The organism is Streptomyces sp. NPDC001852 (genome assembly GCF_042891825.1).
Classification (GTDB): domain Bacteria; phylum Actinomycetota; class Actinomycetes; order Streptomycetales; family Streptomycetaceae; genus Streptomyces.
In genome coordinates this window covers 1-52,382 of record NZ_JBIATN010000041.1, presented here as the reverse complement: position 1 = coordinate 52,382, position 52,382 = coordinate 1, and the positions used below count along the sequence as shown (strand labels likewise).

The 52,382-nt window shown below is 71.6% G+C and carries 50 protein-coding genes and 1 pseudogene; 32 read left to right on the top strand and 19 right to left on the bottom strand.

The features are described 5' to 3' along the window. Positions 1-150 (top strand): annotated as a pseudogene (locus ACFYZB_RS41920) (esterase); the annotation flags it as partial. Positions 151-249: 99 nt separating this feature from the next. Next, the gene (locus tag ACFYZB_RS41915; RefSeq protein WP_388767139.1) at positions 250-1,665 is read left to right on the top strand and encodes a hypothetical protein; all 1,416 of its coding nucleotides are present in this window, start codon (positions 250-252) and stop codon (positions 1,663-1,665) included. A 59-nt stretch (positions 1,666-1,724) separates the two neighbouring features. Here the strand turns inward: ACFYZB_RS41915 and ACFYZB_RS41910 are convergent, their stop codons facing one another. Both ACFYZB_RS41910 and ACFYZB_RS41905 read right to left on the bottom strand, forming a co-directional pair. Beyond that, complete coding sequence (locus ACFYZB_RS41910; protein WP_388767138.1) at positions 1,725-3,056, bottom strand: PH domain-containing protein; 1,332 nt, start codon at positions 3,054-3,056, stop codon at positions 1,725-1,727. Then, positions 3,053-3,556, bottom strand: a complete 504-nt coding sequence (locus ACFYZB_RS41905) for a PH domain-containing protein (RefSeq protein ID WP_388767137.1) — start codon at positions 3,554-3,556, stop codon at positions 3,053-3,055. Before ACFYZB_RS41905 ends, ACFYZB_RS41910 begins: the two co-directional genes overlap by 4 nt. A gap of 31 nt (positions 3,557-3,587) precedes the next feature. Between ACFYZB_RS41905 and ACFYZB_RS41900 the strand changes: the two genes are divergently transcribed. Then, positions 3,588-4,739, top strand: a complete 1,152-nt coding sequence (locus ACFYZB_RS41900; RefSeq protein ID WP_388767136.1) for an NADH-quinone oxidoreductase subunit D — start codon at positions 3,588-3,590, stop codon at positions 4,737-4,739. A 26-nt stretch (positions 4,740-4,765) separates the two neighbouring features. On the opposite strand, the gene ACFYZB_RS41895 is transcribed toward ACFYZB_RS41900, so the two are convergent. Further along, positions 4,766-5,974: an SAM-dependent methyltransferase gene (locus ACFYZB_RS41895; RefSeq protein WP_388767135.1), complete on the bottom strand. Its 1,209-nt coding sequence runs from the start codon at positions 5,972-5,974 to the stop codon at positions 4,766-4,768. A 118-nt stretch (positions 5,975-6,092) separates the two neighbouring features. On the opposite strand from ACFYZB_RS41895, the gene ACFYZB_RS41890 reads away from it, so the two are divergent. Both ACFYZB_RS41890 and ACFYZB_RS41885 read left to right on the top strand, forming a co-directional pair. Next, positions 6,093-7,301 carry a sensor histidine kinase gene (locus tag ACFYZB_RS41890; protein WP_351215997.1) on the top strand — a complete coding sequence of 403 codons (1,209 nt, stop codon included), beginning with the start codon at positions 6,093-6,095 and terminating at the stop codon, positions 7,299-7,301. Positions 7,302-7,373: 72 nt separating this feature from the next. Next, positions 7,374-8,045 carry a response regulator transcription factor gene (locus ACFYZB_RS41885; RefSeq protein WP_351215995.1) on the top strand — a complete coding sequence of 224 codons (672 nt, stop codon included), beginning with the start codon at positions 7,374-7,376 and terminating at the stop codon, positions 8,043-8,045. A 364-nt stretch (positions 8,046-8,409) separates the two neighbouring features. On the opposite strand, the gene ACFYZB_RS41880 is transcribed toward ACFYZB_RS41885, so the two are convergent. Continuing rightward, complete coding sequence (locus ACFYZB_RS41880; protein WP_388767134.1) at positions 8,410-9,513, bottom strand: DUF5937 family protein; 1,104 nt, start codon at positions 9,511-9,513, stop codon at positions 8,410-8,412. Between the two features lie 174 nt (positions 9,514-9,687). Between ACFYZB_RS41880 and ACFYZB_RS41875 the strand changes: the two genes are divergently transcribed. Then, entirely contained in the window at positions 9,688-9,894 is a 207-nt protein-coding gene (locus tag ACFYZB_RS41875) for a hypothetical protein (protein ID WP_388767133.1), read from the top strand. On the opposite strand, the gene ACFYZB_RS41870 is transcribed toward ACFYZB_RS41875, so the two are convergent. Then, entirely contained in the window at positions 9,895-11,112 is a 1,218-nt protein-coding gene (locus ACFYZB_RS41870) for a threonine aldolase family protein (protein WP_388767132.1), read from the bottom strand. It abuts the gene before it with no gap. 239 nt (positions 11,113-11,351) lie between these two features. Here ACFYZB_RS41870 and ACFYZB_RS41865 point away from each other — a divergent pair, with 239 nt between their 5' ends. From ACFYZB_RS41865 to ACFYZB_RS41820, 10 genes are all read left to right on the top strand, one after another. Continuing rightward, complete coding sequence (locus tag ACFYZB_RS41865; RefSeq protein WP_351215987.1) at positions 11,352-12,314, top strand: DUF2520 domain-containing protein; 963 nt, start codon at positions 11,352-11,354, stop codon at positions 12,312-12,314. Then, entirely contained in the window at positions 12,311-13,303 is a 993-nt protein-coding gene (gene panC, locus ACFYZB_RS41860; protein ID WP_388767131.1) for a pantoate--beta-alanine ligase, read from the top strand. Before ACFYZB_RS41865 ends, panC begins: the two co-directional genes overlap by 4 nt. Further along, positions 13,300-15,009: an L-aspartate oxidase gene (locus tag ACFYZB_RS41855; protein ID WP_351215983.1), complete on the top strand. Its 1,710-nt coding sequence runs from the start codon at positions 13,300-13,302 to the stop codon at positions 15,007-15,009. Before panC ends, ACFYZB_RS41855 begins: the two co-directional genes overlap by 4 nt. 29 nt (positions 15,010-15,038) lie before the next feature. After that, complete coding sequence (gene nadC / locus ACFYZB_RS41850) at positions 15,039-16,016, top strand: carboxylating nicotinate-nucleotide diphosphorylase (protein ID WP_351215981.1); 978 nt, start codon at positions 15,039-15,041, stop codon at positions 16,014-16,016. A 5-nt stretch (positions 16,017-16,021) separates the two neighbouring features. After that, entirely contained in the window at positions 16,022-16,819 is a 798-nt protein-coding gene (locus tag ACFYZB_RS41845) for a type III pantothenate kinase (protein WP_351215979.1), read from the top strand. Between the two features lie 132 nt (positions 16,820-16,951). Further along, positions 16,952-17,623 carry a hypothetical protein gene (locus tag ACFYZB_RS41840; protein WP_388767141.1) on the top strand — a complete coding sequence of 224 codons (672 nt, stop codon included), beginning with the start codon at positions 16,952-16,954 and terminating at the stop codon, positions 17,621-17,623. A gap of 146 nt (positions 17,624-17,769) precedes the next feature. Continuing rightward, positions 17,770-17,949 (top strand): hypothetical protein, encoded by a 180-nt coding sequence (locus ACFYZB_RS41835; protein WP_351216009.1) that lies wholly within the window; start codon positions 17,770-17,772, stop codon positions 17,947-17,949. A gap of 163 nt (positions 17,950-18,112) precedes the next feature. Then, the gene (locus ACFYZB_RS41830) at positions 18,113-18,529 is read left to right on the top strand and encodes a BlaI/MecI/CopY family transcriptional regulator (RefSeq protein WP_388767130.1); all 417 of its coding nucleotides are present in this window, start codon (positions 18,113-18,115) and stop codon (positions 18,527-18,529) included. A 9-nt stretch (positions 18,530-18,538) separates the two neighbouring features. Next, positions 18,539-19,072, top strand: coding sequence for an amino-acid N-acetyltransferase (locus ACFYZB_RS41825; protein ID WP_388767129.1), 534 nt, complete (start codon positions 18,539-18,541; stop codon positions 19,070-19,072). A gap of 216 nt (positions 19,073-19,288) precedes the next feature. After that, positions 19,289-19,624: an Lsr2 family protein gene (locus tag ACFYZB_RS41820; protein ID WP_351031652.1), complete on the top strand. Its 336-nt coding sequence runs from the start codon at positions 19,289-19,291 to the stop codon at positions 19,622-19,624. Here ACFYZB_RS41820 and ACFYZB_RS41815 read toward each other — a convergent pair. Further along, the gene (locus tag ACFYZB_RS41815; RefSeq protein ID WP_388767128.1) at positions 19,603-20,262 is read right to left on the bottom strand and encodes an SCO3374 family protein; all 660 of its coding nucleotides are present in this window, start codon (positions 20,260-20,262) and stop codon (positions 19,603-19,605) included. The genes ACFYZB_RS41820 and ACFYZB_RS41815 overlap by 22 nt on opposite strands. Positions 20,263-20,692: 430 nt before the next feature. Here ACFYZB_RS41815 and ACFYZB_RS41810 point away from each other — a divergent pair, with 430 nt between their 5' ends. Next, entirely contained in the window at positions 20,693-23,218 is a 2,526-nt protein-coding gene (locus tag ACFYZB_RS41810; protein WP_351215971.1) for an ATP-dependent Clp protease ATP-binding subunit, read from the top strand. Between the two features lie 79 nt (positions 23,219-23,297). Here the strand turns inward: ACFYZB_RS41810 and ACFYZB_RS41805 are convergent, their stop codons facing one another. Continuing rightward, positions 23,298-23,915, bottom strand: a complete 618-nt coding sequence (locus ACFYZB_RS41805) for an HAD family acid phosphatase (protein WP_388767127.1) — start codon at positions 23,913-23,915, stop codon at positions 23,298-23,300. A 165-nt stretch (positions 23,916-24,080) separates the two neighbouring features. Beyond that, complete coding sequence (locus tag ACFYZB_RS41800; protein ID WP_388767126.1) at positions 24,081-24,680, bottom strand: TetR/AcrR family transcriptional regulator; 600 nt, start codon at positions 24,678-24,680, stop codon at positions 24,081-24,083. A 124-nt stretch (positions 24,681-24,804) separates the two neighbouring features. Here ACFYZB_RS41800 and ACFYZB_RS41795 point away from each other — a divergent pair, with 124 nt between their 5' ends. From ACFYZB_RS41795 to ACFYZB_RS41785, 3 genes are all read left to right on the top strand, one after another. Beyond that, the gene (locus ACFYZB_RS41795) at positions 24,805-26,373 is read left to right on the top strand and encodes an MDR family MFS transporter (protein ID WP_351215965.1); all 1,569 of its coding nucleotides are present in this window, start codon (positions 24,805-24,807) and stop codon (positions 26,371-26,373) included. A 181-nt stretch (positions 26,374-26,554) separates the two neighbouring features. Continuing rightward, entirely contained in the window at positions 26,555-27,025 is a 471-nt protein-coding gene (locus ACFYZB_RS41790; RefSeq protein ID WP_388767125.1) for a helix-turn-helix transcriptional regulator, read from the top strand. Beyond that, positions 27,022-27,468, top strand: a complete 447-nt coding sequence (locus ACFYZB_RS41785; RefSeq protein WP_388767124.1) for a VOC family protein — start codon at positions 27,022-27,024, stop codon at positions 27,466-27,468. The genes ACFYZB_RS41790 and ACFYZB_RS41785 overlap by 4 nt, the downstream gene beginning before the upstream one ends. 44 nt (positions 27,469-27,512) lie before the next feature. Here the strand turns inward: ACFYZB_RS41785 and cseC are convergent, their stop codons facing one another. The 5 genes from cseC to ACFYZB_RS41760 all read right to left on the bottom strand — a co-directional run bounded on the left by cseC (position 27,513) and on the right by ACFYZB_RS41760 (position 31,957). Next, positions 27,513-28,868: a two-component system sensor histidine kinase CseC gene (gene cseC, locus ACFYZB_RS41780; protein WP_351215959.1), complete on the bottom strand. Its 1,356-nt coding sequence runs from the start codon at positions 28,866-28,868 to the stop codon at positions 27,513-27,515. Between the two features lie 10 nt (positions 28,869-28,878). Beyond that, positions 28,879-29,583, bottom strand: coding sequence for a two-component system response regulator CseB (cseB, locus tag ACFYZB_RS41775; protein WP_351215957.1), 705 nt, complete (start codon positions 29,581-29,583; stop codon positions 28,879-28,881). A 42-nt stretch (positions 29,584-29,625) separates the two neighbouring features. Further along, positions 29,626-30,279 (bottom strand): hypothetical protein, encoded by a 654-nt coding sequence (locus ACFYZB_RS41770; protein ID WP_388767123.1) that lies wholly within the window; start codon positions 30,277-30,279, stop codon positions 29,626-29,628. Further along, positions 30,267-30,806 carry a SigE family RNA polymerase sigma factor gene (locus ACFYZB_RS41765; RefSeq protein ID WP_030751823.1) on the bottom strand — a complete coding sequence of 180 codons (540 nt, stop codon included), beginning with the start codon at positions 30,804-30,806 and terminating at the stop codon, positions 30,267-30,269. The genes ACFYZB_RS41770 and ACFYZB_RS41765 overlap by 13 nt, the downstream gene beginning before the upstream one ends. A 275-nt stretch (positions 30,807-31,081) precedes the next feature. Further along, the gene (locus ACFYZB_RS41760) at positions 31,082-31,957 is read right to left on the bottom strand and encodes an A/G-specific adenine glycosylase (RefSeq protein ID WP_388767122.1); all 876 of its coding nucleotides are present in this window, start codon (positions 31,955-31,957) and stop codon (positions 31,082-31,084) included. Between the two features lie 180 nt (positions 31,958-32,137). Here ACFYZB_RS41760 and ACFYZB_RS41755 point away from each other — a divergent pair, with 180 nt between their 5' ends. Then, positions 32,138-32,941, top strand: a complete 804-nt coding sequence (locus ACFYZB_RS41755; RefSeq protein ID WP_388767121.1) for a hypothetical protein — start codon at positions 32,138-32,140, stop codon at positions 32,939-32,941. 109 nt (positions 32,942-33,050) lie between these two features. Here the strand turns inward: ACFYZB_RS41755 and disA are convergent, their stop codons facing one another. Together disA and radA are read right to left on the bottom strand one after the other, a co-directional pair. Then, positions 33,051-34,175, bottom strand: a complete 1,125-nt coding sequence (disA, locus tag ACFYZB_RS41750; protein WP_067052714.1) for a DNA integrity scanning diadenylate cyclase DisA — start codon at positions 34,173-34,175, stop codon at positions 33,051-33,053. An 81-nt stretch (positions 34,176-34,256) separates the two neighbouring features. Further along, positions 34,257-35,666 (bottom strand): DNA repair protein RadA, encoded by a 1,410-nt coding sequence (gene radA, locus ACFYZB_RS41745; RefSeq protein WP_388767120.1) that lies wholly within the window; start codon positions 35,664-35,666, stop codon positions 34,257-34,259. 197 nt (positions 35,667-35,863) lie between these two features. Here radA and ACFYZB_RS41740 point away from each other — a divergent pair, with 197 nt between their 5' ends. Next, entirely contained in the window at positions 35,864-37,612 is a 1,749-nt protein-coding gene (locus ACFYZB_RS41740; RefSeq protein WP_388767119.1) for a hypothetical protein, read from the top strand. Positions 37,613-37,783: 171 nt separating this feature from the next. Here the strand turns inward: ACFYZB_RS41740 and ACFYZB_RS41735 are convergent, their stop codons facing one another. Then, on the bottom strand, positions 37,784-38,575 hold the full coding sequence (locus tag ACFYZB_RS41735; RefSeq protein ID WP_388767140.1) for a hypothetical protein: 792 nt from the start codon (positions 38,573-38,575) through the stop codon (positions 37,784-37,786). Between the two features lie 149 nt (positions 38,576-38,724). On the opposite strand from ACFYZB_RS41735, the gene ACFYZB_RS41730 reads away from it, so the two are divergent. The 4 genes from ACFYZB_RS41730 (at position 38,725) to ilvD (ending at position 43,313) form a co-directional block, all read left to right on the top strand. After that, a complete protein-coding gene (locus ACFYZB_RS41730; protein ID WP_351215943.1) occupies positions 38,725-39,657 on the top strand; it encodes a Ppx/GppA phosphatase family protein in 933 nt (310 codons plus the stop codon). Positions 39,658-39,775: 118 nt separating this feature from the next. Then, on the top strand, positions 39,776-40,603 hold the full coding sequence (locus ACFYZB_RS41725; RefSeq protein WP_388767118.1) for a sugar phosphate isomerase/epimerase family protein: 828 nt from the start codon (positions 39,776-39,778) through the stop codon (positions 40,601-40,603). Between the two features lie 14 nt (positions 40,604-40,617). Continuing rightward, entirely contained in the window at positions 40,618-41,325 is a 708-nt protein-coding gene (locus tag ACFYZB_RS41720) for a TetR family transcriptional regulator (protein ID WP_388767117.1), read from the top strand. 134 nt (positions 41,326-41,459) lie between these two features. Beyond that, the gene (ilvD, locus tag ACFYZB_RS41715; protein WP_388767116.1) at positions 41,460-43,313 is read left to right on the top strand and encodes a dihydroxy-acid dehydratase; all 1,854 of its coding nucleotides are present in this window, start codon (positions 41,460-41,462) and stop codon (positions 43,311-43,313) included. A gap of 52 nt (positions 43,314-43,365) precedes the next feature. Here ilvD and ACFYZB_RS41710 read toward each other — a convergent pair whose 3' ends face one another. Continuing rightward, on the bottom strand, positions 43,366-45,465 hold the full coding sequence (locus ACFYZB_RS41710) for a serine/threonine-protein kinase (protein WP_388767115.1): 2,100 nt from the start codon (positions 45,463-45,465) through the stop codon (positions 43,366-43,368). Positions 45,466-45,641: 176 nt separating this feature from the next. Between ACFYZB_RS41710 and ACFYZB_RS41705 the strand changes: the two genes are divergently transcribed. Together ACFYZB_RS41705 and ACFYZB_RS41700 are read left to right on the top strand one after the other, a co-directional pair. Then, positions 45,642-45,959: an SH3 domain-containing protein gene (locus tag ACFYZB_RS41705; RefSeq protein ID WP_388767114.1), complete on the top strand. Its 318-nt coding sequence runs from the start codon at positions 45,642-45,644 to the stop codon at positions 45,957-45,959. Positions 45,960-46,005: 46 nt separating this feature from the next. Then, entirely contained in the window at positions 46,006-46,530 is a 525-nt protein-coding gene (locus ACFYZB_RS41700; protein ID WP_388767113.1) for an EamA/RhaT family transporter, read from the top strand. A gap of 61 nt (positions 46,531-46,591) precedes the next feature. On the opposite strand, the gene ACFYZB_RS41695 is transcribed toward ACFYZB_RS41700, so the two are convergent. Beyond that, positions 46,592-47,077, bottom strand: a complete 486-nt coding sequence (locus tag ACFYZB_RS41695) for an SAM-dependent methyltransferase (protein WP_388767112.1) — start codon at positions 47,075-47,077, stop codon at positions 46,592-46,594. A gap of 203 nt (positions 47,078-47,280) precedes the next feature. Here ACFYZB_RS41695 and ACFYZB_RS41690 point away from each other — a divergent pair, with 203 nt between their 5' ends. The 4 genes from ACFYZB_RS41690 (at position 47,281) to proC (ending at position 50,695) form a co-directional block, all read left to right on the top strand. Further along, positions 47,281-48,072, top strand: coding sequence for a class I SAM-dependent methyltransferase (locus ACFYZB_RS41690; protein WP_388767111.1), 792 nt, complete (start codon positions 47,281-47,283; stop codon positions 48,070-48,072). Positions 48,073-48,186: 114 nt separating this feature from the next. Continuing rightward, positions 48,187-48,987, top strand: coding sequence for an ABC transporter ATP-binding protein (locus ACFYZB_RS41685; protein ID WP_388767110.1), 801 nt, complete (start codon positions 48,187-48,189; stop codon positions 48,985-48,987). Continuing rightward, positions 48,984-49,775, top strand: a complete 792-nt coding sequence (locus tag ACFYZB_RS41680; protein WP_388767108.1) for an ABC transporter permease — start codon at positions 48,984-48,986, stop codon at positions 49,773-49,775. The genes ACFYZB_RS41685 and ACFYZB_RS41680 overlap by 4 nt, the downstream gene beginning before the upstream one ends. 107 nt (positions 49,776-49,882) lie before the next feature. Then, positions 49,883-50,695 (top strand): pyrroline-5-carboxylate reductase, encoded by an 813-nt coding sequence (gene proC, locus ACFYZB_RS41675; RefSeq protein ID WP_351215921.1) that lies wholly within the window; start codon positions 49,883-49,885, stop codon positions 50,693-50,695. Between the two features lie 90 nt (positions 50,696-50,785). Here the strand turns inward: proC and trpS are convergent, their stop codons facing one another. Continuing rightward, positions 50,786-51,814 (bottom strand): tryptophan--tRNA ligase, encoded by a 1,029-nt coding sequence (gene trpS, locus ACFYZB_RS41670; RefSeq protein WP_388767107.1) that lies wholly within the window; start codon positions 51,812-51,814, stop codon positions 50,786-50,788. Positions 51,815-52,382 lie beyond the last annotated feature (568 nt).

Genomic DNA, 52,382 nt, shown 5'->3' with positions numbered 1-52,382 from the left:
ACGCTCAGGTTCATCAAGAGCGTGCAGGACACGAACGTGACCAGAATCTCGTCGATCATCCTCCCGAGCGGCGGGCACAACTTCAACACCTGGCGACGGGAGATCCCGCCCACGCTCCAGTGGCTCAGCTCGCGACTGGTCGCCCACTGAAACCCCTGCGGTGCGTGACCCCGGGTGAAGCCGGTGATGTGGCCGGGTTTTTACGGGGCGGGGGTCCACGATTCGCCTACGCGCGGTAAGTTTCTGGCCATGCCACGTGGACGCCACCGCCATTCACCGCCTCTGCACCGGCTGTTGCCTCCGTCGGCGATCGCCGGTGTCTCCGCCGCCTGCGCGCTGGCTCCCTGGGTGTTCTCCGAGACCATGGTGCTGCGCGCGCTGGCGGCAGCCGCCGCGGCGACGGCGGTCGTCGGCGCGGTCGTGATGCGCCGCTGGGACACACAGGCGGGCAGGCAGGTCGCCGAGCTCACACGCGCGCGTGCCGGCGACGAGTGGCGGTACGAAGAGCGGGTCGCCGAACTGGAGACCGACCTGGAGGAGTCGCGCGAGCTGCGTACGAAGCTGGAGCAGCGGCTGCGCGCCAAGCGCGCGGAGCTGGCCGGCCTGCGCAACGAGCACGCCGCCCTGCTGCGCCGGTACGCCACGGCGGAGACCGAGCGCGCGAGCGCCCTGGAGGGGCGCCGGCTGCTGGAGCTCGAGGCGGCCGTGCCCTCGCCCGCACTGCCGCCCGCGCGCCGCGCCGAGCCGGACCTGGAGCCGGCCGAGGTGACCGCGGCCGAGGAGCCCGTCGAGGCCGTTGAGGCCGGGGCGGACTCCGGTGACGCGCCGACGGCGTACGCGGTGTTCTCGCCCGAGGGCGCAGGGCTGTACGGGCGGGCCCTGATGGCCCTGGCCCGGTTCGGCGCCGAGGCCTCGGACGACTCCGGGGCGGACGCCGTGGAGACGGCCCCGCCCGCTGCTTCCGAGGCAGTGGATTCCGTGGACACGGCCCCGGAGGCGGCGGCTCCCGAGGCGACCGACCCCGGTGCCGGCGACCCTGGTGCCGACGAGGCCAGGGCCGACACGGGCGCCGTGCCGACGGGCAGGGCCGATGTCCGCGCCGATGTCCGCGAGTCCGACGCGGCCGGGGCCGAATCCGTCGCGCAGGGGGAACGCGCCATCGAAGGCGCCCGGGAAGAGGCGGCGGACGGGGTGACGCACGGCGTCGCTGCCGCCGCGAGCGAGAGCGGCGCGCCGGCCGGCCAGGAGGACGAGGCGCAGGGGCAGCCCGAGGCGGCCGGCGGGCACACGCGCGCGGCCGCCACCCCCATGGCACCGGCCGAGCCCGCCCAGCCCGTGGGCCTGCCGCCCGCCGGGCACTTCACGGTGCCGACCGCGGTGGCCGTCGTACCGGCCGCGCCCGCGCGGCGCCCGGTGGTCGAGGGCGGTTTCGACTTCTTCGGCACCCAGAAGGGCGCACCCGAGACCGCGCTGGACTCCGTGCAGAACGAGGATCTCGCCGACGTCGTCGGCCAGGAGGCCCTCGCCGTGCACAAGGCGGAGACCGAGGCCGGGTTCAAGGACGCCGACGCACGCTCGGACGGTGTCGGCCAGGTCATCGACCTGACCGCGCACGACGAGACCGAACAGATCGACATCCAGGGGCTGCGCACCGCGGCTTCCTGAGGCCGCACCAGGCACCAGGCACCGGGCCCGGCTTCCCGCGAGGGGAGCCGGGCCCGCTGTCATCCGGTCATCCAGCGGTCGGGGCGGGCGTCCCGGCGGCCCGTACGGGACCGCTCCGCCTGGGCGTGCAGGAGCCGCGCGGCCTCCTGGGCGTCCCGCAGCCGGGCTGTCACGGTCTTGTCGGCACCGGTGTCCACATGGATGTCGGCGAGCCGCCAGAGGCGCCGCCAGGGCCCCTGGCTCAGCCGCACGCTCTGCACCTTGGCGTGCGGGACCAGCGAGAGCCGGCGCCGCAGCAGCCCGTGCCGGGTGGTGAACACCGCGCCGGTGACCGCGAGGCCGTGGCCGCGCCACCACACCGGCACGCACCAGCGGGCCCGCAGCGGCGGCCGTGACAGCTCCTGAGGCACCGTCACGCCGGGCAGCACGCGGGCGACGACCGACTCGGCGATCGCGCGCGGGGCGACCGGTACCAGCACCGAGTTCGCGGACCCGGCCACGTCCAGTTCCACCCGCACCCAGCCGAGCCGCCGCCACAGCAGCGGCTCCACGATCCGTACGGTCTGCACCCGGCCGGGCGGGACCGTCTCGTGCGTGCGGTCGAGCAGCCCGTGATCGATGCGCAGCCCGTCCGGTGACTCGCCCACCCTCCAGTCGAACTCGCCGGCGAACCGTCCCGCGCTCCTCGCGCCGGCCGCGCCGAACAGCGGCAGGGCGGTCGCGAGGACCGTCCACAGGTTGTGGGTGGTGAGCCACAGCACGGTCGGTACGACGAGCGCGGCGCACAGCGAGCCCCAGGTGGCGCCCGTCAGCGCCAGGGAGAGCGCGAGCGCGCGAGGCGGCACGCGCAGCAACTCGCGCGCCGGTGCCTCGCCGACTTCGCGCGCCGTCTCGGGCGCGAAACCCGCCGCGCGCGCCAGCAGCTGCGCGCGCAGGGCGCGAGCCTCCTGCTCGCCGAGGAAGGCCAGCTCGTCCTTCTTGTCGGCGCCGACGACGTCGATCCGCAGCTTGGCGACGCCCGCCACGCGCGCGAGGAGGGGACGGGAGACGTCCACGGCCTGGATGCGCTCCAGCCGGATGTGCGCGGTGCGCCGGAACAACAGGCCGGTCCGGATGCGCAGTTCGGAGTCGGTGACCGCGAAGTGCGTGAACCACCAGGACAGGAAGCCGTAGAGGCCGGCCACCGGCACCAGCACCGCGAGCCCCAGCAGGAGCATGGTCCCGGTCAGCCGCGCCAGCTGCTCCTGCGCGCTGTTCGGGTCGTGCGCCGCCCATCCGGCGAGTACGGCGATCGGCGCCCACGCCCGGCGGAACGGCGTGACGGGGTGCAGCCGGCGCTCGGGGACCGTGGGGGGCGCGGATGCGCCCGCGTCGAGATCCGGGGGCGTCACAGGCCCGCCGATCGCGCCTCGCCCAGCTCGGTGAGCCGGTCGCGCAGCCGTTCGGCCTCGGCCGGGTCCAGGCCGGGGATGGTGGCGTCGGTCGCGGCGGCCGCTGTGTGCAGCTGCACGGTGGCCAGCCCGAAGCGCCGCTCGACGGGCCCGGAGGTGACCTCCACCAGCTGCATCCGCCCGTACGGCACCACCGTCTCCTCGCGCCACAGGACGCCGCGGCTGATCAGCAGGTCGTCCGCGCGCTCGGCGTACCGCCACGAGCGCCAGTTGCGCCCCACGAGCCGCCAGCACCACGCGGCGCAGGCCGCGGGCACCAGGGCGAAGGCGGCCCACGCGGCCCCCACGAGCAGGCCCAGCAGCAGCCCGACGGCGATGGCGAGCACCGCCGTCCACAGCACCACGAACAGCCGGCGCAACCGCATCAGAGCGGGCTGCAGCCCCCGCCACACCAGCTCGGCCCCCGGTATCCCGGTCTTCTCCGGGCTCCCCGTTTCCATGGGGCCAGCGTACGTAGGGGAAACTGGGGCCATGACTCCTACGACGGAGACCACGGTCGGGATCGGCGGCGCCGCGGAAAGCACCGACATGGTGCTCAACATCGGGCCCCAGCACCCGTCCACGCACGGCGTGCTGCGGCTCAGGCTGGTGCTGGACGGGGAGCGCATCGTGCGCGCGGAGCCGGTGATCGGCTATATGCACCGCGGCGCCGAGAAGCTCTTCGAGGCGCGCGACTACCGCCAGATCATCGTGCTCGCCAACCGCCACGACTGGCTGTCGGCGTTCTCGAACGAGCTGGGCGTGGTCCTCGCCGTGGAGCGGATGCTCGGCATGGAGGTGCCCGAGCGGGCGGTGTGGATGCGCACGCTGCTCGCCGAGCTGAACAGGGTGCTGAACCACCTGATGTTCCTCGGCTCCTACCCGCTGGAGCTGGGTGGCATCACCCCCGTGTTCTACGCGTTCCGGGAGCGCGAGGTGCTCCAGAACGTCATGGAGGAGATCTCCGGCGGGCGCATGCACTACATGTTCAACCGCGTCGGCGGCCTCAAGGAGGACCTGCCGGCCGGGTGGAGCGCACGCGCGCGTGCCGCCGTCGCCGACGTGCGCTCGCGCATGGACGTCTTCGACGACCTGGTGCTCGGCAACGAGATCTTCCGGGGGCGTACGCGCTCAGTGGGCGCGCTGACCCCGCAGACCGTCCACGCCTACGGCGTCAGCGGGCCCATCGCGCGCGCCTCGGGCGTCGACTTCGACCTGCGCCGCGACGAGCCGTACCTGGCGTACGGCGACCTCCAGGACACCCTGAAGGTCGTCACCCGGACCGAGGGCGACTGCCTCGCCCGCTTCGAGGTTCTGCTGGCGCAGACCCACAACGCGCTCGACCTCGCCGACGCCTGCCTGGACCGGCTCGCCGAGCTGCCGCCCGGGCCGATCAACCAGCGGCTGCCGAAGGTGCTGAAGGCTCCCGAGGGGCACACGTACGCGTGGACCGAGAACCCGCTCGGCATCAACGGCTACTACCTGGTCAGCAAGGGTGAGAAGACGCCGTACCGGCTGAAGCTGCGCTCTGCCTCGTACAACAACATCCAGGCGCTGACCGAGCTGCTGCCGGGGACGCTGGTGGCGGACATGGTGGCGATCCTGGGCTCGATGTTCTTCGTGGTCGGCGACATCGACAAGTAGGGCGGTCCGGGGCGCGGGAGACCGGTTCAGGCGAGTGGGTCCGGAATTCCAACCGGCTGGACCAGCCAGCCGAAGTCGCCGAGGCCACCCTGGGTGGTGAGTTCGGCGGCCTCCCCGGCGCTCGAAAGGGCGCGCACATAGGCCGTGGGGTCCGTGGAGGCCAGCGCGAGCGGAGGGCGTGCGCCGGTGAGGTCCAGGGCGCGCAGAGCGGCGCGCTGCGTGAGGAGGCGCGCGGGGGGCAGTGTGCGCGCTCCGCGGGAAGGCTCCTGCGCCATCCCGGAGGGCGTACCTGCTGGACTCTGGGGCGCGCCGGAGGCCGTACCCGGCGTGTCGCGAGGCATGCGCGCCGTCTCCCCGAACGTGAGCGCGCTCTCCCCGAGCCTGTGCGCGCTCTCCCCGGGCTTGTGCGCCGTGGCAGCCGCTGCGCACGCGTCCAGTGCGACGTGCGCCGTGATGTCGCACGACCCGTCCGGTACGGGTGCCGTCTCGCGCCCCTCCCGGAAGCCGGTGAGCGTCCCGAACGGGGGGCGCGTGTCGACGGTGTGCGCGTAGTCCACGGCCACCGCGAGCCCGCGCGCCACCCGGGCCACCGCCCACGCCCACGCCAGGTCCCGGGGGAGCCCGATCTCCGCGCGCAGCCCTTCCTCGGCCGGCAACGGCCACCACCGGGCGAGCCAGTCCGCCTCCGCGCCGGTCACCGCTTCCCCCAGCCGCTCGGTGCCGTCGTCGGCGACGAGCACCAGCCGGGCCACGCCCGCGGCGTCGACCTCGGCCACGTCCACGGGCACGTTGTCCAGCCACTCGTTGGCGAACAGCAGCCCCGTGACGGTGGCCGGGGGCGTGTCCAGCCAGGTGATGCGTGCGTCCAGTCCGGCAGGGCGGTCGGCGAGCTCGACGGCGTACCCACGCACGCGTGCCGCCACATCGGCCGGCAGCGCGGCCAGCACCCCGGTGACCAGTTCACCCCGCCCCGCGCCCATGTCGACGAAGTCCAGCACCGGCGGCCGTCCCAGCGCCTCGTCGACCCGGCACAGCAGCCGGGACACGGCCTGCGCGAACAGCGGGGAGGCGTGTACGGACGTACGGAAGTGGCCGGCCGGGCCCTCCGGACGGCGGTAGAAGCCCTCGGGCCCGTAGAGCGCTGCCTCGGCCGCCGCACGCCAGCCGCGCCGGCCGCGCCGGGCGCCTCCCTCGCCGGGGCGCCGTCCCGCTCCCCGTGCCGTCTCATCCGTCACCGGAACAGACTAGGCACACAGATGATCACTTCCTCCACCTTGCGGAGTACGCGCCCCGGGCGCGGATCGGCCCTCCGGTTGACCCCCGCACGCATCCGGTTTCCCTACTCTGGGTTACGTGCAGCGCCTCTACGACTTCCTCCGCCGCCACCCGACCGGGGTCGACGCCTTCTGGGCCGTCGTCCTGTTCGGGCTGTCCGGAATGGTCGTGGTGAGCACGAGCGAGCGGCCCGGGACCCACCACGTGTCGCTCGCCGCGGGGATGGCCGTGTCCGCCGTCCTGTGCGTCGTCGTCGCGTTGCGTCGCCGCTTCCCGGAGCCGATGGTGCTGGTCGCCCTCGCGACGGGGCTGGTCCAGCTGGTGCTGGACGTCGAGACGACCGTCGCCGACTTCGCGCTGCTGGTGATCACGTACACGGTGGCGGCGGTCGGCGCGCGCTGGGCCTCCCGACTCGCGCTCGCCGCCAGCCTCGTCGCAGCGACCCTCGCGCAGCTTCGCTGGCCGGCCGGGCACACCGGCTTTCCGGGTCAGATCGCCATCGTCGTCTTCCAGACGGTGCCCTTCGCGCTCGCCTGGGTGCTCGGTGACTCCATGCGCACCCGCCGCGCCTACTTCGCCCAGCTGGAGGAGCGCGCGGCCCGCCTGGAGAAGGAGCGCGAGGCGCAGTCCAAGGTCGCGGTGGCCGCCGAGCGCGCGCGTATCGCGCGCGAGCTGCACGATGTCGTGGCGCACAACGTGTCGGTGATGGTGGTGCAGGCCGACGGCGCCGCCTATGTCCTCGACGCCGCCCCCGACCAGGCCAAGAAGGCCCTGGAGACGATCTCCTCCACCGGCCGGCAGGCGCTCGCCGAGATGCGCCGCCTGCTGGGCGTGCTGCGCACCGGGGAGCACCGGGAGAGCGGGGAGTACGTCCCGCAGCCCGACGTCGAACAGATCGACGAGCTGATCGAGCAGTGCCGCAGCTCCGGCCTCCCGATCGACTTCAAGGTCGAGGGCACCCCGCGTCCGCTGCCGAGCGGCGTGGAGCTGACCGCGTACCGGATCGTGCAGGAGGCGCTCACCAACACCCGCAAGCACGGCGGGCCCAACGCGGGCGCGAGCGTCCGGCTGGTCTACTTCGACGACGGGCTCGGCCTGCTCGTCGAGGACGACGGCAAGGGCGCGCCGCACGAGCTGTACGAGGAGGGCGGCGCCGACGGTCAGGGGCACGGTCTGATCGGCATGCGCGAACGGGTCGGCATGGTCGGCGGCACCCTGGACGCGGGCCCGCGCCCGGGCGGAGGATTCCGCATCAGCGCCCTGCTCCCGCTCAAACCGGCGCACTGACGCAGCCGTGCGCCCCCTGTTGACACCTGTAACACCCTCGCCCTGAAGCAGCCCCCCGACGAAAGAGGCCCGATGACGATCCGCGTGATGCTCGTCGACGACCAGGTGCTGCTGCGCACCGGGTTCCGGATGGTGCTCGCCGCCCAGCCGGACATGGAGGTCGTGGCGGAGGCGGGCGACGGTGTCGAGGCCCTGCAGGTGCTGCGGGACACGCCCGTCGACGTCGTCCTGATGGACGTCCGCATGCCCAAGCTGGACGGCGTGGAGGCCACCCGGCGGATCTGCGCGGAGCCCGATCCGCCCAAGGTGCTGATCCTGACCACCTTCGACCTGGACGAGTACGCCTTCTCCGGGCTGAAGGCGGGCGCCTCCGGCTTCATGCTCAAGGACGTGCCGCCCGGTGACCTGCTGGGCGCGATCAGGGCCGTGCACAGTGGTGACGCGGTCGTGGCGCCGTCCACCACCCGGCGCCTGCTGGACCGTTTCGCGCCGATGCTGCCGTCCACCGGCAAGGAGCCGCAGCACAAGGAGCTGGAGCGGCTCACCGACCGGGAGCGCGAGGTGATGGTGCTGGTCGCCCAGGGCCTGTCCAACGGGGAGATCGCGGCCCGGCTGGTGCTGAGCGAGGCGACGGTGAAGACCCATGTGGGCCGCATCCTGACCAAGCTCGGCCTGCGCGACCGGGTGCAGGTCGTAGTGCTCGCCTACGAGACGGGGCTGGTACGGGCGGGCGGCCACGGCTGAGACGGCCCTGCCGGGGTTCCTGCGCGGTCAGGGCTGAGGCCGGCTCTGGCGGCGGGCGCCGACGCGTGCCCGATGGCCGGCGATCCGGCCCTGTCCGGCGGCTGCGTGGCCACGGGCCGGGGCGGCGGGGGTGCCGACACATCCCCGGCGGTCCGGGACCGGCCCTGTCGGCTGCTCCTGTGGTCATGCCTGGGACGGGTCCTGTCCGCTGCTCGCTCCTTCGGGCCGTGCCGGGGACTGGTCCCGTCGGCTGCTCCCGCGGTGTGCCTGGGGCCGGCCCTGCCCGCTGCTCCTGCCTCGCGGCCGAGGCCGGGCTGCCCGGACGCCCCCGCGGTCACGGCCGACGCCGCCGTGTCGGGGCAGGTCAGCGCAGGACGCCCTCGATGAAGTCGCTGCCCAGCCGGGCCACCGCCGCCAGGTCCAGCTGGTGCTGGACGTACCGGCCCCGGCGGCAGCCGGTGATCAGGCCCGCCTTCTTCAGCACCGCCAGGTGCCGGGATATCTCGGGCGCCGACATGCCGTGCGCGTCGGCCAGTTCGCTCGTGGTGTGCGGGGCGCGCGCCAGATGCCGGCACAGCCGCATCCGCACCGGGTGGGCCAGCGCCTCCATGCGGCGGGTCAGCTGCTCGACGGACGGGGCCTGTGGGCGGGAGCCGCTGGCCGGGTAGGTGATCGAGGGCTGCCAGCCGTACCGGTGCAGGACCATCAGGTGCGGCCGGCCGAGGCTGGTCGGGACGAGGACCAGGCCGCCGTCGCCGGTCGCGGTGCGGCCCACCAGGAGCTTGTCGACCGTGATGAGCGCGGCCTCCTCGTCCAGCGAGACGGCTCCGGAGAGGGCGGCGAGCGCCTCCCCGAGACCCTTGCGGCGCAGCAGTTCGGTCTTGTGCCGGGCGTCGGCGGCGAGCTGGGGCTGGAGGCGGGCCCAGGTGTCGGCGAAGAACGCCTCGTCGCAGTCGAGCATCAGCTCCCGGAACCAGGCGCGGACGGCCGGCGGGTCGTCCAGCAGCCGACGTGTGAACCGCTCCTGCACGGCACCGCGCGCGGCGGCCAGTTCCAGGGAGCGGCGGCGCAGCTCCGGGTCCCCGAGCGGGCCGGGTTCCCGGACGTCGTAGCGCAACTGGCAGGTGAACTCCAGGGCGGCGGTGACGAACTGGTCGTCCGTCAGTTTGTCCAGCTGGTCCAGTTCCTCGGCGAGGGTGGCGCCGGGGAGCGCGCGGCCGCCGGGGAGGCCCGCGAACGGGGCGAAGACGTCCGAGAACGTCGTACGCCACAGGAAGTCGGCCTCGCACAGCCGGTCGGCCAGGCAGGGGTCCAGCCGGGAGGAGACGGCGGTCGCCCAGCCCTGGAGGCCGGGGTGGTGGCCGGGCTCGCTGAGGGCGTGCAGGGCCATCCCCAGCTCGGCCAGGGGAGAGGGCACGACGGAGATCCGCTCCTCCGGCAGTCCGGTGATGTCGATGGTCACGCTCATGCCCTCCATCGTGCACCCGGCCACCGACAGTGCCGCCGTGGATTGACGGCAGCCGTCAATCCACGGGACAGCCGCCCCGGCCGGGAGCAGGCTGGAGGCACCGGGGCAGCCGCGGAGCCCGACCGGACACCCGTCCGTCACCGACCAGTTCACGTCCCGAGAAGGCGATCCGCCATGAGCATCACCCAGCAGTACCTCCTGGACAGCTACCGCGCCCGCGTCCTCGGCGAAGCGGAGCCGCCCGCGCCCGGCCGGCACGACGCCGAGCTGGTGCGCGAACTGCGCGACCACCGGCGCTTCCACGCGGTCATCGCCGGGCGCCCGGCGCGGGGGCGCGTGTGGTACACCCTGCGCCGGTGGCTGCGCCCGCGCGCGCTGTGATCATCCCGTGGGCAGGCGCTCGACAAAGCCGGCGACGGCCGCCCGTACGTCGTCCGCCGTCCACTCCAGGCCCGGCGAGCGCACGGCGACCTCGCTGAAGGACAGCCCGGGCCCGCCGCGGTCCCAGGGCACGGCGAAGAGGTACGTCCCCGTCTCCTCGGCCTGGCGCACCGCCGTCTCCGTCAGGACGTCCGCGTCGTAGGGCAGCCAGACCTGGAAGTCGTGGGTGTGCGGTTCCTCGGGATGCACGCGCGCCCACGGGATGCCTGCCGCGGCGAAACCCTCGCGCAGCGCGGCGGCGACCACGCGCGCGTGCCTCACGTAGTCCGGCAGCCGGGGCAGCTCGCGCTCCAGGCCGGCGAGCGCCGACAGCGCGGTGGGGAACTGCTGGAAGACCATGCCGCCGTACCGGTGCCGCCACGTCTTCGCCTCGTCCACGAGGGTCTTCGGGCCGGCCAGCGCGGCGCCGCCGAAGCCGTCGAGGGACTTGTAGAACGACACATAGACGCTGTCCGCCAGGCCCGCGATCTCCTCCAGCGGCCGGCCGAAGTGGACCGTCGACTCCCACAGGCGCGCGCCGTCCAAGTGCACCACCGCGTCGCGCTCCCGCGCGGCCTCGACGACCTCGGTCAGCTCCTCCCAGGTGGGCAGCACGAAACCGGCGTCCCTCAGGGGCAGTTCCAGCATCAGCGCGCCGAAGGGTTCGTCGAAGTCGCGTATCTCGGCGGCGGTGGGCAGCCGGGGCTCACTGGTCACGCGCACCGGGCGCAACCCACTGACCTCGCTGAACGCATGCCGCTCGTGCACCTCCGGGTGGGCCAGGGCGTGCAGGGCGACCGTGGGGTTGCCGGTGCGGCCCGCCCAGCAGCGCAGGGCCACCTGCTGGGCCATCGTGCCGGTCGGGAAGAACGCCGCGGCCTGAGTGCCGAGCAGGGCCGCGACCCGCTGCTCCAGGTCCGCGACGATCCCGTTGCCGTAGATGTCCACGGGCTGGTCCAGGTCGTACACCTCGGGTGCCGCTTCCTGGAGGTGTGCCAGCCGCTCCCGGATCGTGCGCCGGTGGCCCGGGCGCGACAGCACGCGCTCCGCCTTCGCGAGGGCGACCCGGCGCCGCTCCCGCATCCGTTCCTGCTCGGACTGCTCGGATCGATCGGACTGCTCCGCTCGATCGGACTGCTCCGCCTGCCGCTGTTCGTCCCGTTCCGCCGTATCGGTCATGCACGGATCATGCCGCGCGGGAGCCCGGGCGAGCAGCCGTATTGAGCGCCGGTACGCGTCTGACGCCGCGCGGGGCACAGGCGCGGCCGACGCACGGGTTGGACACGTGGCTGCGGGGCGTACACGTGGCGTAACCCACAGCCTGTGGACAACCAATCGGCCCCGGACCGAGATAGCGTTAACATGACGAGAAATCGTCCGGTACCCAGAGCGGACTGGAACGGGAAGGCCGCCGTCGCGTGAGTACAGTCCACCAGCAAGACCTCAAGGACCGCCCTGCGCGGCTCACCGTCGGCGTCGTCGGCGCCGGCCGCGTGGGCCCCGCGCTCGCCGCGTCCCTGCAGCTCGCCGGGCACCGCCCGGTGGCCGTCTCCGGTGTCTCCGACGCCTCCCGGCGACGCGCCGAGACCATGCTCCCGGACGTGCCGCTGGTGCCGCCCGCCGAGGTCCTGCGGCGCGCCGACCTGGTGCTGCTCACCGTCCCCGACGACGTCCTGCCCGGACTGGTCGCCGGTCTCGCCGAGACCGGCGCGGTACGGCCCGGCCAGCTGCTCGTGCACACATCCGGCCGGTACGGCGCACGGGTCCTCGACCCGGCCCTGCGCGCGGGCGCGCTGCCGATGGCGCTGCACCCCGCGATGACCTTCACCGGCACCCCCGTGGACGTCCAGCGGCTCGCCGGCTGCTCCTTCGGCGTCACCGCGCCCGAGGAACTGCGCCTGGCCGCCCAGGCCCTCGTCATCGAGATGGGCGGCGAGCCCGAGTGGATCAGCGAGCAGAACCGCGCGCTCTACCACGCGGCCCTCGCGCTCGGCGCCAACCACCTGGTGACCCTGGTCGCCCAGTCCATGGAGCTGCTGCGCACCGCCGGCGTCGAGGCGCCCGACCGGATGCTCGGCCCGCTGCTCGGCGCCGCCCTGGACAACGCGCTGCGCTCCGGCGACGCGGCGCTCACCGGGCCCGTCGCGCGCGGCGACGCCGGCACGGTCGCCGCCCACATCACCGAGTTGCGCAGGCACGCCCCGCAGACCGTCGCGGGCTACGTCGCGATGGCCCGCGCGACCGCCGACCGGGCGCTGGCGCACGGCCTGCTGAAGCCCGAACTCGCCGAGGACCTGCTCGGCGTGCTGGCCGACGGCGCGGGCGGCACGCACGGCAGCACCGGCCCAGGCACCACCGGCACCGAGGGGAACGACCGATGACCACCGCCCTGCTGAGCACCGCCGACGAGCTCCACGCGCGCGTGCGCCGCGGCCGCCGCGCCGTCGTGATGACCATGGGCGCCCTGCACGACGGCCACGCCACCCTGGTCCGCACCGCGCGCGAGATCGCCGGACCGGACGGCGAGGTCGTCGTCACCGTCTTCGTCAACCCGCTGCAGTTCGGCGCCGGCGAGGACCTGGACCGCTACCCGCGCACCCTCGACGCCGACCTGAAGATCGCCGAACAGGCCGGTGCGGACGCCGTGTTCGCGCCCTCCGTGGACGAGGTCTACCCCGGCGGCGCCCCCCAGGTCCGGATCACCGCCGGCCCCATGGGCGAACGCCTGGAGGGCGCCTCGCGGCCCGGCCACTTCGACGGCATGCTGACCGTCGTCGCCAAGCTGCTCCACCTCACCCGTCCCGACGTGGCCCTGTACGGCCAGAAGGACGCCCAGCAGCTGGCCCTGATCCGGCGCATGGTCCGGGACCTGAACTTCGGCGTCGAGATCGTCGGCGTACCGACCGTGCGCGAGGAGGACGGGCTCGCCCTGTCCAGCCGCAACCGCTACCTCTCGCCCGACGAGCGCCGTACCGCGCTCTCGCTGTCCCGCGCGCTGTTCGCGGGCCGTGACCGGCACGCCGCGCAGGAGGCGCTGCGCGCGCGTGCCCGCGAAGTGCCCTCCACGCACGCGCGTGCCGAGGCGCTGAGTGCCCTCGGGGAGTCCCGGGCGGCCGCCGACGCGCACGCGGTCGCCACGGCCTCCCCGGGCGGCCCGGTGGCCGTCCGCGCGGCCGCGCGCCAGGTGCTGGACGAGGCCGCCCGGCTCGTTCCGCCGCTCGAACTGGACTACCTCGCGCTCGTCGACCCGTCCGACTTCACCGAGATCGGCGCCGACTTCACCGGCGAGGCCGTCCTCGCCGTCGCCGCCCGGGTCGGGACGACCCGGCTGATCGACAACCTCCCCTTGACCTTTGGAGCCGCCTCGTGACCAGCACAGGCACCAGCACTGGCATACGACTGCACGCGCCCGCCCCCGGCTGGGCCATCTCCGCGGACGTGGTCGTCGTCGGCTCCGGCGTGGCAGGCCTGACCGCGGCCCTGCGCTGCCAGGCCGCGGGCCTGACGACGGTGGTGGTCACCAAGGCCCGCCTGGACGACGGCTCCACGCGGTGGGCCCAGGGCGGCATCGCCGCCGCGCTCGGCGAGGGCGACACGCCCGAGCAGCACCTGGACGACACCCTCGTGGCCGGCGCGGGCCTGTGCGACGAGGAGGCCGTACGGATCCTCGTCACCGAGGGCCCCGACGCCGTACGGCGGCTGATCTCCACCGGCGCCCACTTCGACACCGACGACGAGGGCGACATCCACCTCACCCGCGAGGGCGGCCACCACCGGCGCCGGATCGCGCACGCGGGCGGCGACGCGACCGGCGCGGAGGTCTCCCGGGCGCTGGTGGAGGCGGTACGCGCGCGTGGGCTGCACACCATCGAGAACGCGCTCGTGCTGGACCTGCTGACCGACGCCGACGGCCGTACGGCGGGCGTCACGCTGCACGTGATGGGCGAGGGCCAGCACGACGGCGTGGGCGCCGTGCACGCCCCCGCGGTGGTTCTCGCGACCGGCGGCATGGGCCAGGTGTTCTCCGCGACCACCAACCCGTCGGTGTCGACCGGCGACGGCGTGGCGCTGGCGCTGCGCGCGGGCGCCGAGGTCAGCGACCTGGAGTTCGTGCAGTTCCACCCGACCGTGCTGTTCCTCGGCCCGGAGGCCGAGGGACAGCAGCCGCTGGTCTCCGAGGCGGTGCGCGGCGAGGGCGCCCACCTGGTCGACGCCGACGGCGTGCGCTTCATGGTCGGGCAGCACGAGCTGGCCGAGCTGGCACCCCGGGACATCGTCGCCAAGGGCATCCTGCGGCGGATGCTGGAGCAGGGCGCCGAGCACATGTACCTCGACGCCCGGCACTTCGGCGCCGAGATGTGGGAGCACCGCTTCCCGACCATCACGGCCGCCTGCCGCGCCAACGGCATCGACCCGGTCACCGACTTTATCCCGATCGCCCCGGCCGCCCACTACGCCTCCGGCGGCGTGCGCACCGACGCCCGGGGCCGTACGACCGTCCCCGGCCTGTACGCGTGCGGCGAGGTCGCCTGCACCGGCGTCCACGGTGCCAACCGGCTCGCCTCCAACAGCCTCCTCGAAGGCCTCGTCTATGCCGAGCGGATCGCCGCCGACATCGCCGCCGCGCGAGCGGACAACGGCCTCCACGCGCGCGTGCCCGCACCCGTCGAGCACCCCGAGACGCCCGCGCACCCGCTGCTCGCCCCCGAGACCCGGTTCGCCATCCAGCGGATCATGACCGAGGGCGCGGGCGTGCTGCGCTCGGAGGAGTCCCTGGCGAAGGCCGCCGAACAGCTCCACCAGCTGCACAGCGAGGCCCGCGGCGCGCTGGACGAGAACGGCAAGACCGCCGAGCCCGGTGTCGACACCTGGGAGGCCACCAACCTCCTGTGCGTCGCCCGCGTCCTGGTCGCCGCCGCGCGGCTGCGCGAGGAGACCCGCGGCTGCCACTGGCGCGAGGACCGCGCCGAGCGCGACGACACCCACTGGCGGCGGCACATCGTCGTACGGCTGAACCCGGACCGGTCGCTGGCCGTGCACACCACCGACACCGCAGACTTCCCCCCTACCCGGTAACACCCAGCGCCTCAGGAGCAGTGACAGACGTGAGCACCGACGACCTTCCTCTCGCCCCGACCGGTGGCTGCGGCGACGGCTGTGCCTGTGGCGCGGACGGCGACGAGGAGTATCTGGAGAGCGGGCTCGACCCCGCGCTCGCCGAGCTGCTGGCCGCCGCCGGACTCGATCCGATCGAGGTCGAGGACATCGCCAACGTGGCCATCCAGGAGGACCTGGACGGCGGCGTGGACGTGACGACCGTGTCGACCATCCCGGAGGAGGCCACCGCCACCGGCGACTTCACCGCGCGCGAGGCCGGCGTGGTGGCGGGCCTCAGGGTCGCCGAGGCCGTCCTCTCCGTGGTCTGCACGGACGAGTTCGAGGTCGAGCGGCACGTCGAGGACGGCGACCGCGTCGAGGCCGGGCAGAGGCTGCTGTCGGTCACCACGCGCACGCGTGACCTGCTGACGGCCGAGCGCAGCGCGCTGAACATCCTGTGCCGCCTGTCCGGCATCGCGACCGCCACACGCGCGTGGGCGGACGTGCTGGAGGGCACCAAGACGCGCGTGCGCGACACCCGCAAGACGACTCCGGGCCTGCGCTCGCTGGAGAAGTTCGCCGTCCGCTGCGGCGGCGGCGTCAACCACCGCATGTCGCTGTCCGACGCGGCCCTGGTGAAGGACAACCACGTGGTCGCCGCCGGTGGCGTCGCGCAGGCCTTCAAGGCCGTACGGGAGGCCTTCCCGGAGGTGCCGATCGAGGTCGAGGTCGACACCCTGCACCAGCTGCGCGAGGTCGTCGAGGCGGGCGCCGATCTGATCCTGCTGGACAACTTCACGCCCGACGAGTGCGCGGAGGCCGTCGGGATCGTCCGTGGGCGGGCGCTGCTGGAGGCCTCCGGCCGGCTGACGCTCGACATCGCGCGCGTGTACGCCGACACGGGCGTGGACTTCCTGGCCGTCGGCGCGCTCACCCACTCCGCGCCGATCCTCGACATCGGCCTCGACCTGCGCGAGGCGGAGTAACCGCGATGCTCCTCACGATCGACGTCGGCAACACGCACACCGTCCTCGGCCTGTTCGACGGCGAGGACATCGTCGAGCACTGGCGCATCTCCACCGACGCGCGCCGGACGGCGGACGAGCTGGCGGTGCTGCTCCAGGGCCTGATGGGCATGCACCCGCTGCTCGGCGAGGAGCTGGGCGACGGCATCGACGGTATCGCGATCTGCGCGACCGTCCCATCGGTGCTGCACGAACTGCGCGAGGTCACCCGGCGCTACTACGGCGACGTCCCCGCCGTCCTGGTCGAGCCGGGCGTGAAGACGGGCGTGCCGATCCTCACCGACAACCCCAAGGAGGTCGGCGCGGACCGGATCATCAACGCGGTCGCGGCCGTCGAGCTGTACGGCGGCCCGGCGATCGTCGTCGACTTCGGTACGGCGACGACGTTCGACGCGGTCTCCGCGCGCGGGGAGTACGTCGGCGGTGTGATCGCGCCCGGTATCGAGATCTCCGTGGAGGCGCTCGGTGTGAAGGGCGCGCAGCTGCGGAAGATCGAGGTGGCCCGGCCGCGCAGTGTGATCGGCAAGAACACGGTCGAGGCCATGCAGGCCGGCATCGTGTACGGCTTCGCGGGGCAGGTCGACGGGGTCGTCAGCCGGATGGCGCGGGAGCTGGCGGACGACCCGGACGACGTCACCGTGATCGCCACGGGCGGGCTCGCGCCGATGGTGCTGGGGGAGTCCTCGGTGATCGACGAGCACGAGCCGTGGCTGACGCTGATCGGGCTGCGGCTGGTGTACGAGCGGAACGTGTCGCGGCTGTGAGCTGACGGTGCCGTAGCACCGGTCGAGGGAAACAGGGAGCGACACGCACCGAAAAATCATCCTGTTTCGTCACTTTTGTCCGATTAGCGGTAGCGTCGCCGCATGCCCACGCCATACGGATCCCGCGGCGGCATGGCGTTCGGCGTGGAGGAGCTGCGTGTGCTCCGCCGCGCCCTCGCCCTCGCCCTTCACCCCGGCCAAGCGTCCGCCGAGGACGTCCAGGACTGCTTCCGGCTCGCCGAGTCGCTCGACGAGGCGCTGTGCGAGGGGGCGAGACTGCGCGCTTTCCTGGTGGCCGACCTCGGCCGGTACCGGGCGGCGCTGCCGGGTACCGCCGCCGGCTACCTCACCCTCCTGGAGGAGGCGCTGGGGGCCGGGCACCGCCCGACGCCGGACGACCTCGCCGCGCTGCGGGCGTTGCGCGGGAACCGGGTCGCGGCCGCGCTGCTGGACCGTTGCCAGGCGCTGGCCGAGCAGGACGTACGGGCGCGGTTCGCGCAGGGCGCGCGCAAGGTGCCGGCGCCCGCCGTGCCGCCCTCCCGCACCCGCCTGCTGGCCCTTCCCGGCGGTGGGGGAGCGCCCGGGGTGCTGCGGGGCCAGGAGCAGGCCGGGGAGCCGCAGAAGCCCGCCCAGAAGCCCCCGCAGAAGCCCACGCCGAGACCCGCACCGACGCCTGGGGAGCGGCCCGGCACGGAGCCGGGGGCGCCGAAGCGGCCCATTCCGACGCCGGGGGAGGTCTTCCCGCGCCGCAAGCCGGCGCCTCCGGCGAACCCGGCCGAAACCCGCCAACTGGCGGCCGGCTGACCGACCCTGGCCCACGGCCGGGACAGGTTTTCCCACCCGCACCCGCCGTGCAACTGCCGCGGTCGGGTGCGGGCGCGTTCGGCGGGGACGGGGTGTTTGTGTACCCCGTACCTTTCGGGCGGGGGCCCGTGGCTACTCTGGGAGGCATGGACTACGTCTCCGCGCTTGTGCCTCCGGTCGTGATGGCCGTGTTCTTCATCGGTGTGGTCAGGGTGATCGTGAAGACCCAGGGCGGGGCCGCCAAGGCCAAGGAGGACGCGGCCGTCGACGCCGCCCTCGCGCGCGCGGAGAGCGCCCGGCAGGCCTCCGCCGCCGGCGACGCCTGAGCAACCGCCCCTGCGGCTCTCGCCATCGCCATGCGACTTCGAGCCGTACGCCCTTTTTGTTCGCGTTCGTGGGCTTGATGCACGTCCGGCACGCCATTGCCGGGATCTCCCACTATTGTTCTGAGTTGTGCCTCGCCCATTGGGAGAACTCGAAGACGCGGTCATGACGCGGGTGTGGAAGTGGAACCGCCCGGTGACCGTTCGAGAAGTCCTGGAAGACCTCCAGCAGGAACGCTCCATCGCGTACACCACCGTGATGACCGTTTTGGACAATCTCCATCAGAAGGGCTGGGTGCGCCGCGAGGCCGAAGGGCGGGCCTATCGATATGAGGCCGTCTCGACGCGGGCCGCCTACGCCGCCGCCCTCATGAACGACGCCTGGTCGCAGAGCGACAACCCGGCCGCCGCTCTCGTCGCCTTCTTCGGGATGATGAGCGAGGAACAGCGCCAGGCCCTCAGGGACGCCGTACGCATCGTTCAGGGGCCGGAAATCGCGGATAGCATCCCCGATCCCGGCCAAGAGAACCCCGAGCCCGGTGAAGAGAACCCCGGCGCGGCGCAGGACGCCGACGGGCGATAGCGTCCGCTCATGTCTGCAGAGCGCCCCGAAGTCACCGCAAGCGCCATCACGGTCCGGCGCGCCCGGACCAGCGATGTCCCGGCCGTACGCCGCCTCCTGGACGCCTACGCCCGAGACCGCATCCTGCTCGACAAAGCCACGGTCACGCTTTACGAGGACATCCAGGAGTTCTGGGTCGCGGAACGCGACGACAACGCCGAGGTGGTCGGCTGCGGCGCGCTGCACGTCATGTGGGAGGACCTCGCGGAAGTCCGCACTCTCGCGGTGAAGCCCGGCCTCAAGGGCGCCGGCGTCGGCCATCGGCTGCTGGAGAAGCTGCTGCAGACCGCACGCTGGCTCGGTGTTCGCCGGGTTTTCTGTCTGACCTTCGAAGTGGACTTCTTCGGGAAGCACGGCTTCGTGGAGATCGGGGAGACACCGGTCGACACCGATGTGTACACGGAGCTGTTGCGTTCCTATGACGAGGGCGTCGCCGAGTTCCTCGGTCTCGAACGAGTGAAACCGAACACCTTGGGCAACAGCCGGATGCTTCTGCATCTGTGATCGTCATTGCCCCGGTGCCCTATGTCCGAAACGCGCATGTTTCCGGACCGAGGCGCTCCGCCGGTCCTCTACCGGTCCTCTCCCAGGGGTTTGTGTTTTTCCGGCAAAAGCGGTTTGCTTTCCGACGTACTGCAGTACTGCATATAACAGGGGCGGCGAAACGGCGGACGCCGCACACCCCCTTGGCCCTCAACGTTATCGATGAAAGGAAATCCGGTGGCACAGAAGGTTCAGGTCCTTCTTGTCGACGACCTCGACGGCGGCGAGGCGGACGAGACCGTGACGTTCGCGCTGGACGGCAAGACGTACGAGATCGATCTCACGACCACCAATGCGGACAAGCTGCGTGGCCTTCTCGAGCCCTATGTGAAGGGTGGTCGTCGTACCGGTGGCCGCGCTTCGGGCGGACGCGGAAAGGCGCGTGCCGCTTCCGGTGGCAGCCAGGACACCGCGGCGATCCGCGCCTGGGCGAAGGAGAACGGTTACGAGGTCAACGACCGCGGTCGCGTTCCCGCGTCCATTCGCGAGGCCTACGAGAAGGCCAACGGCTGATCCCGCCGGCAGGCGGTCGGCCCTCCCGCGCGCGGGCGCCGCAGCCGGACCCGGTGACACTGTGCTGCCACCGTGTCCACCAGTCGTACGAGATCGGGGGCGCCCTTCCCGCGCCCCATGGCCGGCATCGCCGGCAGCGAGGCCTCGACCTCGCCTCCGGGCCCAGGGGGCCGCAGCCATACGGCGGCCCCCTGTACCGACCCGGCCCGCACGACCCCTTCGCACACGCTCGTCGGCGGGGCCGGCGCCTCCATCGCGCCGCCCGCCCCCAGGACCCGCAGGTCGAGGGTCACGGCGTGCCACTCCAGCCAGTCCAGCAGCCCCGGCAGCTCCTCCGCGCTGCCAGCGGCCACCAGCAGGGCCATCCGGTCGCCCCGAAGGGCCACCGGAGAGGCCGGTGCGAGATGCCGGAGCGCCCCCGCGCCCGCCTCGGCCGGCACGTCCAGGACGTCGAACCGCACGCCGGTGAGCAGCCGCAGCGGCCGTCCGGGCACTGTCGCCCAGCCCAGATCGTTCTCGTACCAGTGACGGACCCGGGCATCCGGACCATCCGGGAGATCACCTGTGTTCGGTACGTCCGGATCCAGGGGGCGACGAGGAAGGGGGACCGTTGAGGCCGTGGGGACCGTGCCAACCATGCCAAGTGCAACCGCCGAAGCATCCGAGGGGTTACGCTGTGTGTCAATTTGATCACGCAGAGCGCCGAAAGAGGGGGCGTGCGGGGGTGCGGGGAGGCGCAAGGTTGTTCGCCCATAGCGGAGGGAACCGGTGCGCGCCGCATGGAGTGTCAGTCCCAGCGGGTAAGACATGCCTAGTGGGAGGGGGCGACACGAAGGCCGGGCCGTCTCACGTTCGCCATCGGCGTACTGGCGATGGGGGTAACTGCCTGGCCTGCGGGAACATCGTCTCGCACCATCGGGTTGGAGCAGATGTCGGCGTCAGGGGTCAGGAGGCCATCGACGGTGTCGGCAGTTGGAATGAGCGGTCCCCGCTTGCGGGACTAAGCTGCGGAAGGACAGGGAGGGGAAGTTCCCCCCACTGCCTGACCGCTCTGAGGAGCGATTAACGATGTTCGAGAGGTTCACCGACCGCGCGCGGCGGGTTGTCGTCCTGGCTCAGGAAGAAGCCCGGATGCTCAACCACAACTACATCGGCACCGAGCACATCCTCCTGGGTCTCATCCACGAGGGCGAAGGTGTCGCCGCTAAGGCCCTGGAGAGCCTCGGCATTTCGCTTGAGGCGGTCCGCCAGCAGGTGGAGGAGATCATCGGCCAGGGCCAGCAGGCCCCGTCCGGGCACATCCCCTTCACCCCCCGTGCCAAGAAGGTCCTGGAGCTGTCGCTCCGCGAGGCCCTTCAGCTGGGCCACAACTACATCGGCACGGAGCACATCCTGCTCGGCCTGATCCGTGAGGGCGAGGGCGTCGCCGCCCAGGTCCTGGTCAAGCTGGGCGCAGACCTCAACCGGGTGCGGCAGCAGGTCATCCAGCTGCTCTCCGGTTACCAGGGCAAGGAGACCGCCACCGCCGGCGGCCCGGCCGAGGGCACGCCTTCGACCTCCCTCGTCCTGGACCAGTTCGGCCGGAACCTCACCCAGGCCGCTCGTGAGTCCAAGCTCGACCCGGTCATCGGGCGCGAGAAGGAGATCGAGCGGGTCATGCAGGTGCTGTCCCGCCGTACCAAGAACAACCCGGTGCTGATCGGTGAGCCCGGCGTCGGCAAGACCGCCGTCGTCGAGGGCCTCGCCCAGGCCATCGTCAAGGGCGAGGTGCCCGAGACCCTCAAGGACAAGCACCTCTACACCCTGGACCTCGGTGCCCTGGTCGCCGGTTCCCGCTACCGCGGTGACTTCGAGGAGCGCCTGAAGAAGGTGCTCAAGGAGATCCGCACCCGCGGCGACATCATCCTGTTCATCGACGAGCTGCACACGCTGGTCGGTGCGGGTGCCGCCGAGGGCGCGATCGACGCGGCGAGCATCCTCAAGCCGATGCTGGCCCGTGGCGAGCTGCAGACCATCGGTGCGACCACGCTGGACGAGTACCGCAAGCACCTGGAGAAGGACGCGGCCCTGGAGCGCCGCTTCCAGCCCATCCAGGTCGCCGAGCCGTCCCTGCCGCACACGATCGAGATCCTCAAGGGCCTGCGCGACCGCTACGAGGCGCACCACCGCGTCTCCATCACGGACGAGGCCCTGGTCCAGGCGGCCACCCTGGCCGACCGGTACATCTCCGACCGCTTCCTGCCGGACAAGGCGATCGACCTGATCGACGAGGCCGGTTCCCGGATGCGCATCCGCCGGATGACCGCTCCGCCGGACCTGCGCGAGTTCGACGAGAAGATCGCCGCCGTCCGCCGGGACAAGGAGTCCGCGATCGACTCGCAGGACTTCGAGAAGGCCGCCTCCCTGCGCGACAAGGAGAAGCAGCTCCTTGCCGCCAAGGCCAAGCGGGAGAAGGAGTGGAAGGCCGGCGACATGGACGTCGTCGCCGAGGTCGACGGCGAGCTGATCGCCGAGGTCCTCGCCACGGCCACCGGCATCCCGGTCTTCAAGCTGACCGAGGAGGAGTCCTCCCGCCTGCTCCGCATGGAGGAGGAGCTGCACAAGCGGGTCATCGGCCAGAACGACGCCGTCAAGGCGCTGTCGAAGGCGATCCGTCGTACGCGTGCGGGTCTGAAGGACCCCAAGCGTCCCGGTGGTTCGTTCATCTTCGCCGGCCCGTCGGGTGTCGGTAAGACCGAACTCTCCAAGGCCCTGGCCGAGTTCCTCTTCGGCGACGAGGACGCGCTGATCTCCCTCGACATGTCGGAGTTCAGCGAGAAGCACACGGTCTCGCGTCTCTTCGGTTCCCCGCCCGGATACGTGGGCTACGAAGAGGGCGGCCAGCTGACCGAGAAGGTCCGCCGCAAGCCGTTCTCCGTCGTCCTCTTCGACGAGGTCGAGAAGGCCCACCCGGACATCTTCAACTCGCTGCTGCAGATCCTGGAGGACGGTCGTCTGACCGACTCCCAGGGCCGGGTCGTGGACTTCAAGAACACGGTCATCATCATGACGACCAACCTCGGCACCCGGGACATCTCCAAGGGCTTCAACCTCGGCTTCGCCGCCGCGGGTGACACGAAGACCAACTACGAGCGCATGAAGAACAAGGTGTCGGACGAGCTCAAGCAGCACTTCCGCCCCGAGTTCCTCAACCGCGTCGACGACGTGGTCGTCTTCCCGCAGCTGACGCAGGCGGACATCCTGCGGATCGTCGACCTGATGATCAGCAAGGTGGACGAGCGTCTGAAGGACCGGGACATGGGCATCGAGCTCTCCCAGTCCGCCAAGGAGCTGCTGGCGAAGAAGGGTTACGACCCGGTGCTGGGCGCGCGTCCGCTGCGCCGCACGATCCAGCGCGAGGTCGAGGACACGCTCTCGGAGAAGATCCTCTTCGGCGAGCTGCGCCCCGGTCACATCGTGGTCGTGGACACCGAGGGCGAGGGCGAGTCCCAGACCTTCACTTTCCGCGGTGAGGAGAAGTCGGCGCTGCCCGACGTCCCGCCGATCGAGCAGGCGGCCGGCGGTGCCGGGCCGAACCTGAGCAAGGAGGCCTGAGCCTCCGGGTCATGGGCCGAGTCGAAAGGGCCGGTGCTTCACCGCACCGGCCCTTTCGCATGCCTGGAGAACCTGCGGCTTACGACAACTGCCCGTTGTAGTCGGGCAGTTTGAAGGTCTTCTCGGCGTGGCCACCGGACAGGTCGGTGGCGCTGTTGCCGATGTTCGCGATGATCGTGTAGCCCTTGTTCTCGATGTCGACGCGCTGGGCGGTCTTGTAGGCGGCGACATCCTTGAACAGGTCGAACAGGCCGCGCACATACAGGCCGGAGACGTCGTAGCCGTCGTGTTCGAGGTTGTACTCGGTGGGCAGGTAGATGATGCCCGGGCGGGCCGTGACGAAGAACAGCGAGACGCCGTGCTCCTGGGCGTACTTCGCCACGTTCAGGACGGGCTTGTTGGCCGGCTGCGGGTAGCTGAAGCCGAAGTCGGTCTCCAGCGTGGTGTTGTCGATGTCGAAGACGATGGCCTGCTTCTCGCCGGGTTGGGCGTCGGCGATCCGCTCCTTCAGGTACGGCAGTGCCTGGTCCATCACCACCTGGCAGTCCTTCTGCCAGGTGGCGTAGTCGACCTTGGTGGTGGAGCTGCCGGTGGTCGCCGTGTCGTCGGCCGCCTGGGCCGGGGCGGCCATCGCGGCCAGGGCGGCCACGGAGACGGCGGTGGCGGATATGCGGAGCGCCCAGGGGCGTCTGGTCATCGGTGGGGGTTCCTCTCACGTCCGTACGCAAGCCTGAAATGTCAGGGGCATGATCTGAGGTGAGGGTGGCGCGAGGGGAACCGTAGGGTTACTGGACGGTAGGTGGCCAGAGGTGTGCGTCACATTTTCCCGGCCGTCTCCTACTGGGCGTCGTGGACGCCGGGGTCAGTCCTGCCGGCGGGCGTGTTCGTGCGCCTGGGTGATCAGGTCCAGGGCGACCTCCAGAACCGCCTCCCGCTTTTTGCCGGGGTCGCCTTCCAGGTCCTGCATCACGAACATCCCGGCGTGCAGCGTGAACATGGCGCTGACCGAGCGCACTTGGTCGACGAGGGCGGCGTCCGGATCGATGAGGATGTCCCGCAGGCCGCGCATCCGGTCCTTGAAGGTGTCGCCGATGCGCAGTTCCCGTACCGTCGCCTGGTTCTCCTGCATGAAGCGGAACAGGGGTTCCGCGCCGGCCAGGGCCTCGCTGTAGCGCCGCACGATCTCCTGCTTGGTGTCCAGGGTGTGCGGCTGGCTGCGACCCCACTCGATCAGGTCCTCGATCGGTTTCGTCAGGTCCGCGAAGACGCTGACGATGATCTCTTCCTTCGTCTTGAAGTGGTAGTACAGGGCCGCCTTCGTGACGTCGAGACGCTCGGCGATCTCGCGCAGAGAGGTCTTCTCGTAGCCCTGCTCCGCGAAGAGTTCGAGTGCCACGTCCTGGATGCGCTGGCGGGTGTTGCCGCGGCGCTGCTGCTTGGTGCCGTCCATGGTGCCGCCCATCCTCGTACTCCTCGCGCTCCCGCGGAAACTTACTTGACGCCCGGCTAGTTGCGGGGCTACTTTCCCAGTGTAGTGAACTAGCCGGGCGGCAAGTAAGTAGCCGCCGTAGGGGGAGTGGGAAGAGATGGCGGACACAGTACAAGGCGTCACGGACAGTAAACAGCCGAAGAGCGTGCGGGTGGTCCTGCTCGCGCTCATGATCGCGATGATGCTCGCGATGCTCGACAACATGATCGTGGGTACGGCGATGCCGACGATCGTGGGCGACCTGGGCGGCCTGGAGCACCTGTCCTGGGTGGTCACCGGCTACACCCTGGCCACCGCGGCCTCCACCCCGATCTGGGGCAAGCTCGGTGACATGTACGGGCGCAAGGGCTCGTTCCTCACCTCGATCGTGCTCTTCCTGATCGGCTCGGCGCTCAGCGGCATGGCCCAGAACATGGGCGAGCTCATCGGCTTCCGCGCCGTACAGGGCCTGGGCGCCGGCGGTCTGATGGTCGGCGTCATGGCGATCATCGGCGACCTGATCCCGCCGCGGGAGCGCGGCAAGTACACCGGCATGATGGCCGGCGTCATGGCGCTGGCGATGATCGGCGGTCCGCTGGTCGGCGGCACCATCACCGACAACTGGGGCTGGCGCTGGTCCTTCTACATCAACCTGCCGCTCGGTGTCGTGGCCCTCGCCCTGGTCAGCGCCGTGCTGCACCTGCCGAAGAAGCGGTCCGAGGCGCGCATCGACTACTGGGGTGTGCTGCTGCTGACCGTCGGCATCACCTCGATCGTGCTGGTCACCACCTGGGGCGGCAGCGAGTACGCCTGGACCTCCGCGCGGATCATGGAGCTGATAGGCATCGGCGTCGCCGCGCTGATCGGGTTCGTGTACTGGCAGACCAGGGCCGCCGAGCCGGTCGTACCGCTGCACATGTTCCGCAGCCGCAACTTCACCCTGATGTCCGTCATCGGCTTCATCACCGGCTTCGTGATGTTCGGTGCCACGCTCTACCTGCCGCTGTACCAGCAGTCGGTGCAGGGCGCCTCCGCGACCAACTCCGGTCTGCTGCTCCTGCCGATGCTCGGCGCGATGCTCGTGACCTCGATGGTCGCGGGCCGGGTCACCACCAACAGCGGCCGCTACAAGATCTTCCCGATCGTCGGCGGTGCCCTGATGATCGTCGGACTGTATCTGCTGTCGCTGATGGGCACGGGTACGACCCGGCTGACGTCCGGCATCTACATGGCCGTGCTGGGTCTGGGCATGGGCTGCCTGATGCAGATCACGATGCTGGTGGCGCAGAACAGCGTGGAGATGAAGGACATGGGCGTCGCGTCCTCGTCCACCACCCTGTTCCGTACGCTCGGCTCCTCCTTCGGCGTGGCCATCATGGGCGCGCTCTTCAACGACCGCGTCAAGCACGTCATGGCCGAGCGGGCCGGTGCGGTAGGCAAGCACATGACCGAGAAGACCGCCGCGCTGGACGCGAAGCACATCAACATGCTGCCGGCGCCGGTCAAGGACGCCTACCAGCACGCGGTGTCCGCGGGCACGCACTCGGCGTTCCTGCTGGGCGCGGGGATCGCGGTGGTCGTGCTCGTCGCGGCGCTGTTCGTGAAGGAGGTTCCGCTGAAGAGCGGGAAGCCTTCGGCGGAGAGCGGCGAGGACGTGGCTCCGATGCAGGTCGTCGAGGCCGTCTGAGCCGCGCCTGAACCGAAGACCCCGGGTCGGTGTCCGCCCCCGGGGTCTTCTCCCTTTGTGCGCCTGAACCGGCGCCGCTCTCGCGGACGTGGCGGGGCGCCGTCGTGGTTCCTCAATTGATGGTTGCGGCCGTCGTGGGAGACAAACACGACTGTCAGTGCCCCGTGTCACCATCGGCTGCATGGACAAGGTGCGGCGGCTGCGGCTGGCCAAGGACGCCATGGACCGGGACTGGGCGGACCCCGGTCTCGATCTCGACGCCGTGGCGGCGTGCGCCGGGTACTCGCGGTATCACTTCCTGCGCGCCTTCAAGGAGGTCTACGGCGAGACGCCGGGCCAGTATCTGACCCACCGGCGGATCGAGCGGGCCGAGGAGATGCTGCGCTGCGCCAACCTCACCGTGACCGAGATCTGCACCCTGGTCGGCTTCAGCAGCCTCGGCACGTTCTCCGCCCGCTTCAAGGCCCGCACCGGGCTCACCCCGAGCGAGTACCGCGCGAAGCACGTGGGGCGCGGGGCCTCGCTGATACCCGGGTGCTACGCCATGCTCTGGGCCGGCGGATTCAGCACCGCAAGATCGGAGAAGCGGTCCGGGTCCGGCCCTGCCTACGGTGACGGGAGGGAATCCGCCGACAGGAGAGCAGAGACATGATCAAGGGGCTTGCCATCACCACCGTCTGGGTCCTGGACCAGGACCGGGCCAAGGAGTTCTACACGCAGAAGCTGGGGCTCGAGGTCCGTACGGACATGACCATGGGGGACGGCGGCATGCGCTGGCTGACCGTCGGCGCCCCCGGCCAGCCCGACGTGGAGCTGACGCTGATGGTGCCGGGGCCGCCGGCGATGGACCCGCAGTCCGCCGAGATGATGCGGAAGCTCGTCGCCAAGGGGGCGCTGGGGGCCGGGGTGCTGGCGACGGACGACATCCACGGCGACTACAAGAAGCTCAAGGAGCGCGGGGTGGAGTTCCTTCAGGAGCCTCAGGAGCGGCCGTACGGCACGGAGGCGCTGTTCCGGGACGACTCCGGGAACTGGTTCTCCTTCACCCAGCGGCGTGAGGGGGGCCTGGATCTGGAGCAGGACTGGGCTTGCTGAGCTGAGCGCCACGGACAGTGCGGCTGTCCGCCGTCGCGAGGCGCTCAGCCCATTCCCCCCGACATCGGCAGCATCGGATGGCTCCCCGTCGCCGTCGGTGCATGTTCCGGCAGCCACAGCACCGCCACCGCGCCCTCCGCCGGGATGCCGGCCGGGGCGCTCACGGGGCGTACGTTGCGGAAGGTGAGGCGGGCGCCCAGGACCCGGGCCTGGCCCGCCGCGATGGTCAGGCCCAGCCCGTGGCCCGTACCGGCGCGGTCCTTGCTGCCCGTGCGGAACCGGCTCGGCCCCTCGGCGAGCAGTTCCTCCGGGAAGCCGGGACCGTGGTCGCGGACCCGGATGACCCGGCCCTCGACGGTCACCTCGATCGGCGGCCTGCCGTGCCGGGCGGCGTTGGCGAGCAGGTTGAACAGCACCCGCTCCAGCCGGCGCGGGTCGGTGGTGACCTCCGACTCGTGCACCACCCGCACCTCGATCTCCGGGTCCTTGGCGGCCACGCGCCGGGTGACGAACTCGCCGAGCATGATGTCCTGCAGCTCGGCCCGCTCCGAGGCGCCGTCCAGGCGGGCCACCTCCAGGACGTCCTCGACGAGCGTGCGCATGGCCTTCGCCCGGTCCAGGACGAGTTCGGTCGGGCGGCCCGGGGGGAGCAGTTCGGCGGCCGTGAGCAGGCCGGTGACGGGCGTGCGCAGTTCGTGTGCGATGTCGGCGGTGACCCGCCGCTCGGCCTCGAGACGCTGCTGCAGCGCGTCCGCCATGGCGTCCACCGCACGCGCGAGATCGTCGGTCTCGTCCCGTACGACCCCGCCGATGGCCTCCCGCACCCGGACGTCGGTCTCGCCCTTGGCGACCTGGTTCGCGGCGGCGGCCGCCTTGCGCAGCCGCCCGGAGAGCTGCCCGCCGATCAGCACGCCGAGCGCGCTGCCGCCGAACACGACCGCGACCGAACCGATGACCAGCGCCTGGTCGAGGTCCTTCATCACATCCGTGGAACGGTCCGGCAAGGGGCCGTGCGTGGACAGCACATGTCCGTCCTTGGTCGGCAGGGCCGCCCAGATGTCCGGCACCCCGCCGTGGTCGATGACATCGCTGGCCTTCCTGCCCTGCTCCATCTTCCGGCGCAGCGAGTCCGGCAGCTCGGGGTCGTCGACCTTGATGTTCGGGAAGTTCGGCCGCCGGATCGTCTCGTAGTTGCGCTGCGCCCACTGGAGCCGCTGATTGGCCAGGTCGCGTGCGTTGTCGAGCATCGAGACCCGGGCCGCGTTGTGGACGACCAGGCTCAGCGTGATGGCCACCAGGCCGGCGACCAGCGCGATCGCCGCGCTGAGCTTCCATCTGAGTCCGGTGTGCAGGCCCACGCGCTCCATGCGCCGGACCGGATTGCGAAGGATCCCCCGCATGCCGCCCCGCTCAGGCCTTCAGCTTGTAGCCGAAGCCGCGGACCGTCTCGATCCGGTCCTGGCCGATCTTCTGGCGAAGCCGCTGCACATGCACGTCGACGACCCGGGTGTCCCCGCCCCAGCCGTAGTCCCAGACCCGCTCCAGCAGCTTGTCGCGGGAGAGAACGGTGCCCGGCGCCGAGGAGAACTCCAGCAGCAGCCGCATCTCGGTCGGGGTGAGCGCGACCGGCTGCCCGGCCCGGCGCACCTCCATGCCCTCGGTGTCGATCTCCAGGTCCCCGAAGGTGAGCATCCCACCGGACACCGTGTCCTCGACCGCCTCGCTCCGGTCGCCGCCGCCCGCGTGCCCGAAGCGGCGCAGCACCGCCCGGATCCGTGCGACCAGCACGGCGCCGTCGAACGGCTTGGTCACATAGTCGTCGGCGCCCGCCTCCAGGCCGAGGACGACGTCGATGGAGTCGGCGCGCGCCGACAGCATGATCACCGGCACGGTCGACTCGTCCCGGATACGACGGCACAGGCTGACGCCGTCCAGACCCGGCACCATGACGTCCAGCAGGGCGATGTCGGGGCGGTTCGCCCGGAACGCCTCCAGGCCCGACAGGCCGTCGGGCATGGCGGTGACCGCGAAGCCGTCCCGCTCGAGGGCGAGCTGGGTGGCCTCGCGGATGACGTCGTCGTCCTCGACGAACAGGACGTGGGTCTGGTCTGCCATCCCGTGCTCTCAGTCCTCGTGGTGTGCGTGCAGGTGGGGGGGTCAGTTGTCCGGCGCGGAGGTGTCGCCGCCGGTCTTGCTGTAGTAGGTGTCGTGCCGGTAATGCTCGGTGAACCGGCCCGCCTTCCACCAGTACGTGATCACGGTCTCCCTGGACGGGTTCGACAGTGTGTCGTTCGTGTCGTAGACCTGCTTGGTCACGGTCAGGTCGGTGCCGTCGATCTCCGCGACGACCGGCGAATCCTCCGCCTTGAACACATTCTCGTACGTGCCCCCGACGTCCCGGTACACGTACGTGCCGATGCCCAGCCAGTCACCGCAGTCCGACACGTTGATGAGGACGTCGTTGACGGAACCGCCGGTCAGAAAGCCGTAGGTGACCTCGACCGGGTAGTTGTCGCCGCTGCAGGGCTTCAGCTGACGTTTCACCGTCGCCGAGACCGCCGGATCCTTCTTGAGCAGCGAGACCGCGTCCACCCGCCGGTACCCGGTGGTCGGGCTCGGGCTCGGGCTGGCGGAGGCGACGGCTCCCGCGACCGCCGACGCGTGTGCCGGGCCCTCGTCCCGGGTGCCGGTGCCCCCCGTGCCGCACGCGGCGACGAAAAGGGCGATGGCGGCGAGCGCGGCCCCCACCGCGATCACCGCCTGTGAACTGCCTCGGGCCCGGTCGGGCCCGGCCCCGGTCAGGCCGCGCAACGCTCCCGCTCCTCACGCTCCAGCGCGCGTGCGTCCAGATCGCGGGCCTCCAGCTCCTCGCGGAGCCGGGCGAGCGCCCGGTGCAGCGTGCTCTTGACCGTACCGGCCGACATGCCGAGGGCCGCGGCCGTCTCCTCAGTGGACATCTGCTCCCAGTGTCGCAGTACTACGACACTGCGCTGCTTCGGTGCGAGCACTTTCATGACGTCCATGAGCAGAGCCCGGTCGGCGTGCTGCTCGGTGGAGTCGTCCACGGACGCGTCCGGCAGCTGCTCGGTCGGGACCTCCTCCAGCTTGCGCGCCCGCCACCACTCGGTACGGGTGTTGATCATGACCCGGCGCAGATAGGCGTCGGCGAGCCGCTTGTCCGCGATGCCCTCCCAGCGGCCGTACGTCCGCACCAGCGCCGTCTGCAGCAGGTCCTGGGCGTCGACCGGGTCCGGTACCAGCCGGCGCGCGCTGCGCAGCAGCGCGTCCTGCCGGGTGCGGACGTACTCCTCGAACTCGAGCACCTCGCCCTGCGCCATGATCAACCGCCTCCGTTCCCCGTTCACTTCGGCTCCGTGCCTGAAGTCCTGCGTTCGTCCCCGTGTCCGGTGGTCTGCCGGGCACGGAAAAGAAGTTAGGGAGTGGTTGTCACGGCGCTGTCCGAGTCAGCCTGCGGCCAGCAATCGGCTATCCGTCGGTTGTGTAACAACCGTAGGAACGGGGTAAAGGAGTGCCCGTTATGTCCCTTTACGGGGGCCTTTGTCGGCCGAATCGGTCCGTAACAGAGGTCGGGTGACTGTGACTTGGCTGTACGTCAGCTGAGTGGGAGCCGATACAGCCCGTCCGGCAGCGGCTCCACCAGACCGTCCGCGACGAGCCCGTCGAGCGCGCGGGCGCGCTGCACCGGCTCGTGCCACACCCGGTCCAACACCGCCTGCGGCACCGGCGCGTGCGCCTCCCGCAGCACGGCGAGCAGCTTGCCGCGCACCTGCCGGTCCGTGCCGGCGTACGTCTGCCCGCGGCGCGGCGGCCCCTCGTGCTCCGGCTTGCCGGCCAGCCGCCAGGCGCACTGCGCGGCGATCGGGCACCGCGCGCACTCCTCGTTCTTCGCGGTGCACACCAGCGCGCCCAGCTCCATGGAGGCCGCCGCCCAGCGCGCGGCCGTCCGCTCGTCCTCGGGCAGCAGCTCACGGGCGAGCCTGCGTTCGGCGGCCGTGGTCGCGTTCGGCGGGTACTGCACCCCCGTCACCGCCCGCGCGAAGACCCGGCGCACATTGGTGTCCAGCACCGGATGCCGCTGCCCGTACGCGAACGAGGCCACCGCGGCGGCCGTGTACTCGCCGATGCCGGGCAGCGACAGCAGCTGCGCGTGATCCGTCGGTACGTCGCCGCCGTGCCGTTCCGTTATGGCCACCGCGGCACCGTGCAGCCGCAGCGCCCGGCGCGGATAGCCGAGCCGGCCCCAGGCGCGCACCGCCTCGCCCGGTGCCTCCTTCGCCAGGTCCGCGGGGCGGGGCCAGCGGGTCAGCCACTCCTCATAGAGGGGCAGCACCCGGTTGACCGGGGTCTGCTGGAGCATGAACTCGCTGACCATCACCCCCCACGGGCCCGCCTGCGGGCGGCGCCAGGGGAGGTCGCGGGCGTTGGCGTCGAACCAGGCGATCACGGGGGTGTGCAGCTTCTCAGTCATGGCCTTCCGATCCTGCCACGGCTCGGCATGCATGGTGGGTGACGGCGCGGTCACCGAGCGTGCTGAAGGGTGAAGCGCCCTGGGTGTCACGGCAGTTGCCAGGATGATGATCCGGAAAAGTTGGTGCTCGAGCGGCGGGTGGGGCAAGCAAGTACGGCGATCTCTCGTACAGTTTCCGCCGTGGGATCTCTGCGCAATCCGGTCGGGCCGCTTCCCTCCTCCATCTACTGGCGAAGGAGGGTCGTACTGCTGTCGGTGGTCGCGGTGTTGGCGCTGCTGATCGCGTGGATCGCCACCGCCGGCGGCGGGGGCGGCAAGAAGAGCGCCGGCGGGTCCAACGGCAAGAATCCCGCGCACACCATCACACCGGGGCCCTCCTCGTCCGGGCCCGCGATCAGCCAACACCCGGGCGGGCGCGGCGATTCGGGTGGCGACTCCAGCGGGGGCGATTCCGGTTCCGGTGGCGGCAGCGGCTCCGACGCCGGCTCAGCCGGATCCTCCGGTTCCGGCGGTGGCTCGGGTGCGGCGTCCGGAGGTGGCAGTGTCGGTACGGGCGACACGCTCCCGGCGTCCTCCTCGCTGCCCGACTGCACCTCCTCCGCGGTGACACTGAGCCTGCGCAGCCTGCACAACTCCTACTCTCCGGACCAGACGCCGACCTTCGAACTCACCGCGAAGAACGGCTCGTCCGCCGACTGCAAGGTCGATCTCGGGCCGAAGAGCGCGGTGTTGACCATCACGCCGGCCGACGGGAACGACACGTTCTGGTCGTCGGCCGACTGCCCCCAGGGCGCGGGCAGCCTGATGTTCCGGGTGCCGGCGGGGCAGAGCATCACGTACACCGTGAAGTGGGACCGCAAGCCGAGCGCTCCGCAGTGCGCGACGCCCGCCGCGGGGTCGGCGAAGTTCGGGACGTATCTGCTGGAGGCGAAGGCACCGGGGTTCGGGAAGCTGCAGGCGTCGTTCGTGCTGTCGGCCGACTGAGCGGACCAAGGGGCGGGGCGGCGCGGTTCGCGTTCGGCTGCGCAACCACAACGGACCCGCAGCCGCCGAGCAGCACACGCCCCCGAGCCATCGGACGCCCGGCTAAAACCTAGACGTACCGCTCCAAGATGGAGGACTCGGCCAAACGCGACAAACCTTCCCGCACGCTCCTCGCCCGTGCCTCGCCCACGCCGTCCACGGTCTGCAGGTCGTCCACGCTCGCGGCGAGCAGCTTCTGCAGGCCGCCGAAGTGTTCCACCAGCCGGTCGATGATCGCGCCCGGGAGGCGCGGAACCTTGGCCAGCAGCCGGAAGCCCCGCGGGGACACCGCGGAGTCGAGGGTCTCCGGCGAACCCGTGTAGCCCAGTGCCCGCGCCACCGTGCCGAGTTCGAGCAGCTCCGCGTGGGTCAGCGCGTCCAGCTCGGACAGCGCCTCCTCGACCGTGCGGGAACGCTTCGCCGTCGGCTCGGGGACATAGTCCCGGACGACCAGCTCACGGTCGGGCTCGACCCCGGCGATCAACTCCTCCAGCTGGAGCGCGAGAAGACGGCCGTCCGTGCCCAGTTCGACCACGTATTCTGCGATTTCGGTGGCGATGCGCCGGACCATCTCCAGACGCTGCGCGACGGCGGACACGTCCCGCACCGTCACCAGGTCCTCGATCTCCAGTGCCGAGAGCGTGCCGGCCACCTCGTCCAGGCGCAGCTTGTACCGCTCCAGCGTGGCCAGCGCCTGGTTCGCGCGGGACAGGATCGCCGCCGAGTCCTCCAGGACGCGCCGCTGACCGTCGACGTACAGGGCGATCAGCCGCATCGACTGGGAGACGGAGACCACGGGGAAGCCGACCTGCTTGCTGACCCGGTCCGCCGTACGGTGCCGCGTGCCCGTCTCCTCCGTGGGGATGGTCGGGTCCGGTACCAGCTGCACGCCCGCGCGCAGGATCTTCGACAGGTCCGACGACAGCACGATGCCGCCGTCCAGCTTGCACAGCTCCCGCAGCCGGGTCGCGGTGAACTCCACGTCCAGTACGAACCCGCCCGTGCACATCGCCTCGACCGTCTTGTCGGAGCCCAGCACGATCAGCCCGCCGGTGTTGCCGCGCAGCACGCGCTCGAGGCCGTCCCGCAGGGCCGTACCGGGAGCCACCGCGCTCAGCGAGGCGCGCATCAGGCCATCGGAACCGGCACTCCCACCGGACTTTCCGGGAGCTGCTGCCCGGTCGTTGGCTGCCACTGCACTCCTCCGGTCGCAGGTTCTGACGCGCCCCCGTAACCCGCACTCGGTTCGTACGGACGGGCGAGACCAGGGCAAAGTCTACCGGCGGTCCTCCGCCTCCCGTGGGGCCTCTCGGCGACGGGAGCGCGGCAGCACCCGCAGTGCGTCCCCCATGTCGGCGACTTCCAGCACCTTCATACCGGCCGGCACCTTGCCGGGATCGGTCGGTACCAGCGCGTGCGTGAAGCCCAGCCGGTGCGCCTCGGCGAGCCTGCGCTGCACGCCCGTGACCCGTCTCACCTCGCCCGCGAGGCCCACCTCGCCGATCGCGACCAGGTTCTTCGGCAGCGGGGTGTCGCTGGCGGCGGAGGCCAGCGCGAGGGCGATGGCGAGGTCGGCGGCCGGCTCCGACAGCTTCACCCCGCCGACCGTCGCGGAGTAGATGTCCCGCTTGCCGAGCGCGCTGATCCGGCCGCGCTGCTCCAGGACGGCCAGCATCATCGACACGCGCGAGGTCTCCAGGCCCGAGGTCGTACGCCGCGGGGAGGGGATCTGGGAGTCCACCGTCAGCGCCTGTACCTCGGCCACCAGCGGGCGGCGGCCCTCCAGGGTGACGGTGAGGCAGGTGCCGGGGACCGGTTCGTCGCGACGGGTCAGGAAGAGTCCGCTGGGGTCCGCAAGGCCCGTGATGCCCTCGTCGTGCAGCTCGAAGCAGCCGACCTCGTCCGTGGCGCCGTAGCGGTTCTTCACGCCGCGCACCAGGCGCAGGCGCGCGTGCCGGTCGCCCTCGAAGTGCAGGACGACGTCCACCAGGTGCTCCAGCAGGCGGGGGCCCGCGATCGCGCCGTCCTTCGTGACGTGGCCCACGAGGAGCGTGGACATCCCGCGCTCCTTGGAGGCGCGGATGAGCGCGCCCGCGACCTCCCTCACCTGGGCCATTCCGCCGGGCGCGCCGTCGATCTCCGGAGAGGCGACCGTCTGGACCGAGTCGAGGATCAGCAGGGACGGCTTGATCTCGTCCAAGTGACCGAGGACAGCGGACAGGTCGGTCTCGGCGGCGAGATAGAGGTGGTCGTCGAGGGCGCCGATACGGTCGGCGCGCAGCCGCACCTGGCTCGCCGACTCCTCACCCGTCACATAGAGCGTGCGGTGCTCGTCGCTCGCGGACTTGGCGGCCACGTCCAGCAGCAGGGTGGACTTGCCGACCCCGGGCTCGCCCGCGAGCAGCACGACCGCGCCGGGGACGAGTCCGCCGCCGAGCACCCGGTCCAGCTCCGGCACGCCGGTCGTGCGGGCGGTGGCCTGGCGGCCGTCGACCTGGCCGATCGGCAGCGCAGAGGTGGTGACCCGGCCGGGCGCCGTCGTACGGACCGCGGGCGCGCCGTACTCCTCGACCGTGCCCCATGCCTGGCACTCGGGGCAGCGGCCGAGCCACTTGGCCGTCTGCCAGCCGCACTCGGTGCAGCGGTAGGACGGGCGGTCCTTGGTGGTCTTGGTACGGGCAGCCATGCGGAAACCGTAGCCCGCGGCACTGACAACGGGTCCCCGGGCCGCCGACGGGTGAACCGGTATCGGCCACCACCCGCCGGGTTCGAGCCACGGAACAAAGGGTTCCTGTCCCCTTATGAGGGATCGTTTCACCCGTACGGATTAAAAGTGCTCAAGCTTCAAGAAGGGGCACTCCGCAGCCGCCTACGGTCGCACGGGTGATGAGCAGTAGTACGGAGACGACCACCCGCAGCCCCGGCGCGCACGGGGCGCGCAGCGAGGCACGTGAAGCACGAGCGGCGCGGGAGGGGCGCGAAGCAGGAGAGGCCCGAGAGGTGCGGGAGGGGCGCGACCGTGCCGCCGCGCGCACCCTCGCCCAGCGGCCGCCGGCGCGCTACGAACCGTACCTGGACGGGCTGTTCACCTACTGTCTGTCGGTGCTGTGCGACCACGACGCGGCCACCGCCGCCCTCGGCGACGTCCTCGCCCTGGCCGAGCGGCGCGGACACCGCGCCCCGGAGGCCGCAAGCGACCGCAGGGCGTGGCTGTACGCGCTGGCCCGCTGGGCGTGCCTGCGCAAGCTGGCCGAGGCCAAGCAGAAACGTCAGGCCACCCACGCGGCGGGCCGCTCCAAGGCCGCGAGTGACATGCCCGAACCGTCCGTCTCCCCGCAGACCCGGGAACAGCGGCGCCGCGAACTGGCCCTGCTGGCCTGGCCGGAGGCCGCCGGTACGACCCCCGAGCAGCGCGAGGCGCTGGAGCTGGCCGTCCGCCACCACCTGGCCGCGCACGAGGTCGCCGCCGTCCTCGGCATGACACCGGAGTCCGCGCGCGAACTGCTCGCCTCCGCCGCCTGCGAGGTCGAACGCACCCGCGCGGCCCTCGCCGTGGTCGAGACCGGCGGCTGCCCCAGCGTGGCCCACCTCACAGGGGACAGCGGGCTGGTCCTCAGCACGGCCCTGCGCCGCGAACTGGTCCGGCACGTGGACGACTGCCCGCGATGTCGCCGCACCGCCGAGCGCGCCGTGCCCGGCCGCTGGCCGGGCGCCACGGTCACCCCCGCCGAACTGCCTGTCCTGGAGGCTCCCCGCGCGGCCCTCCACATGGCCCTGACCCACCACCCACGCGCGCGTGGCGCGGCGGCACCCCGCTTCGACCGGCGCGGCTTCCCGATGGACCCGAAGGACCGCGCGGCCCGCCGCGACCGGCTACGCGCGCGTGCCGTGACGACGACGGTCGTCGCCACGGTGGTGGCCGCCCCCGTCCTGGCCCTGTGGGCCGCCTATCGGGGCGCGCCGACGGCCGACGGCGAAGCCCCCTCCGCCACCGCGCGCGAGGCCCAGGGCCCCGACTCCCTCGGCAGCGACACGGCCGGCGGCTACGAGAACGCCGGGAACGCGAGCCTGAAGCCCGGCGCCCACATCGGCGAGGACGGCAAGGCCGACGTCTCCGTGGAGGTCGTCAGCGTGACCGGAGCGGGCCACAAGGGTGCCGGCCGGCTCGACGTCAGCGCGGCGAACGACGGCGACACCACCCTGATCACCCTCGCCTCCTCCGGCTCCTCCCCGGTCCGCTGGTCCGCCTCCACCTCCGCGCCCTGGCTGTACCTGAGCCAGTCCACGGGAACCCTGGACCCGGGCCGGACGTTGACGATCAAGGTGTACGTGGACCACCTCCGCGAGCCCTCCGGCCACTGGGACGCACAGGTGGCGATCTCCCCGGCCGGCGCGGTGGTCACCATCGACGGCTACGGCACGGCCCCCACCCGCCGCCCCACACCGCCGCCGACCTCCGTCAGCCCGACTCCCACCCCGCCTACCACACCCCCCAGCGACCCCCCTTCCACCCCACCGACCCCTCCCACCACCCCGCCCTCCACCCCCACCGACCCCACCTCACCGCCGGACTCCCCGACCCCGACGCCGACACCGTCGGCCGGCGACACAGCCGGCCCGTCCGGTGGGTAGGGGTGGGACCCGGGAGTGGGTGGGGGAGCGGGGCAGTCGGCACCTTGTCCGGGCAGGGGCGATCTGTTCCCGGGTTGGTTCCCGGGTTGGCGAGAACGCCGCAGTTCAGACGCGTCCGTGCCGGAGGGAAGGCCGGCGGCGGAACTCAGGAGGAACGCCGTCCCGCCGGAGTCACGCGGTCGGGTCGGCCGGGTGGGGCGCGACCACCGGCAGCTGGGACGCCAGTCGCTGTTCGCAGAGCTCGGCCAGACGGTCGTAGCCGGCCTTGCCCATCAGCTCGGTCAGCTCCGCCCGGTAGGAGACGTACACCGGCTCGCCCGCGCCGTGTGCGGAGGTCGCCGAGGTGCACCACCAGTGCAGGTCGTGCCCGCCCGGACCCCAGCCCCGGCGGTCGTACTCGCCGATCGACACCTGGAGGACCCGCGTGTCGTCAGGGCGGTCGATCCAGTCGTACGTCCGCCGGATCGGCAGCTGCCAGCACACGTCCGGCTTGGTCTCCAGCGGCTCCCGGCCCTCCCGCAGCGCGAGGATGTGGAGGGAGCAGCCCGCCCCGCCCGCGAACCCCGGGCGGTTCTGGAAGATGCACGAGCCCTGGAACGGGCGGGTCTGGCGGGAGCCCTCCTCGTCCTTGGAGACCCAGCCGTCGCGGGTGCCCTCGGCGTGGTGCTGCCAGATCTCCGGCGTGAGCCGTGCCACATGCTCGGCGACCCGCTTCTCGTCGTCCTCGTCCGAGAAGTGCGCGCCCAGCGAGCAGCACCCGTCGTCCGCGCGGCCCGCCTGGATGCCCTGGCAGCCGCTGCCGAAGATGCAGTTCCAGCGAGAGGTCAGCCATGTCAGATCGCAGCGGAAGACCTGCTCGTCGTCCGCGGGATCAGGAAACTCCACCCAGGCGCGCGCGAAGTCGAGCCCCTTCTCGTCGCTCACCTGCGGGGCCTTCTTCGACTTCGTGGACTTCTCGGACACGGACGACGCCTTCGCCTGCACAGAATCCTTCGATCCCTTGGAGGATTTGTGGTCCTTCGCCTTTTTCGTCTTCGGCACCCGTCCAGGGTAAATGGCCGAGGGCCGCTCCGGGGACCGTCGGCGGGCGATCTGGCAGTAGCGTTCCGTATATGAGACTCGGTGTCCTGGACGTGGGTTCGAACACGGTGCATCTGCTGGTGGTGGACGCCCACCCCGGCGCGCGCCCGCTGCCCGCGCATTCGCACAAGGCCGAACTGCGGCTCGCCCAACTGCTCGACGACAGCGGCGCCATCGACGACGCCGGCATCCACCGGCTCGTCGCGGTCGTACAGGACGCTCTCCAGGCCGCCGAGGACAAGGGCGTCGAGGACCTGGTGCCGTTCGCGACCTCCGCCGTCCGGGAGGCCACCAACGCCGACGACGTCCTCACGCGCGTGGAGGAGGAGACCGGCGTACGACTCCAGGTCCTCACCGGCGAGGAGGAGGCCCGCCTGACCTTCCTCGCCGTCCGCCGCTGGTTCGGCTGGTCCGCAGGAAAGCTGCTGGTCCTGGACATCGGCGGCGGCTCGCTGGAGATCGCCTCCGGCATAGACGAGGAGCCGGACACCGCCGTCTCGCTGCCGCTCGGCGCCGGCCGGCTCACCGCGGGCTGGCTGCCCGGCGACCCGCCCACTCCCGAGGCCGTGCGCGCCCTGCGCCGCCACGTCCGTACCGAGATCGCCCGCACGGTCGGCGAATTCAGCCGCTCCGGGGCCCCCGACCACGTGGTCGCCACGTCCAAGACCTTCAAGCAGCTCGCCCGCATCGCCGGCGCCGCCCGCAGCGCCGACGGCCTCTACGTCCAGCGGGAACTCAAGCGCGAGTCCCTGGAGGCCTGGGTCCCGCGCCTGGCCGGCATGACGGTCGAGCAGCGCGCCGAGCTCCCCGGCGTCTCCGACGGCCGCGCCGGCCAGCTGCTCGCCGGCGCCCTGGTGGCCGAGGGCGCGATGGACCTGTTCGGGGTGGAGAACCTGGAGATCTGCCCGTGGGCCCTGAGGGAAGGCGTGATCTTGCGGCGCCTTGATCACATGGGTTCGGATTAGAAGCCCGAAGGGGCACGGGGAACGGCGCGAGAAGCGACCACTCAGCCGCAGCCGCCCGAATGGCAAACATCACAACGGCGAATAGGCACCCAACACCCTCACCACCCAACGCCGTAAGGTGACGCACGTGGCTGAACCAACGGACGCGGACGTGCCCATCGCGCTGTCGACGGCCTCCGTATACCCGGAGTCCACCGCGACGGCCTTCGAGATCGCCGCACGCCTGGGCTACGACGGCGTCGAGGTCATGGTGTGGACCGACCCGGTCAGCCAGGACATCGAGGCGCTGCGCCGGCTGTCGGACTACCACGGCATCCCGGTCCTGGCCGTCCACGCCCCCTGTCTGCTGATCACCCAGCGGGTCTGGTCCACGGACCCGTGGGTCAAGCTGCAGCGGGCCCGGGCCGCCGCCGAGAAGCTGGGTGCCTCCACGGTCGTCGTCCACCCGCCCTTCCGCTGGCAGCGGCAGTACGCGCGCGACTTCGTCGACGGGATCTGGCGGATGGCCGACGAGACGGACGTACGGTTCGCCGTCGAGAACATGTACCCGTGGCGCTACCGCGACCGCGAGATGCTCGCCTATGCCCCGGACTGGGACGTCACCCAGCACGACTACCGGCACTTCACGATCGATCTCAGCCACACGGCGACGGCCCGTGCGGACGCCCTGGAGATGATCGACCGCATGGGCGACCGCCTCGGTCATGTGCACCTCGCCGACGGCCGGGGCTCGGCCAAGGACGAGCACCTGGTGCCCGGCCGCGGCACCCAGCCCTGCGCCGAGCTGCTGGAACACCTGACCCTCTCCGGGTTCGACGGCCATGTCGTCATCGAGGTCAACACCCGCCGGGCGATGTCCAGCGCCGAGCGCGAGGCCGACCTCGCCGAGGCCCTGGCCTTCACCCGCAAGCACCTGGCGTCGGCGGTACGGGTGCCTCGGCGATGAGGAGGCCGCGCGCGATGAGTGAGATTCCGGCGACGAGCGACAACCCGGCCGCGCACGAGCCTCCGGCCGCCGACGAGCCTCCGGCCGCGAAGGAGCCTTCTGCACGGGTGGGTTCCGGCGGTGAACCGGGCGCGCGCAGAAGAGGCCGCCCCCCGCGGGCCGAGTCCGGGGACACCCGTGACCGCATCCTCTCCGCGGCCCGCGCGGAGTTCTCCGAGCGTGGGTACGAGAAGACGTCCGTGCGCGGTATCGCCAAGGCGGCCGGTGTGGACTCGGCGCTGGTCCACCACTACTTCGGGACCAAGGAGCAGGTCTTCGAGGCGGCGATCGCGGTGGCGTTCGCGCCCGCGCTGAACGCGCCCGACGCGGTGGCCGCCGGCCCCCTGGACGGGGTGGGGGAACGGCTGACCCGTTTCATCTTCGGCGTCTGGGAGAACCCCACGACCCGGACCCCGCTCCTCGCGATCGTCCGGTCGGCCGTGAACAACGAGACCGCCGCCGCCGTCTTCCGCCGTCTCGTCGCCTCCCAGCTGCTGCGCCGCATCGCCTCCCAGCTGGACCGGCCCGACGCCGAACTGCGCGCAGAGCTGGCCGCCGCACAGCTGGTGGGTGCGGCGATGATGCGGTACGTCGTCAAGCTGGAGCCGCTGGCCTCCGCCGACCTGGAGCAGATCATCGCGCGCGTGGCCCCGGTCGTACAGCACCATCTGACCAGCGCCTGAGCCGCCCGCCGGGGACGCGTACCGGCGAGACGGCCGTCCCGCATTCCGGACAACCGTGTCCAGCCCTTGGAGCACCGGCGTACGCTCGGAGACAACCAGAACTGTCTGGCAGATCTTCGAAGGAGCGAGCGACGATGCCCGAGCTGAGGTCCCGCACAGTCACCCACGGCCGCAACATGGCGGGCGCCCGCGCCCTTATGCGCGCCTCCGGTGTACCGGGTGCGGACATCGGCCGGAAGCCGATCATCGCGGTCGCGAACTCCTTCACCGAGTTCGTGCCGGGCCACACCCATCTGCAGCCGGTCGGCCGGATCGTCAGCGAGGCGATCACGGAGGCGGGCGGCATCCCGCGCGAGTTCAACACGATCGCCGTCGACGACGGCATCGCGATGGGCCACGGCGGCATGCTGTACTCCCTGCCCTCCCGCGACCTGATCGCGGACTCGGTGGAGTACATGGTCGAGGCCCACTGCGCCGACGCCCTGGTCTGCATCTCCAACTGCGACAAGATCACCCCGGGCATGCTGCTGGCGGCGCTGCGCCTGAACATCCCGACGGTCTTCGTCTCCGGCGGCCCGATGGAGTCCGGCCGCGCCACCCTCGTCGACGGCACGGTCCGCACGCTCGACCTGGTCGACGCGATCTCCGACGCCGTCAACGACAAGATCTCGGACGAGGACATCCTCCGGATCGAGGAGAACGCCTGCCCGACCTGCGGCAGCTGTTCCGGCATGTTCACCGCCAACTCGATGAACTGCCTGACCGAGGCGATCGGCCTGTCCCTCCCCGGCAACGGCTCGGTCCTCGCCACCCACACCGCGCGCAAGCGGCTCTACGTCGACGCCGCCCGCACGGTCATGGACCTCACCCGCCGCTACTACGAGCAGGACGACGACTCGGTCCTGCCGCTCAACATCGCCACCTTCCAGGCCTTCGAGAACGCCATGGCCCTGGACATCGCGATGGGCGGCTCCACCAACACGATCCTGCACCTGCTGGCCGCCGCCCAGGAGGCCGGCGTCCCGTTCGGCCTGGAGCAGATCGACGCCGTCTCCCGCCGCGTCCCCTGCCTCGCCAAGGTCGCCCCGAACGTCGCGAAGAACCGCACGTACTACATGGAGGACGTGCACCGCGCCGGCGGCATCCCCGCCCTGCTCGGCGAGCTCCACCGCGCGGGTCTGCTCAACGAGGACGTCCACGCCGTCCACAGCCCGTCCCTGGCCGACTGGCTGAAGACCTGGGACGTCCGGGGCGGCTCGCCCTCGCAGGAGGCGGTGGAGCTGTGGCACGCGGCACCCGGCTGCGTCCGCTCCGCCGAGGCCTTCTCCCAGTCCGAGCGCTGGGAGGCCCTGGACGAGGACGCGGAGGGCGGCTGCATCCGCTCGGTCGAGCACGCGTACTCCAAGGACGGCGGCCTGGCGGTCCTCAAGGGCAACCTGGCAGTCGACGGCTGTGTGGTGAAGACGGCCGGCGTGGACGAGTCGATCTGGACCTTCGAGGGCCCCGCGGTCGTCTGCGAGTCCCAGGAGGAGGCCGTCCAGCGCATCCTCACCCACGAGGTCAAGGACGGCGACGTCGTCGTCATCCGCTACGAGGGCCCCAAGGGCGGCCCCGGCATGCAGGAGATGCTCTACCCGACCTCGTACCTGAAGGGCCGCGGCCTGGGCAAGACCTGTGCCCTGATCACCGACGGCCGCTTCTCCGGCGGCACCTCGGGCCTGTCCATCGGCCACGCCTCCCCCGAGGCGGCCTCCGGCGGCACCATCGCCCTGGTCCAGGACGGCGACCGCATCCGCATCGACATCCCGAACCGCACGATCGAGCTCCTGGTCGACGAGGCCGAACTCGCCCGCCGCGAGCAGGCCCTGAACGGCGTCTACGCCCCGAAGAACCGCGACCGCAAGGTCTCGGCGGCGCTGAGGGCCTACGCCGCGATGGCCACCAGCGCCGACAAGGGCGCGGTGCGGGACGTGACCAAGCTGGGCTGAGCAGCCGTACGACCCCAGGGGCCGCCTCCGGTGGGGGCGGCCCCTGTACGTGTCACCAGTCCGCCGGATCGCGTGCGGCCACGGCGAAGACGGTGCCGTCGGGGGCGGCGGCGTAGACGTGGCCGTCCACGACCAAGGGGGCCGGCAGTTCGGCGGTCACCTCGCCCGCGTCGGCGCCGAGCCGCGGCGGAGTCTGCCCCACGAGCCGTCCGTCGCGTGCGTCGACGGCCAGCAGGCGCCCGTCGGCAGCGGTGAAGTAGACGTGCGCACCGTCGCCGACCGGGGCCGAACCACGGCTGACGGACGTTTCCAGGTGCCACAGCCGCTTGCCGGCGTCCAGGCCGACGGCCTCCAGCGAGCCGCCTGCGGCCAGCAGGTACACCGTGTCGCCATGCGCGGTGGCCTGCGGCGACACACGTGGGACCGGCAGCACCACCCGGCGCGACGACTTCGAGGCCGGCGTGTAGCGGACAACGGCGTTCGCGGCCGAGGTCTTGTCGAGGGACAGGAAGAACAGGGAACCGCCCTGGCTGCCGACGGGCTTCAGCATGCCGTCCAGCGATGCCTCCCAGCGCACCGCACCCGTGGCCGGATCCACCGCGGCCACGTGCGTGTGCCCCCCGTCCAGGGACGAGGTGGTCGCGTACGCCAGCGGATCCCCGGCGAAGGAAGCGAGGGACGGCGCGCTGTAGCCGGGGAGGCGCCGGTGCCATGTCGTACGGCCCGTCCTGCCGTCCACGCCGGTGACCGTCCCGTCGGCACCCGTGATCAGGACCGTGCCGCCCGCGTGCCGGACCGACGTGCCGTGGCGCAGCCGCCGCTGCCACACCTCGTCGCCGGAGCGGGGGTCGCGTGCCGTCAGCAGGGAGCCGCCGTCCGTGCAGAACTGCACGAGAGAGTCCGCCGGAACCGGCGGCCCGCACGCGGGTCCGGCGGGAGCGGAGCGGTGCCACAGGAGCTTTCCGCCGGCAGGGGAGAGCGCGAAGACGGCCCCGGTCCGTGCGCAGAACACCGTCCCCGCCCCGTACGAGCACTGCGGCATCCCCGAGGCCTCGGGCGCCGGCTCGGCCCGCCAGGAGCTGAACGCGGCCGCCCTGGTGTGCGGGCTCGTGCCGACCGGAGTACGGCCGCCACCCCCGATCATCTGGACCGAGGCCAACGCTGCGGCCACGGCGAGCCCGAGCGCCCCGGCGCCCATCGCCACCCTCCTGCCGACGCGCCTCCTGACCGCCGGCCCCGGCTGCTCCTCGGCAGCCGGCCGAAGCTCCGCCGGTCCGTCGCCGCCCGTACGCTGAGCCGGTATGAAGGCCTGCGTGTCGTACGAGGCCGCCACCGACCGCAGCTCCCGCATCAGCTCGTCCGGCGTCGGCCGGTCCTCGGGCTCCTTGGCCAGACAGCGCAGCACCAGCGGCGCGAGACCCTCCGGCACCCCGGTCAGGTCGGGCTCGTCGTGCACGACCTGATACGCGACGACGTACGGGCTGTCGGAGTCGAACGGCCCGCGCCCGGTCGCCGCGTGCACCATCACCGACCCCAGCGCGAAGACGTCCGCCGCAGGGCCCACCTCCCGCGGCCGCCGGAACTGCTCCGGCGCCATGAAGGGCGGCGTGCCGATCAACTTCCCGGTCTCGGTGCGCAGTTCGCTGTCCTTCGGCCGGGAGATCCCGAAGTCGATGACCTTCGGCCCGTCCTCGGCCAGGAGCACGTTGCTCGGCTTCAGGTCCCGGTGCACGACGCCGACCCGATGGATGTCGCGCAACGCCTCGGCGAGCCCGGCCATGAGCCGCCGCACCTGCGCGGCCGGCATCGGACCGTTCCGCTTGACGTGCTCGGAGAGAGTGGGTCCGGGAATGAACAGCGTGGCCATCCACGGCCGTTCGGCCTCCGGATCGGCGTCCACGACCGGCGCGGTGAAGGCACCGCTCACCCTCCGCGCGGCGGCCACCTCCTGCCGGAAACGGCCCCTGAACTCGGGATCCCTGGCGAACTCGGCGTGTACGACCTTCACCGCGAGCTTCATCCCGGAGGTGCTGCGCGCCAGGTGGACGACACCCATGCCACCCGAACCCAGGCGTTCCTCCAGGCGATAGTGACCGGCGTACTCCGGAAGTTCCGCTTCCGCGCCCGCTCCCGTGTTCCTGCGTGGCGCCATGCGACCACCCCCGTGCTGTTCGTCCGCGCGCGCGACGCACGGAGCCTAGTCGATGACTCGTGCGACACGGAGGCGGCTTGCTAGCCTGCGCGCGAGTCGCGCACGCACGCGCCGCGACTCGACAACGGGGATCACTGACACCCATGGCGACCATGGGCTCAACGGGGAGGTTTCACATGGCTGTCGACCATGCCGAAGAGGCCGGGGCCGGTGCCGGAGACGATGCGATGACGGCGCAGGCGACCATACGCACCTACGCGGTCGCGCCCGGCGTCCGCCTGAACGTCCGCAGTGGCCCGGGCACCAACTACGGGATCGTGCGCGTCCTGCCCGAGGGCATGCGCGTCCCGATCTACTGCCAGGCTCCGGGCACGACCGTCTCGGGCCCCTACGGCACGACGGACATCTGGGACAACATCGACAACGGCGAGTACGTCTCCGACGCCTACGTCCAGACCGGCAGCGACGGCTACATCGCCTCGCGCTGCGCCTGAAGGGCCCCGTCCGGAGCCCGCCCGCGCCCGGCGCCATAATCGTTCCGTGAGCGACGAAACCGGCACCCCGGACACCCCGGCGGGCTCCCCAGACGGCGCGGTCCCGAACGGTGTCCCGAAGCCCGAGCCACTCCGCTTCTTCGGCACCACCTGGGTGAACCACGACAATGGCTACGCGGCCCGCCGCGCCGGCGTCGCCGTCGGCTCGCTCGCCGCGGCCGTCGCCTCCTGCCTGGTCCTCCGCTTCGCCTACGAGGGCATCCGGATCGCCGACACCGGCGCCTTCGTGACCGTGCTGATCATCGCCATGTTCGCGATCTGCAGCGCCCTCGCCTTCCGCAACACCTGGGAGGGCTTCGACAAGCGTCACGACCTGCAGCGCCAGGCCTCCCTGCGCGGCCTGCTCGCCATCGGCTTCGTCGGCTCCCTCCTCGCCTACTTCCTCCGCTCCCTCACCGAGGCCCCGGGCGAGAAGCTGCACCGCGAGGAGTACGACAAGGCCCGCGAGGACCACGCCCGCCGCTCCTCCCGCCGCACAGGCAACCCGTCGAAGAAGAAACGGCGGCGGTGACAGGGGCTTTTGGCGGTCGGGTGAAGAGAAGAAGGCGGCCGGTGACGCGGGCTCCCGGTGGTCAGTAGTACCGGCTCATGATCGCCGTGGCCCAGTCCGGCTGGCGGGTCGCGCCCTGCGGTCCGAACTCCGTCATGTACGGCTTGATGTCCAGCACCGGAGTCCCGTCCACCGCGTCCAGCCCCTCGACGTGCACCTCCAGCCCGTCGACCCCCAGCACACGGCAGCGCGAGACGCCGATCCGGTTGGGCCGGTTCTTGCCGCGCTGGGCGAAGATCCCGACCTTCGGCCAGTCGGCATTGCCGCGCGGATGCCGGGCCCCGGTCTCGATCCTCTCCTCCGGAACCCGGTCGAAGTGGTAGACGACCTCCAGGTGGGAGAAGTCCTCCAGCCCGGCCAGGGCCTCCGCCGAGAACCGGGCACCGTCGATCCGGATCACGGCACGGACCTCACCCCACTCGTCGTCCCGCACCTCCGTCCGCCCACCGACGACCCACCCGACCGGCCGCACCACCGCATCCCCGACTTCCCCACCCTGCCCGGACACGTAGGCCCCCTTTCCAACTCACCGGCATCACAAGCAACTTGCCCCACGCTATCCGCACACGTCGGCCGCCATGCCCCGCCACCCCCCACCCCCCGCCTCACACCCCCGCAGCCCCCATCGGCCCGCCGCCACAACCCCATCCACCCCGTCCCCGCCTCGAAAACCCGCTGTCGTCACCTCCCCGTGGCCCCCACCATGGCCGTATGACCGTGACGCAACCGCCCCAGCCCCCGCCCTCGCCCACGACGCGCGCGCACTCCTTCAACGTCGCCGCCGCCCAGTACGCCGCGAACCGCCCGTCCTACCCGCCCGCCCTCTTCGACGCCGTCGAGGAACTGGCCGGCCGGTCGCTGTCCGGTGCCAGGGTCGTGGACGTCGGGGCCGGTACCGGCATCGCGACCGCCCTCCTGCAGGCCCGCGGCGCCGACGTGCTCGCCGTCGAGCCCGGTGAGGGCATGGCCGCCGAGTTCCGCCGCGGGCTGCCGCAGCTCCCGATCGTCCGCGGCAACGGCGACGCCCTCCCCATCGCCGACGCGTACGCCGACTTCGTGACCTACGCCCAGGCCTGGCACTGGACCGACACCGCCCGCTCGGTACCGGAGGCGCTGCGGGTGCTGCGGCCGGGCGGTGCGCTCGCGGTGTGGTGGAACACCGACGCGCTCGACGTCGACTGGATCGCCGAGGCCGCCGACCGCACCGGCCGCTTCCTCGGCGTGGACATCGCCGCCGAGAAGCGCAAGGCCGGCGAGCGCACGGACCTGGCCGACCCCAGCGGGCGCCTGGACTTCACCCGCCGCGACGTCCGCTGGAGCCGTCGCGTCACGATCGACACCCACCTCGCGAACATCGGCAGCCACTCGGCGTTCCTCCTCACCCCCGAGGACCGCAGGAGCGCCTTCCTGGAGCAGGAGCGCGCCCACCTGCTGAAGGTCTTCCCGGACGGCGTCGTCGAGGAGACCTACGACGTCCTTCTGCTCGTCGCCACCAGGCCCTGATCGGCGAAGAAGCGCCCTTCCGAGCGGCGGCCGGGTTCGTCCCGGCCGCCGCTTGCGCATGTGTGCCCGGCCGGGACCTTGACGCGCAGGCTCTCCGGGCAGATTATTCATCGCATGATGAATTACGTCCCGGACCCGCCACCCCAGCCCGTCACCGCAGCCGTCCAAGCCCACGACCTCACCGTCGTCCGCGGCCCCCGCACCGTCCTCCACCACCTCCACTTCTCGGTACCCCGCGGCCAGGTCACCGGCCTGCTCGGCCCTTCCGGGTGCGGCAAATCGACCCTCATGCGCTCGATCGTGGGCACCCAGGCCAAGGTCACCGGCACCCTCCAGGTCCTCGGCCACCCGGCCGGCCACCCCGCCCTGCGCACGCGCATCGGCTATGTCACCCAGGACGCCTCCGTCTACGACGACCTGACCGTCCGCCAGAACCTGGAGTACTTCGCCGCGATCCTCGACCCCGGCCGCGCGGCCGCCGAACGCCGCCACGAACACGTCACCCGGGCCATCACCGACGTCGACCTCACCAGTCACGCCGACGCACTCGCCGGCAACCTCTCCGGCGGCCAGCGCAACCGGGTCTCACTGGCCGTGGCCCTGCTCGGCGCCCCCGAACTCCTCGTCCTGGACGAACCCACCGTCGGCCTCGACCCCGTGCTGCGCCGCGACCTGTGGAAGCTCTTCCACGACATCGCCGCCACCCGCGGCGCCACCCTCCTCGTCTCCTCCCACGTCATGGACGAGGCCGAACGCTGCCACCGCCTCCTCCTCATGCGCGACGGCGAGATCCTCGCGGACGACTCCCCGGACGCCCTGCGCACCCGCACCGGCAGCGACACCGTCGAGGCCGCCTTCCTCCACCTCGTCGACGAGGCAGCCGCGGCAGCCCGACCCAAGGAGAGCACCCGATGAGCACGACGAGCCTCACGAGCACCACCCCGGCCCCGGCCCCGACCGGCGTCATCAACGCAGGCCGCACCACCGCCACCGCCGCCCGGGTCCTGCGCCAGCTCCGCAACGACCCACGCACCATCGCACTGATGATCCTCGTCCCGTGCCTGATGCTGATCCTGCTGCGCTATGTCTTCGACGGCAGCCCCCGCACCTTCGACAACATCGGCGCATCCCTGCTCGGCATCTTCCCGCTGATCACGATGTTCCTGGTCACCTCCATCGCCACCCTGCGCGAACGCACCTCCGGCACCCTCGAACGCCTCCTCGCCATGCCCCTCGGCAAGGCCGACCTCATCGCCGGCTACGCCCTCGCCTTCGGCACGCTCGCCATCATCCAGTCAGCCCTCGCCACCGGGCTCGCCCTGTGGGTGCTCGGCCTCGACGTCACCGGCTCCCCCTGGCTGCTCCTCCTCGTCGCCCTCCTCGACGCCCTGCTCGGCACGGCCCTGGGGCTCTTCGTCTCGGCCTTCGCCGCCTCCGAGTTCCAGGCGGTCCAGTTCATGCCCGCGGTGATCTTCCCCCAGCTCCTGCTCTGCGGCCTGTTCACCGCCCGCTCGAACATGCACCCCGTCCTGGAGGCCATCTCCGACGTCCTGCCCATGTCGTACGCCGTCGACGGCATGAACCAGGTCCTGCGGCACACCGACATGACGGCCACCTTCGTACGGGACGTCCTGATCGTGGCGGGCTGCGCGCTGCTGGTGCTGGCGCTGGGAGCGGCGACCCTACGACGGCGTACCGAGTAGCAGGCACCCCGCCGGCCGGCGCAAGCGCAACCCATACCCGCCCGGTCCCCGTTCCGCCCACCGGACAACCAGCCGCCGCCCCTGACCCCGGTGCCAGACTGAACCCCATGAGCCAGAAAGTCGCAGTCCTCGGCACCGGCAAGATCGGCGAAGCCCTGCTCAGCGGAATGATCCGGGCCGGCTGGGCCCCCGCCGACCTCCTGGTCACCGCCCGCCGCCCCGAACGCGCCGAAGAACTCCGTACCCGTTACGGAGTCAGCCCGGTCACCAATGCCGAGGCCGCCAAGACCGCCGACACCCTCATCCTCACGGTCAAGCCGCAGGACATGGGCACCCTCCTGGACGAGCTCGCCCCCCACGTCCCCGCCGACCGTCTGATCATCAGCGGCGCCGCAGGCATCCCCACCTCCTTCTTCGAGGAGCGCCTGGCCGCAGGCACCCCGGTCGTCCGCGTCATGACCAACACCCCCGCCCTGGTCGACGAGGCCATGTCGGTCATCTCCGCCGGCAGTCACGCCACCGAGGAACACCTCGCGCACGCCGAGGAGATCTTCGGTGCCGTCGGCAAGACACTCCGCGTCCCCGAGACCCAGCAGGACGCGTGCACCGCCCTGTCCGGCTCCGGCCCCGCGTACTTCTTCTACCTGGTCGAGGCCATGACCGACGCCGGCATCCTGCTCGGCCTGCCCCGCGACAAGGCCCACGACCTCATCGTCCAGTCCGCCATCGGCGCCGCCGTGATGCTCCGCGACAGCGGAGAACACCCCGTCAAGCTCCGCGAGAACGTCACCTCCCCGGCCGGTACGACGATCAACGCCATCCGCGAACTGGAGAACCACGGCGTACGAGCCGCCCTCATCGCCGCCCTCGAAGCCGCCCGCGACCGCAGCCGCGAACTCGCCTCCGGCAAGAAGGACTGACCCGGCGCCGGGGGCGTCGGCTCACCCGCAGCCGCCCGCCCCCGTAGGCCCGAGCGCAAGCCCGAGCCCGCCCGGCAAGCCCTGACCGTCCTATCGGCCGGCCGCGCTCAACGCCGTCTCGAAGACCGGCGGCAAGAGCCCGATCGCCCGATAGGCCGCATCGACGGTAGGCCGGGCCATCGCCCTCGCCTTCTCCGCACCATCCCGCAGCACCCCCTCCACATAGGCAGGATCGGCGCACAGTTCCCTGTGCCTGGCCTGCACGGGCCCGAGGACCTCCACCACCGCCTCCGCGGTGTCCTTCTTCAAGGCGCCGTACGAGTGGTAAACGTCCGCCAGTGACTCAGGGTTCCCGCCCGTGCACGCAGCGAGAATCTCCAGCAGATTCGCGACCCCGGGCCGCCCCTCACGGTCGTACTCCACGTCCCGCCCGCTGTCGGTGACGGCGCGCATGACCTTCTTCCGCACGTCGTCCGGCTCGTCGAGCAGATAGACGACCCCCAGCCCCGACTCGTCCGACTTCCCCATCTTCGACGCCGGGTTCTGCAGGTTCATCACCCGCGCCGCGACCGCAGGCCGCGTCGCCTTCGGCACCACGAACGTGTGCCCGTACCGCTGGTTGAACCGCACCGCCAGATCCCGAGCCAGCTCGACGTGCTGCACCTGGTCGTCCCCGACCGGCACCTCGTCCGCGCCGTGTCCCAGGATGTCCGCCGCCATCAGCACCGGATACGTCAGCAGCGACAGCCGCACGGTCCCGCCGCGCTCCCGGACCTTCGCGGTCTTCTCCTTGTACTGGATCATCCGGCGCATCTCACCGTCGGTCGCCACGCACTCCAGCAGGTACGACAGTCTCGTGTGCTCGTCGACATGGCTCTGCAGGAACACCGTGCAGACCTCGGGATCGAGCCCGGCCGCCAGCATCAGCGTCGCCGTCTGCCGACTGAGCCTGAGCAATCGCGCCGGATCCTGGTCCACCGTCAGCGCGTGCAGATCCACGACGCAGAACACCGAGTCGGCCTGGTGCTGGTCCGTCTCCACCCACCGCCGCAGGGCTCCCAGGTAGTTGCCCAAGGTCAGGTGCCCGGTCGGCTGGATCCCACTGAAGACCCGTGTCATCTCCACTCCACCTCCTGGTCGAGACCGCCGCTCCTGCGGCCGGCCCCCGGAGTCCGGAGGAGATACGAGAACGGCCGCCGAAGCGGCGGCCGTTGGATGCATACGTGAGTACGGCCGCCGTCAGGCGGCCCACCAAAGCTGGGTACACGTACGCGTCGTCATGCCCATCAGCGTACGCCTCCGGAGTGCACCAGGGGCAAGAGTTGACACTCGCCACGCCGATCCGTAAGGTTCTCCGGGTTGTCCGACGTGAGCGCCGATCTCGGTCGGTCCCCGGACAGCCACTCCGCAAGTAGCAACCAGCAATCGACGCTCCGGCGCCGAGTGCTTTGGCGTGCGTATTTACGGAATGAGGAATCCGCGTTCGAAAGGACGCAGCCCCGATTAGCTCGGGAGTACGGAATCCGCTAAAGTCTCACTCGTCGGAACGGCCCAGCGGCCGGGAGGACAAGCCCCCTGACTGGGAGTCAGACGCCGAAAGGATCTGATAGAGTCGGAACCGCCGGAAAGGGAAACGCGAGAGCGGGAACCTGGAAAGCACCGAGGAAATCGGATCGAGAAAAGATCT

Bases quoted from the DNA above. Each gene is read 5' to 3' on its own strand.
- ACFYZB_RS41825 (WP_388767129.1), top strand. From the start codon at position 18,539: ATGTCTGCAGAGCGCCCCGAAGTCACCGCAAGCGCCATCACGGTCCGG.
- ACFYZB_RS41830 (WP_388767130.1), top strand. From the start codon at position 18,113: ATGACGCGGGTGTGGAAGTGGAACCGCCCGGTGACCGTTCGAGAAGTC.
- ACFYZB_RS41685 (WP_388767110.1), top strand. From the start codon at position 48,187: ATGATGAATTACGTCCCGGACCCGCCACCCCAGCCCGTCACCGCAGCC.
- ACFYZB_RS41875 (WP_388767133.1), top strand. From the start codon at position 9,688: ATGAGCATCACCCAGCAGTACCTCCTGGACAGCTACCGCGCCCGCGTC.
- ACFYZB_RS41880 (WP_388767134.1), bottom strand. From the start codon at position 9,513: ATGAGCGTGACCATCGACATCACCGGACTGCCGGAGGAGCGGATCTCC.
- trpS (WP_388767107.1), bottom strand. From the start codon at position 51,814: ATGACACGGGTCTTCAGTGGGATCCAGCCGACCGGGCACCTGACCTTG.
- ACFYZB_RS41905 (WP_388767137.1), bottom strand. From the start codon at position 3,556: ATGGAAACGGGGAGCCCGGAGAAGACCGGGATACCGGGGGCCGAGCTG.
- ACFYZB_RS41805 (WP_388767127.1), bottom strand. From the start codon at position 23,915: ATGACCAGACGCCCCTGGGCGCTCCGCATATCCGCCACCGCCGTCTCC.
- proC (WP_351215921.1), top strand. From the start codon at position 49,883: ATGAGCCAGAAAGTCGCAGTCCTCGGCACCGGCAAGATCGGCGAAGCC.
- ACFYZB_RS41680 (WP_388767108.1), top strand. From the start codon at position 48,984: ATGAGCACGACGAGCCTCACGAGCACCACCCCGGCCCCGGCCCCGACC.
- ACFYZB_RS41800 (WP_388767126.1), bottom strand. From the start codon at position 24,680: ATGGGCGGCACCATGGACGGCACCAAGCAGCAGCGCCGCGGCAACACC.
- ACFYZB_RS41815 (WP_388767128.1), bottom strand. From the start codon at position 20,262: ATGGTTGGCACGGTCCCCACGGCCTCAACGGTCCCCCTTCCTCGTCGC.
- ACFYZB_RS41870 (WP_388767132.1), bottom strand. From the start codon at position 11,112: ATGACCGATACGGCGGAACGGGACGAACAGCGGCAGGCGGAGCAGTCC.
- ACFYZB_RS41760 (WP_388767122.1), bottom strand. From the start codon at position 31,957: ATGACTGAGAAGCTGCACACCCCCGTGATCGCCTGGTTCGACGCCAAC.
- ACFYZB_RS41705 (WP_388767114.1), top strand. From the start codon at position 45,642: ATGGCTGTCGACCATGCCGAAGAGGCCGGGGCCGGTGCCGGAGACGAT.
- ACFYZB_RS41730 (WP_351215943.1), top strand. From the start codon at position 38,725: ATGAGACTCGGTGTCCTGGACGTGGGTTCGAACACGGTGCATCTGCTG.
- ACFYZB_RS41840 (WP_388767141.1), top strand. From the start codon at position 16,952: ATGGCGTTCGGCGTGGAGGAGCTGCGTGTGCTCCGCCGCGCCCTCGCC.
- ACFYZB_RS41765 (WP_030751823.1), bottom strand. From the start codon at position 30,806: ATGGCGCAGGGCGAGGTGCTCGAGTTCGAGGAGTACGTCCGCACCCGG.
- ACFYZB_RS41785 (WP_388767124.1), top strand. From the start codon at position 27,022: ATGATCAAGGGGCTTGCCATCACCACCGTCTGGGTCCTGGACCAGGAC.
- ACFYZB_RS41795 (WP_351215965.1), top strand. From the start codon at position 24,805: ATGGCGGACACAGTACAAGGCGTCACGGACAGTAAACAGCCGAAGAGC.
- ACFYZB_RS41915 (WP_388767139.1), top strand. From the start codon at position 250: ATGCCACGTGGACGCCACCGCCATTCACCGCCTCTGCACCGGCTGTTG.
- ACFYZB_RS41810 (WP_351215971.1), top strand. From the start codon at position 20,693: ATGTTCGAGAGGTTCACCGACCGCGCGCGGCGGGTTGTCGTCCTGGCT.
- ACFYZB_RS41690 (WP_388767111.1), top strand. From the start codon at position 47,281: ATGACCGTGACGCAACCGCCCCAGCCCCCGCCCTCGCCCACGACGCGC.
- ACFYZB_RS41845 (WP_351215979.1), top strand. From the start codon at position 16,022: ATGCTCCTCACGATCGACGTCGGCAACACGCACACCGTCCTCGGCCTG.
- ACFYZB_RS41900 (WP_388767136.1), top strand. From the start codon at position 3,588: ATGACTCCTACGACGGAGACCACGGTCGGGATCGGCGGCGCCGCGGAA.
- ACFYZB_RS41710 (WP_388767115.1), bottom strand. From the start codon at position 45,465: ATGGCGCCACGCAGGAACACGGGAGCGGGCGCGGAAGCGGAACTTCCG.
- ilvD (WP_388767116.1), top strand. From the start codon at position 41,460: ATGCCCGAGCTGAGGTCCCGCACAGTCACCCACGGCCGCAACATGGCG.
- cseB (WP_351215957.1), bottom strand. From the start codon at position 29,583: ATGGCAGACCAGACCCACGTCCTGTTCGTCGAGGACGACGACGTCATC.
- ACFYZB_RS41885 (WP_351215995.1), top strand. From the start codon at position 7,374: ATGACGATCCGCGTGATGCTCGTCGACGACCAGGTGCTGCTGCGCACC.
- ACFYZB_RS41835 (WP_351216009.1), top strand. From the start codon at position 17,770: ATGGACTACGTCTCCGCGCTTGTGCCTCCGGTCGTGATGGCCGTGTTC.
- ACFYZB_RS41720 (WP_388767117.1), top strand. From the start codon at position 40,618: ATGAGTGAGATTCCGGCGACGAGCGACAACCCGGCCGCGCACGAGCCT.
- ACFYZB_RS41790 (WP_388767125.1), top strand. From the start codon at position 26,555: ATGGACAAGGTGCGGCGGCTGCGGCTGGCCAAGGACGCCATGGACCGG.
- radA (WP_388767120.1), bottom strand. From the start codon at position 35,666: ATGGCTGCCCGTACCAAGACCACCAAGGACCGCCCGTCCTACCGCTGC.
- panC (WP_388767131.1), top strand. From the start codon at position 12,311: ATGACCACCGCCCTGCTGAGCACCGCCGACGAGCTCCACGCGCGCGTG.
- cseC (WP_351215959.1), bottom strand. From the start codon at position 28,868: ATGCGGGGGATCCTTCGCAATCCGGTCCGGCGCATGGAGCGCGTGGGC.